Source organism: Variovorax sp. HJSM1_2 (assembly GCF_049316285.1).
Lineage (GTDB): Bacteria > Pseudomonadota > Gammaproteobacteria > Burkholderiales > Burkholderiaceae_C > Rhodoferax_B.
Window position 1 is genome coordinate 57672 of the sequence record NZ_JBMOXA010000016.1, and the last position, 50531, is coordinate 108202.

46 protein-coding genes (1 of these 46 only partly in view) are annotated in these 50531 nt (G+C 60.9%); 35 read left to right on the top strand and 11 right to left on the bottom strand.

The window, feature by feature from the left end:
• The 8 genes from ACFQ95_RS17335 to ACFQ95_RS17370 all read left to right on the top strand — a co-directional run.
• Positions 1-1589, top strand: partial view of a ShlB/FhaC/HecB family hemolysin secretion/activation protein gene (locus ACFQ95_RS17335; RefSeq protein WP_422832943.1) — the 3' portion only. The gene continues 34 nt to the left of window position 1, outside the view; the window shows 1589 of its 1623 coding nt (coding positions 35-1623); its start codon lies off the left edge, out of view; it ends in the stop codon at positions 1587-1589.
• A gap of 62 nt (positions 1590-1651) precedes the next feature.
• Positions 1652-3469 (top strand): DUF2341 domain-containing protein, encoded by a 1818-nt coding sequence (locus ACFQ95_RS17340; protein WP_422832945.1) that lies wholly within the window; start codon positions 1652-1654, stop codon positions 3467-3469.
• Positions 3470-3482: 13 nt separating this feature from the next.
• Positions 3483-3893, top strand: a complete 411-nt coding sequence (locus ACFQ95_RS17345) for an ExbD/TolR family protein (protein ID WP_422832946.1) — start codon at positions 3483-3485, stop codon at positions 3891-3893.
• 10 nt (positions 3894-3903) lie between these two features.
• Complete coding sequence (locus tag ACFQ95_RS17350) at positions 3904-4626, top strand: energy transducer TonB family protein (RefSeq protein WP_422832947.1); 723 nt, start codon at positions 3904-3906, stop codon at positions 4624-4626.
• Between the two features lie 45 nt (positions 4627-4671).
• Complete coding sequence (locus ACFQ95_RS17355; protein WP_422832948.1) at positions 4672-6444, top strand: putative porin; 1773 nt, start codon at positions 4672-4674, stop codon at positions 6442-6444.
• Positions 6445-6454: 10 nt separating this feature from the next.
• The gene (locus ACFQ95_RS17360; RefSeq protein WP_422832950.1) at positions 6455-7222 is read left to right on the top strand and encodes a hypothetical protein; all 768 of its coding nucleotides are present in this window, start codon (positions 6455-6457) and stop codon (positions 7220-7222) included.
• A gap of 44 nt (positions 7223-7266) precedes the next feature.
• Positions 7267-8196 carry a peptidylprolyl isomerase gene (locus ACFQ95_RS17365; protein ID WP_422832951.1) on the top strand — a complete coding sequence of 310 codons (930 nt, stop codon included), beginning with the start codon at positions 7267-7269 and terminating at the stop codon, positions 8194-8196.
• Between the two features lie 56 nt (positions 8197-8252).
• Positions 8253-8816, top strand: coding sequence for a YbjN domain-containing protein (locus ACFQ95_RS17370; protein ID WP_422832953.1), 564 nt, complete (start codon positions 8253-8255; stop codon positions 8814-8816).
• Positions 8817-8846: 30 nt separating this feature from the next.
• Here the strand turns inward: ACFQ95_RS17370 and ACFQ95_RS17375 are convergent, their stop codons facing one another.
• Positions 8847-9776 carry a LysR family transcriptional regulator gene (locus ACFQ95_RS17375; RefSeq protein WP_422832954.1) on the bottom strand — a complete coding sequence of 310 codons (930 nt, stop codon included), beginning with the start codon at positions 9774-9776 and terminating at the stop codon, positions 8847-8849.
• A 126-nt stretch (positions 9777-9902) separates the two neighbouring features.
• Here ACFQ95_RS17375 and ACFQ95_RS17380 point away from each other — a divergent pair, with 126 nt between their 5' ends.
• Together ACFQ95_RS17380 and ACFQ95_RS17385 are read left to right on the top strand one after the other, a co-directional pair.
• Positions 9903-11090 (top strand): ABC transporter substrate-binding protein, encoded by a 1188-nt coding sequence (locus ACFQ95_RS17380; protein ID WP_422832955.1) that lies wholly within the window; start codon positions 9903-9905, stop codon positions 11088-11090.
• Between the two features lie 62 nt (positions 11091-11152).
• Positions 11153-12244: a Rieske 2Fe-2S domain-containing protein gene (locus tag ACFQ95_RS17385; RefSeq protein ID WP_422832957.1), complete on the top strand. Its 1092-nt coding sequence runs from the start codon at positions 11153-11155 to the stop codon at positions 12242-12244.
• A gap of 142 nt (positions 12245-12386) precedes the next feature.
• On the opposite strand, the gene ACFQ95_RS17390 is transcribed toward ACFQ95_RS17385, so the two are convergent.
• On the bottom strand, positions 12387-13313 hold the full coding sequence (locus ACFQ95_RS17390) for a LysR family transcriptional regulator (protein ID WP_422832959.1): 927 nt from the start codon (positions 13311-13313) through the stop codon (positions 12387-12389).
• A gap of 220 nt (positions 13314-13533) precedes the next feature.
• Here ACFQ95_RS17390 and ACFQ95_RS17395 point away from each other — a divergent pair, with 220 nt between their 5' ends.
• The 20 genes from ACFQ95_RS17395 (at position 13534) to ACFQ95_RS17490 (ending at position 37882) form a co-directional block, all read left to right on the top strand.
• Positions 13534-14649: an FAD-dependent monooxygenase gene (locus tag ACFQ95_RS17395; protein WP_422832960.1), complete on the top strand. Its 1116-nt coding sequence runs from the start codon at positions 13534-13536 to the stop codon at positions 14647-14649.
• Positions 14650-14741: 92 nt separating this feature from the next.
• On the top strand, positions 14742-16379 hold the full coding sequence (locus ACFQ95_RS17400; RefSeq protein WP_422832961.1) for a DUF1302 domain-containing protein: 1638 nt from the start codon (positions 14742-14744) through the stop codon (positions 16377-16379).
• 26 nt (positions 16380-16405) lie between these two features.
• The gene (locus ACFQ95_RS17405) at positions 16406-17755 is read left to right on the top strand and encodes a DUF1329 domain-containing protein (protein WP_422832962.1); all 1350 of its coding nucleotides are present in this window, start codon (positions 16406-16408) and stop codon (positions 17753-17755) included.
• Between the two features lie 105 nt (positions 17756-17860).
• A complete protein-coding gene (locus ACFQ95_RS17410; protein WP_422832964.1) occupies positions 17861-18865 on the top strand; it encodes a WD40/YVTN/BNR-like repeat-containing protein in 1005 nt (334 codons plus the stop codon).
• 23 nt (positions 18866-18888) lie between these two features.
• Positions 18889-21324 carry an efflux RND transporter permease subunit gene (locus tag ACFQ95_RS17415; RefSeq protein ID WP_422832966.1) on the top strand — a complete coding sequence of 812 codons (2436 nt, stop codon included), beginning with the start codon at positions 18889-18891 and terminating at the stop codon, positions 21322-21324.
• Positions 21321-22328 (top strand): MBL fold metallo-hydrolase, encoded by a 1008-nt coding sequence (locus tag ACFQ95_RS17420; RefSeq protein ID WP_422832967.1) that lies wholly within the window; start codon positions 21321-21323, stop codon positions 22326-22328. The genes ACFQ95_RS17415 and ACFQ95_RS17420 overlap by 4 nt, the downstream gene beginning before the upstream one ends.
• A gap of 2 nt (positions 22329-22330) precedes the next feature.
• Positions 22331-23566: an FAD-dependent oxidoreductase gene (locus ACFQ95_RS17425; RefSeq protein WP_422832968.1), complete on the top strand. Its 1236-nt coding sequence runs from the start codon at positions 22331-22333 to the stop codon at positions 23564-23566.
• Positions 23567-23586: 20 nt separating this feature from the next.
• Entirely contained in the window at positions 23587-24756 is a 1170-nt protein-coding gene (locus ACFQ95_RS17430) for an alpha/beta hydrolase family protein (RefSeq protein WP_422832970.1), read from the top strand.
• A 27-nt stretch (positions 24757-24783) separates the two neighbouring features.
• Positions 24784-25728 (top strand): VOC family protein, encoded by a 945-nt coding sequence (locus ACFQ95_RS17435; protein WP_422832971.1) that lies wholly within the window; start codon positions 24784-24786, stop codon positions 25726-25728.
• Entirely contained in the window at positions 25725-26087 is a 363-nt protein-coding gene (locus ACFQ95_RS17440) for a Rieske (2Fe-2S) protein (protein ID WP_422832972.1), read from the top strand. Before ACFQ95_RS17435 ends, ACFQ95_RS17440 begins: the two co-directional genes overlap by 4 nt.
• Positions 26088-26117: 30 nt before the next feature.
• Positions 26118-27242, top strand: coding sequence for an FAD-dependent oxidoreductase (locus ACFQ95_RS17445; protein WP_422832974.1), 1125 nt, complete (start codon positions 26118-26120; stop codon positions 27240-27242).
• Between the two features lie 49 nt (positions 27243-27291).
• A complete protein-coding gene (locus ACFQ95_RS17450) occupies positions 27292-28431 on the top strand; it encodes an MFS transporter (RefSeq protein ID WP_422833013.1) in 1140 nt (379 codons plus the stop codon).
• Entirely contained in the window at positions 28428-29012 is a 585-nt protein-coding gene (locus ACFQ95_RS17455; protein ID WP_422832976.1) for a cupin domain-containing protein, read from the top strand. The genes ACFQ95_RS17450 and ACFQ95_RS17455 overlap by 4 nt, the downstream gene beginning before the upstream one ends.
• Before the next feature lie 19 nt (positions 29013-29031).
• Positions 29032-30012 carry a fumarylacetoacetate hydrolase family protein gene (locus tag ACFQ95_RS17460; protein ID WP_422832978.1) on the top strand — a complete coding sequence of 327 codons (981 nt, stop codon included), beginning with the start codon at positions 29032-29034 and terminating at the stop codon, positions 30010-30012.
• A gap of 53 nt (positions 30013-30065) precedes the next feature.
• A complete protein-coding gene (locus ACFQ95_RS17465) occupies positions 30066-30875 on the top strand; it encodes a cyclase family protein (protein WP_422832980.1) in 810 nt (269 codons plus the stop codon).
• A 933-nt stretch (positions 30876-31808) separates the two neighbouring features.
• Positions 31809-32414: a malonic semialdehyde reductase gene (locus tag ACFQ95_RS17470; protein ID WP_422832982.1), complete on the top strand. Its 606-nt coding sequence runs from the start codon at positions 31809-31811 to the stop codon at positions 32412-32414.
• 55 nt (positions 32415-32469) lie between these two features.
• Entirely contained in the window at positions 32470-33945 is a 1476-nt protein-coding gene (locus tag ACFQ95_RS17475; protein ID WP_422832984.1) for an aldehyde dehydrogenase family protein, read from the top strand.
• A gap of 53 nt (positions 33946-33998) precedes the next feature.
• The gene (locus ACFQ95_RS17480; protein ID WP_422832985.1) at positions 33999-34982 is read left to right on the top strand and encodes a Bug family tripartite tricarboxylate transporter substrate binding protein; all 984 of its coding nucleotides are present in this window, start codon (positions 33999-34001) and stop codon (positions 34980-34982) included.
• A 125-nt stretch (positions 34983-35107) separates the two neighbouring features.
• The gene (locus ACFQ95_RS17485; protein ID WP_422832987.1) at positions 35108-36871 is read left to right on the top strand and encodes a thiamine pyrophosphate-binding protein; all 1764 of its coding nucleotides are present in this window, start codon (positions 35108-35110) and stop codon (positions 36869-36871) included.
• Between the two features lie 12 nt (positions 36872-36883).
• Complete coding sequence (locus ACFQ95_RS17490) at positions 36884-37882, top strand: PhnD/SsuA/transferrin family substrate-binding protein (protein WP_422832988.1); 999 nt, start codon at positions 36884-36886, stop codon at positions 37880-37882.
• Here ACFQ95_RS17490 and ACFQ95_RS17495 read toward each other — a convergent pair.
• The 8 genes from ACFQ95_RS17495 to ACFQ95_RS17530 form a co-directional block, all read right to left on the bottom strand.
• Entirely contained in the window at positions 37879-38823 is a 945-nt protein-coding gene (locus ACFQ95_RS17495) for a LysR substrate-binding domain-containing protein (RefSeq protein ID WP_422832990.1), read from the bottom strand. The two genes, ACFQ95_RS17490 and ACFQ95_RS17495, sit on opposite strands and share 4 nt — an antisense overlap.
• A 147-nt stretch (positions 38824-38970) precedes the next feature.
• On the bottom strand, positions 38971-39729 hold the full coding sequence (locus tag ACFQ95_RS17500) for an ABC transporter ATP-binding protein (RefSeq protein ID WP_422832991.1): 759 nt from the start codon (positions 39727-39729) through the stop codon (positions 38971-38973).
• Positions 39730-40297: 568 nt separating this feature from the next.
• Positions 40298-40990, bottom strand: a complete 693-nt coding sequence (arsH, locus tag ACFQ95_RS17505; protein ID WP_422833015.1) for an arsenical resistance protein ArsH — start codon at positions 40988-40990, stop codon at positions 40298-40300.
• Between the two features lie 22 nt (positions 40991-41012).
• Complete coding sequence (gene arsC / locus ACFQ95_RS17510; RefSeq protein WP_422832993.1) at positions 41013-41435, bottom strand: arsenate reductase (glutaredoxin); 423 nt, start codon at positions 41433-41435, stop codon at positions 41013-41015.
• Positions 41436-41457: 22 nt separating this feature from the next.
• A complete protein-coding gene (gene arsB, locus ACFQ95_RS17515) occupies positions 41458-42549 on the bottom strand; it encodes an ACR3 family arsenite efflux transporter (protein WP_422832994.1) in 1092 nt (363 codons plus the stop codon).
• A complete protein-coding gene (locus tag ACFQ95_RS17520; protein ID WP_422832995.1) occupies positions 42546-42908 on the bottom strand; it encodes an ArsR/SmtB family transcription factor in 363 nt (120 codons plus the stop codon). The genes arsB and ACFQ95_RS17520 overlap by 4 nt, the downstream gene beginning before the upstream one ends.
• 109 nt (positions 42909-43017) lie before the next feature.
• Positions 43018-43398 carry a hypothetical protein gene (locus ACFQ95_RS17525; protein WP_422832996.1) on the bottom strand — a complete coding sequence of 127 codons (381 nt, stop codon included), beginning with the start codon at positions 43396-43398 and terminating at the stop codon, positions 43018-43020.
• Between the two features lie 374 nt (positions 43399-43772).
• Positions 43773-44732, bottom strand: a complete 960-nt coding sequence (locus tag ACFQ95_RS17530; protein ID WP_422832997.1) for a LysR family transcriptional regulator — start codon at positions 44730-44732, stop codon at positions 43773-43775.
• A gap of 97 nt (positions 44733-44829) precedes the next feature.
• On the opposite strand from ACFQ95_RS17530, the gene ACFQ95_RS17535 reads away from it, so the two are divergent.
• The 3 genes from ACFQ95_RS17535 to ACFQ95_RS17545 all read left to right on the top strand — a co-directional run bounded on the left by ACFQ95_RS17535 (position 44830) and on the right by ACFQ95_RS17545 (position 47684).
• A complete protein-coding gene (locus tag ACFQ95_RS17535; RefSeq protein ID WP_422832998.1) occupies positions 44830-45342 on the top strand; it encodes an SRPBCC domain-containing protein in 513 nt (170 codons plus the stop codon).
• Positions 45343-45432: 90 nt separating this feature from the next.
• The gene (locus tag ACFQ95_RS17540) at positions 45433-46530 is read left to right on the top strand and encodes an NADH:flavin oxidoreductase/NADH oxidase (protein ID WP_422833000.1); all 1098 of its coding nucleotides are present in this window, start codon (positions 45433-45435) and stop codon (positions 46528-46530) included.
• A gap of 80 nt (positions 46531-46610) precedes the next feature.
• On the top strand, positions 46611-47684 hold the full coding sequence (locus ACFQ95_RS17545) for a YncE family protein (RefSeq protein WP_422833001.1): 1074 nt from the start codon (positions 46611-46613) through the stop codon (positions 47682-47684).
• A gap of 7 nt (positions 47685-47691) precedes the next feature.
• Here ACFQ95_RS17545 and ACFQ95_RS17550 read toward each other — a convergent pair whose 3' ends face one another.
• A complete protein-coding gene (locus ACFQ95_RS17550; protein WP_422833002.1) occupies positions 47692-48342 on the bottom strand; it encodes a GntR family transcriptional regulator in 651 nt (216 codons plus the stop codon).
• A gap of 223 nt (positions 48343-48565) precedes the next feature.
• Between ACFQ95_RS17550 and ACFQ95_RS17555 the strand changes: the two genes are divergently transcribed.
• Positions 48566-49054, top strand: coding sequence for a TRAP transporter small permease (locus tag ACFQ95_RS17555; RefSeq protein WP_422833004.1), 489 nt, complete (start codon positions 48566-48568; stop codon positions 49052-49054).
• A gap of 7 nt (positions 49055-49061) precedes the next feature.
• Entirely contained in the window at positions 49062-50339 is a 1278-nt protein-coding gene (locus ACFQ95_RS17560) for a TRAP transporter large permease subunit (RefSeq protein ID WP_422833006.1), read from the top strand.
• Positions 50340-50531: the final 192 nt, after the last annotated feature.

The following is a 50531-nucleotide window of genomic DNA, read 5'->3' on the forward strand; positions in this document are numbered from 1 at the left end:
GCTGGACGGCTGTGGGCCTGGCCATGCTGGCCCTGGCCGCGCAAGCCACCGCACAGACGGCGACGCAGACGCAGACGCAAGATGCTCCCGAAGACACGCGCAAGGTGGACGTCGTCGAATACATCGTGCGCGGCAACACGGTGCTGGGCGTGCGCGATATCGAGAAAGCCGTCACGCCTTTCCTGGGGCCAGAGCGCACGATGAAAGACATCGAAGGCGCGCGTGATGCACTTCTCGCCGCCTACCAGGCCAAGGGTTATCAATCGGTCTATGTGGATTTGCCGGAGCAGCAAGTCACCGAAGGGCTGGTGTTCTTGCAGGTGAGCGAGACGCGTGTGGGCCGTGTGCGGGTGGTGGGGGCCGAGTACATCTCGCCGCTGGAGGTGCGCGACCAGGTACCCGCGTTGAAGGAGGGCCAGGTGCTTGACTTCAACCAGGCGCAAGTGGAGCTGACGGCACTCAACAGCACGCCCAAGCGCCAGGTGATGCCACTGGTCAAACAAGGGGCGTTGCCCGGCACCATGGATGTTGACCTCAAGGTACAGGACGAAAGCCCGTGGCGCGGTAGCCTGGGCCTGAACAACGATTACAGCGCCGACACACGTGAGCTGCGGGCCACCGCCGCCATAGGACACGACAACCTCTGGCAGTTGGGGCACAGCGCCTCCATCAGTTTCTACGGCGCGCCGCAGGACCTGAGCCAGACGCAGGTGATCACCGCCGCCTACACGGCGCCTATCCACGGCAGCAACTGGTCGATTGACGCCAGCGCCTACAAGTCAGACAGCAATGTGGCCACAGTGGGCGGCACCAACGTGCTGGGCAAGGGCCATGCCTTTGGCTTGAAGGCCACCTACACCGTGCCTAGTGCAGGCAGTTGGCTGCATACCTTCAGCGCTGGGCTGGAGTTGAAGAACGTGAACGAAGCCTTGCGCATGGCTGATGCCGGCGACACGGTGCCGTTGAAATACGCCCCCATCACGCTGGGCTACAACGGCTTCGTGCAGGGCGAGCGCAGCCAGGTGGGCCTGGGGCTATCGATGGTGCTGGGCACGAGCAGCTTCTTCAACTACGGCAGCGACTGGCAACAGTTCGACTACAAGCGCTACAAAGCCACGCCTAGCTTCATGGTGCTCAAGGGCGACATAAACGGCAGCTACACCTTGCCTGGCGACTCGCAACTGGGCTTTCGCCTGGCGGGCCAGATCACCGATTCGCCCCTGGTCTCCAGCGAGCAGATCGCCGCCGGTGGCATGAACTCTGTGCGCGGCTATCTGTCGGCCGAGAGCACTGGCGACTACGGCCTGGTGGGTTCGATCGAGTGGCGTACGAAACCATTGGACTGGTTCGGTTCGTGGGCCGAGAACTGGCGCCTCTACACCTTTGCCGATGCAGGTCGGGTACGACTCAAGGACCCGCTACCCGAACAACAGGATGGCTTCACGTTGGCATCGGTGGGCTTGGGCACCAGCCTGCGCATCAGTTCCCTGGTCAATGGCCGCATCGATGTGGGTTACCCGCTCAAGGCGGGCGCACGCACCGAGCGCCACGACACCCGCATCAACTTCAGTTTGACGGCGAATTACTGACCGTTGAATCGACCTTTCCGATTTTCAATTTTCATTCCTACGAGCTTCCGGAGAACTCTGTCATGCGACGTCTATTTTTTGTTTTGCTCACTGCGCTGAGCGCGCTGCTGCCGAGCCTGGCCAACGCCTGGTGGCAGCAGGACTGGGCTTACCGCAAGCCCCTCACCATCGATGGTGGTCCGCAGGCTGGTGCGATCGGTGGCGAGGCCGGTCGTACCGCCGTGCTGGTGCGTCTGCATACCGGAAATTTCAGTTTTCAAGGCGTGAGCGACACCGGTGCCGATCTGCGCTTTGTGGCTGGTGACGACAAGACCGTGCTCAACCACCAGATCGAACAGTTCGATCCGCTGCTGGGCATGGCGTTGATCTGGGTGGACGTACCCTCGGTCGGCGCAGGTGCACCGCAAAAGTTGTGGATGTACTACGGCAACCCCAAGGCGCCGGCATCAGGCAATGGCCAGCGTACGTTTGATCCAGATTACACACTGGTCTACCACTTTGCCGAAGCGGGCACGCCGCCCCGCGACACCACCGCCTACGGTAATCACGCCCAAACCTCGGTGGTCAGTTTGGACGGCACCGTGATTGGCAAAGGCGCGCAACTGGGGCATCAAACGCTGATGTTGCCGGCGTCGCCTTCGCTGGCGCAAGCCGCTGGCGCGGCGTTCACGTTCTCAGCCTGGATCAGGCCCGACCAACTGGGCGCACAGCAGGTGGTGTACGCACGCCGTGAAGGAGCCAACGAAGTGATCGTGGGCGTGGACCAGGGTGTGCCCTTCGTACAGATCAACGGTCAGCGCAGTGCGCCGGGCCAGCCCATTCAAGCAGGCCAGTGGTCGTATCTGGCGCTGAAGTCTGATGGCAAGGGCGCCGCGCTGTATGTGGGCGGACGAGCTTCGGTTTCGGTGAGCGTAGCCATGCCCGCGCTGAACACGGCGGCGGCCATCGGTGGTGACGTGACACCAGCCGGTTCCAACCCAAGCCTGGCCGCCTTCACAGGCGCGATCGACGAAGTGCGCGTTTCCAAGGTGGCGCGCCCCGATGCCATGTTGCTGGCCGACGCCGTGTCCCAAGGTGCGGATTCGCGCCTGGCGGTGTTTGGTGCCGACGAACAGCAAGCTGGCAAGAGCCATTTCGGCTTCATTCTGGCCGCCATGCCGCTCGATGCCTGGATTGTGGTCGGCCTGCTGGGCCTGATGATGATCGTGTCGTGGGCCATCATGATTGGCAAGGGCCGCAGCTACGGTGCGGCATCGCGCGCCAACGCGGCCTTCATCGAGCACTTCCGCAACGCCGCTGGCGCGCCGCTGACACGCTTGGCTGACAGCAATAGTGTGCCCGCCAGTGTCAAGGCCGATTCTTCGCTTTGGCGCCTCTACGAAGTGGCGATTGGCGAAATGCAGCGTCGTCACGAACGTGGCTACGACCTGAGCGCGGTGTCGGCATCCACCATAGGCGCCATCCGTGCCGCCATGGACGGCGTGATGGTGCGCGAGAACGAGCGTATGGCCAAGCGCATGAACTGGCTGTCGACGACGATTGAAGGCGCCCCGTATGTTGGCCTGTTTGGCACCGTGATCGGGATCATGCTGGTGTTTGTTGTGGCGGCCATGGCCGGTGCGGTGGACATCAACTCGGTGGCGCCTGGCATGGCGGCGGCGCTGCTGTGTACCGCGGCCGGTCTGGGCGTGGCCATTCCAGCGCTGTTTGGCTACAACTGGCTGGCCTCTCGCTCTGATGCCATCGGTGCCGACATGGCGGTGTTCGTCGACGAGTTCGTCACGCGCCTGGCCGAAGAGCAGGGTGAAGGGCGCTCGCTGCCGCAAGCCGCGGTGGCAGCTGTGGCGTCTGGCCGCCTGTCTCCCCAAGTTCCTGCCTGAGGCCGCGCACACCATGGCAAACGCAGCCAAATTCGGAGTCAGGAAACGCGCTGGCGGCATCAACATCACGCCATTTGTCGACGTGCTGTTGGTGGTGTTGGTGATCTTCATCCTGACCAGCAACGCCAGCATCCCCGGCCTGAAGGTCGATCTGCCTAAGGCCAGTTCATCCGTGGCGTTGGAAAAGCCCAAGACCAAGGCCATCACGGTGGACAACGCCGGCCAGTTGTTTCTGGATGCCTATCCGGTGACCCTGCCCGAGTTGGAGGAACGCCTACGCACCGAGAAGGCGCTGACGCCGGACTTCCCGGTGATTGTGCGCGGCGATGCGGCCGTGCAGTACGCCAAGGTGGTGGAAGTGCTCGACCTGCTGCGCCGCATCGAGCTGAACCAGGTCGGCCTGGTGACCGGCAAGCCCCACTAAGGACATGGCCGTGAACTTTGTCCCTCCAAGTAAGCAGCAGCGTATACCGGCTGATGCCGGGCGTTGGTGGCAACGCTACGGCGGATCCGCTATCGGTGTGTTGGCGCTGGCCTTGCTGGTGGCCTTGATGTGGTATTTGCTTGCAGACACCGCAAGCCAGAAGCGCAAGGTGGCCGACGCCCCGATGCTGATGTTGCCGCCGCCACCACCTCCGCCCCCAGAGCCGGAGAAGCCGCCAGAGCCCACGCCGGAGAAGATCAAGCCCGAGGTGGTTGAGCCCAAGCCCGAGCCCGTGGACACGCCTGAGCCGCCGAAGGACGACACCCCACCCAGCCCCTCCAAGGACCTGGGCGACCCCGTGACGATTGACGGCCCAGCGCAAGCGGGGACCGACGCTTTTGGCATAGGGGCGGGCAAGGGCGGTGGCATGACCGGCGGTCGTGGCGGTGGCCTGGGTAGTGGCTCTTACGGCCGCTACGTGGCCAACGCGTTGCAGCAAGCCTTGGCGCGTGATCCGCGCACGCGTCAATTGGCCTTTGACGACATCCAGTTGGATCTTTGGTTGGACACCGAAGGCCGGACCACCCGCGTGCAACTGGTGAAGAGCACGGGCAATACCCAGTCGGACGAAGCCGTGTTGGCCATGGTCCGCGAGATGGCGCGCATCGACGAGAGTCCGCCGGCTTCGGCGCGGTTTCCTATGCGTGTGTCCATGCGAGGACGCCGGCCTTGAGGGGCTTTGGCCGTCCGTCCATTTCCTATTTTTTTGAGCGAACCGATGAACCAATCTTTTACTCTTAGACGCAGCGCGCAGTCGTTGGCCGCAGCGGCCGCTATCGCCATGCTGGGCGCAATCGGAACGGCCCAGGCACAGACCACGGCACCCGCTGGCGAGAGCGCCATGGTGCGTTTGATCCGTGGGCTGATGCAAAGCGGTGCACTGACCAAAGACGTCGGTGAAGCGCTGCTGGTGCAGGCCCAGAACGAAGCCATGGCCGCGCAGCCACAGCGCCACGGCGGTGTGGCAGTGGCGGGTGCCGCTGCCGGGGCTGCAGCGGGAGGCGCTGGGGGTGGCATGCGTGTCGAGCCGGGTGACGTGCGTGTACCCTACATCTCACAAACCACCCGCGACCAGATCCGCGATGAAGTCAAGCAGGAGGTGATGGCACAGGCAAAGTCAGAAGGCTGGGCTGCACCCAACGAAACGCCTGAGTGGAGCAAACGCATTCGTGTCGAAGGCGACGTACGGGTACGCGGCGAATCGCGTAGCTACTCGGACGGCAACAGCAACATTGAGATCAACTGGCCCGCCGTCAACGCCGGCAGTGGCTACGACGTCAACCCCAACACCAATCTGGCCTTGCCGCCCTTGCTCAACACCCAGCAAGACCGCCGCAATGTGCTGCGCGCGCGCGCCCGGCTGGGCATCTTTGCCGACATCTCGGAGCAAACCCAAGCCGGCGTGCGCCTGGCTTCCGGCAGCGACGAAAGTCCGGTCTCGACCACACAGACGCTGGGCGGAGGCTTGAGCAAGAAGGAAGTTTGGCTGGACCAGATGTGGCTGTCTTACAAGCCCATGCAAGGCCTCAAGCTGATCGGCGGGCGTTTTGAGAACCCCTTTGTCTCCAGCGACATTCTGTACTCGGGCGACTTGAGCTTCGACGGGATTGCCGCGCAGTTCGAGCGAAACCTGGCCAATCAAAACCTCACCATGTTTGGCACGCTCGGTCTGATTCCGTTGGAATACTCGTCGGACAATTTTCCAAGCCAGAGCCAGACCAAGATGGCCAGCGAGAACAAGTGGCTGTTCGGCGCGCAGCTTGGCGGTCTGTGGAAGCTTGACAGCGACAACAGCCTGCGCGGCGCACTGGCTTATTACGACTTCCGCAACACCGAGGGGCAAGTGTCCACGCCTTGTGCGCTGTATTCGGGAGCCACAGCCTGCAGCACGGACTGGACGCGCCCGGCCTTCATGCAAAAGGGCAACACATTGATGATGCTGCGTGACATCGCACTCAACCCGCTGGATCCAGCCAATACGCCGCAGCCGCAGTACGTGGGCCTGGCGTCGAAGTTTCAGCTCCTTGACTTGAATGTGCGCTGGGACACCCGCGTGGCGGGCAACAGCTTGCGCCTGGACGGCGACTTCATCCGTAACCTGGCCTACGACAGCAACAAGATGTACAACCGCGCACGTGGCGGCATCGTCAACAACTTCAGCGGCACGGGTGCTGCCAGCGGCTCGGACATCAAGAGCGGCGGCACGGCTTTCAGCCTGCAGGCGACTTATGGCAAGCCCAGCCCATCGGCGCGAGGCGACTGGAACTTCCTGGCAGGCTACAAGCGCATCGAGCCAGATGCGCTGCCCGATGCCTACAACGACTCGTCGTTCCATCAGGGCGGCACCAACGCACGTGGCTACATACTGGGCGGTTCGTATGCTGTCGACAAGAACATGTGGTTCACCGGCAAGTGGATGGCCACCAAGGAGGTTTACGGCCCACCTCTATCGATAGACACATTGCAGCTCGAATTTAATGCGCGGTTTTAAGGAGCACGGCGTGAGCACAACCAACCCCTACAGCATGCCTGCCGTGAGAACCCGCCAAGCGTGGCGTTACAAGCCCTTGGCGCTGAGCCTGCTCGCCACGCTGACGTGCGCTGCAGCGTTGGCGCAGCAGCCCACGCAGAGCATGGAAGAACGGCTGCGCGCGCAGTTGCGCGTCATCAACAGCCAACTGCAGCAGGCGCAGAATGAACTCGCCGTGCTCAAAGCCGGTGCCGCCCCCGTGGTACCCGCTGCGGCCGCAGCGGCGCCCGAGGTGGCCGAACTGAAAAAGGCGCTTGCACGAGCCGAGTCGCAAGTGGCCGCAGAGCGCCAGGGCAGGGTGCAGGCCGCGGACGAGAGCCAGCAACTGCGCGCACAAGCGCAGACCACCGTGGACAAGGCGAACGCGCTGGTGGCGCAGCTTCGTAATGCCTACGACGAGTTGCTGAAGCTCGCCCGAACCTCTGAAGCCGAACGCCAGAAGCTGGCGACCGAGGCCGCCACGCAGAAAACGGTGGTGGCGCAATGCGAGGCCAAGAACGCCCAACTCTATGCCGTTGGCCAGGAGCTGTTGCATGCCTATGAAACCATGGATTTGGGCAGCGTATTGTTGTCCCGGCAGCCATTTGCCGCGCAAAGTCGGGTGAAGTACGAGCAGATCGCACAGCAATACGGCGACAGGCTTTATGCAGGGCGCTTTGACGCGCGCAGTGTCAACGCAACCCCGGCAGATGCTCCACAAGCCGGTGCATCGGCGGCGCAACCAGCGGCCACACCCTGAGCTGCGCTATGCGCAAGAAATGACAACCCAACGGATACAAGCCTATGAACGTATTTAATCTTGGGCGCTTGCCGGCGCGGCATTTGCTGGCCGGTGTTTGGCTGGCCACCAGCGTCGCTGCGGCCATGGCTCAGGCAGCTTCTGTTGAGCCTGTGGTGGCGGCTTTGGGGACGGTCAAAATTACCCAGGGCGAGGTGGCGTTGCTGCTGAACAAGCTGCCGCCGGCGGAACGTGGGGTGATTGTTGCGAACCCCGCGACGCTAGACCCCTGGCTACGGCAACGCCTTGCAAGCGTGGCCTTGTTTGACGAGGCGCGGCGCAAAGGCTGGACCGACAGGCCCGAGGTCAAAGCCCGGGTGAATGCCGCTGCTGCCGAAATCACTCAACACATCGTGACAGCTGCTTACTTGGAATCGGTGGCGCAGTTGCCGCCTGGATTCCCCTCGGACGCCGAACTCAAAACGGCTTATGAGCAGGGCAAGGCCAGCTTCAAGCTACCCGCGGCTTACCGCGTGGCCCAGATCTTTTTGGCGGCACCGGCTTCCGATGCTGCGGCCGTGGCCAAGGTGCGGCCAGAGGCAGAGAAACTGGCCTTGCAAGCCAGAGGCGGCGACTTCGCGGCACTGGCCCGTAGCCGTTCCGAAGAGCCTCGTTCCGCCGCCCAAGGGGGCGACGCGGGCTTGCTGCCATTGGCGCAACTGCTGCCAGAAGTGCGCACGGCTGTCGCCCAGCTCAAGATCGGTGAAGTCAGTGATGCGTTGTTGTCTGCGGGCGGCTTCCATATCGTCAAACTGCTTGAGAGCCAGCCCGAGCGCGTGGCCACGTTTGAAGAGATGAGGCCGCAGCTTCAGCTTGCGTTGCGCCAGCAGAGACAGCAGCAGTTGGTGCAGGCCCACATGGCCCAGTTGGCCCCCGCGGAGAGTATCCAGATCAATAGTGCGGCGCTAGACGCAGCAGTGCAGCAGCGCCAATAAAACCGGCTCCTTTCATTCAAGCTTTTTCCATTTTGTTTTCTCCAAGAACCTTTGTTATGACTGAAAAAAACTCCACCTCATCGATCACACCGATTGCTTCCGAGAATGCCGCCGCAGCGGAGCTGATCCAATCCATCAATGCCAGCCAAATTTCGGACGCCATCAAGGCAGTGGGTTGCGCGGTGACCGCGATCGAACAAGACGGCGTCGTGCGTCTGCACAGCGCAAGCCACGGTGTGGGCTTCCAGGTGCTGTGGGGGAACGAAGTAAGCCCCGGCCAGTATGCAGACCTCACCTTGAGTTGCCCGCTGCGGGTGCAGGGTGGGATCTTGCCCGAAGGGGTGTTGTCGTCCTGGCATCGCAGCAAACGCTTTGCGCGCGTGGCGCAGCACGGTGACTTCGTCGTGCTGGAAATGGACATGATCGCCGCCGGTGGAGTGTCACCAGCGCACCTGGTGTTAACCATGCACTTGTGGACCCAGATGATGGGCCAGTTCTTTCTGCACTTGCGCAACTACAGCGCCTCCGATGAGGCGCTGCAAGCGGCGGCCGCAGATAGAGAAGCCACAGCGGCCCTTCCTGCCACCTCGAAGCCTGTGGCGGCTGAAATGGCTGAGTGAGGCATACGGCTCGCACGCTCCCGGCGCTGACTAGATTGAACGCTTGTAAAAGTCTTTCCACTCGTCGCGGGAGTCGTTGAACTCCTCGTAAACAACACTGCGCAACCATCGGTTGAGCGGCTCGTTGTTGTATCGCCTGTGCCAATGCTGCCTGAGGTCGAATGGCGGAATGTCGAAGGGTGGTTTCACCAAGCGAACCTTGGATGTCTCTGCGAACGAGGTGCCCACGGCAAGTGGCACGGTGGCGCAGAGGTCCGACTGCGCGATGATTTGCGGGATGCTCATAAAGTGGGGCGTATTCAGCACAATCCGCCGCGTGATACCTTCGCGCTTGAGGTAGCGTTCAAAGACCTCTTGGCTGCGGGCCTCGGCGCGCACAACCGCGTGCCCTAGCGCCAAGAATTGCTTCGCCGTTAGTTTCTTCCCTTGCAAAGGGTGTTGGGCGCGCAGCAGGCAGACAAAACCGTGTGAGAACAGCCGCTGTTGGAAGAAGTTGTTGCCCTGCAGATCTGGGAAGTAGCCCACGGCCAGGTCGATTTCACCAAGCTCCATGCCGCGCGCGATCTGGCTGGGGGGCAACGTGACCGATCGGATCGACATCCGCGGCGCGGCCTCGCCCAGGCGGCTCAGGATACGTGGCAGAAACACCATTTCCCCAATATCCGAAAGTGCCAGAGTAACAGTTTTGTCGCTGGTGCCTGGATCGAAGGCGGTCCCCTGCATCAGCTCGCCGTTGACTGTCGCCAGTGCCGCCCGCACCGGGCCTGCCAGCTCCAGCGCGCGTGGCGTGGGCTCCATGCCTTTTGATGTACGCACGAACAGCGGGTCATTGAACGAGGTGCGCAACCGCGCCAGCGCACCGCTCACGGCGGGCTGGCTGATGCCCAGGCGGCGGGCCGCAGCACTACCGCTGCCTTCATCCAGCAGTGCGACTAAAACTGGCAAGAGATTTAAATCCATGATGTCTGGTGTTATTCGTTTTACTGAATTACAGAATAAGCTAGTTTCGATTGACCGATAAGGGTGTATCCACAAAACTTCGAGTACGGCCTCCGCAGAGAGGTTGAACATTACGGAGACACCCACATGAACTTGCGCCCCTTCCTTGCCGTGGTCGGCCTTTCGGCCAGCCTGTCGACCACGCTGCTCGCCACCACTTCAGCTCTGGCCCAGGACTCACCGATCAAGGTGGGTGTCGTGGCACCTATGTCGGGTGAGTTCGGTGTCTACGGCAAGCAAATCGAGAACGGCATCAACGTCTTCCTGCGTGAATCCGGCGATCTGGTCGGTGGGCGCAAGGTGCAGATCATCTACCGCGACAACCACGGACCCAACCCCGCGCTGGCCAAGCGCCTGGCGCAGGAACTGGTGACCAACGACAAGGTCGACGTCTTGGCTGGTTTTGCCTTCACGCCGGACGCCATGGCCGCCGCGCCAATTGCCACCGAGTCCAAGAGACCCCTGATCGCCATGCTTTCGGCTACTTCCAGCGTGGTGGGCTCGTCGCCGTATCTGGTGCGGACGTCCTACACCATCCCCCAGACGGCATGGCCCATGGGACAGTGGGCCGCCAAGAGCAAGATCAAGCGGGTGTTCACCCTGGTGTCGGACTACGGCCCGGGATACGACGCTGAAACCTGGTTCAAGAAGGGTTTCACGGAGGGCGGCGGTGAAATCGTTGGCGAGGTACGTGTGCCAGTGAAAAACAAGGACTTTGCTCCGTTCCTGCAGCGCATCCGCGATGCCAAGCCAGACGCCGTGTTCACCTTTCTGCCTGCGGGCGAGCCCATCATCGCGTTCATGAAAGGGTTCTCGGAGCGGGGCATGGCGCAGGCTGGCATAAAACTGTTGGCGACCGAAGGCTGGGCCGATGACGATACCTTGACGGCCGCTGGCGATGCCGCCATTGGCGCGATTTCAACGGGTTATTACTCCACCGCAAACCCTAGTGCCTTGAACAAGCAGTTCCTAGCCAACTATCAGCAGGTGAGCGGCGGCAAGCTCCAGCCCAACTTCATCGCCGTGGCGGCCTATGACGGCATGCGTTTGTTGTCCGACGCCGTGAAGCGCACCGGTGGCAAGAGTGAGGCCGATGGCTTGATGGCAGCTTTTAAGGGCGCCAAGCTGGACAGCCCCCGGGGCCCGATGACGATCGACGCCGACACCCGCGATGTCGTCCAGACCATCTACGTGCGGCGTGTCGAGAAGTCCGGCGCTGGTTTGAAGAACGTCGAGTTTGACCAGTTCGTTTCGGTCAAGGACCCAGGCAAGTAAATCCGAAGGGATGCAGTCCCCTGTATCCCGCGAAGCAATAGCGTTTTTTCAGGTAAGCCACTATGAAGACCATCATGATTTCACAAGAGTCCGCCGCAGGCAGCTCCCCTAGCCAAAACTTCCCGCTTGACCAGTGGTATGTGGCAGGCTTCTCGTCCGAGCTTCAGTACAAGCCCATTGGCCGCACGTTCCTGAACCAGAAGGTTGTGTTGTACCGCGCGGGCGACGGCAAGGCCGCGGCCCTGGAAGACCGCTGCTGTCACAAGTCCTTGCCGTTGTCCTGCGGCACGGTGGAGCACGGCGGCATCCGCTGTGGCTACCATGGCCTGTTGTACGGCGCAGATGGCGTCTGCGTGGAGATCCCCGGGCAGGCGCGTATTCCGCCCATCGCCAAGGTACGTGCGTACCACGTGGCTGAGAAGAACCACCTGATCTGGATCTGGATGCCCAAGGTGGCCGGCGGCCTGCCCAACATGGAGGTGCCGACCTATGCCCACCATGACAACCCCATGTACCAATGGGGTTCGGGCATGTACCACTACGATGCGCCTTGGCAGCTGATTCACGACAACTTGCTGGACCTGAGCCATCTGGGCTATGTTCACCTCAAGACCATTGGCGGCGACGCCCGCTTGCACATGAACACCCCTACCAAGGTGACGGCGGACGAGCGCCGCGTCAAGGTGGTGCGCTACATGCCCGGATCAACACCGCCGCCAACCTATAAGGCAGCCTGGCCATTTGGCGATACTTGCGATCGCTGGCAGGAGATCGAGTTCGAGCCCTCGCACCTGTCCATCTGGACGGGGGCAATCGAGCCTGGAAGAGCTTCCATGGATGATCCTGGGCGCGGCGGGCTGCATCTGCGCGGCTTTCACGGCATCACGCCGGAAACAGAGACTTCGTGCCATTACTTCTGGAGCATGGCCAGCAATAGACATCCCGACATGCCGGAGACCATTGGCAAGGTTCTGCAACAGATCGAGTTCACTTTTGACGAAGACCGTGGGGTGATAGAAGATCAGTACAAGAACATGCTTGAGTTTGGCGAAAGAGCAACGTGGATGGACATCCACTGCGACGCTGGGGCGAACCGGGCGCGGCGCATCTTGAAAAAATTGGTGGAACAAAACAGTGAGGCCGTCGCCGCGTAAAGCGTTTCAGCCTTGGTTTCGTCACTTGGATAGATCACGCGACAAGCTTTATCGCTTTGCATGAAAGAAATGCCGCGCCACAGCGGCATTTCTTTTTCGGAAACCACGTAGGGTATTGAACCTGCTTGTGGGAGGAAGAAACTTATGTGGGTGGAAGATGCATCTGATCCATGTGTGCGGCGGCCCTATGCAAAGTCTTGCGCAACCACACCAAACCTGGGTCTTGTGTTCGGTAGCGATGCCACTGAACGGCTTGATCCATTCGGTCGATCACGATAGGCGCCGGCCGAATGGTCAAAGGCCAGGCGGCTGCCATGCGATGCGCCAAGCGAGCGTGAACCGTTGCGATGTAGTCGCTTCCTGCCACCAAGGCTGGTAATGCGGCAAAGCTGTAGGTCGTCACTGTCGTGCGGCGGGTGACGCCAAAGCGCTGAAGAAACCATGATTCAAAAGATTCGCCTTTTGTGGAAGGGCGCATCACCACATGTCCCGCCTCTACATAGCGGTCAAACGTCAGCTCACCTTGTGCGAGATGGCTGTCGCTCCACACCACGCACACGAACTCTTCGTCATAAAGGGTTTCGCTGGGATGGTCAGGTGAAGCGAAACCGGAAGGAATGATGATCAGATCGGCATCGCCTCTTTCTAGTTCACGTTGCGGATTCACCACCTGTGCAAGAAAGTCGAATTGCGCTGTGCAATGCTGCTCCGTCGCCAACTTCAACAGAGCAGGGCCCAGCACCAGTTGCGTGTAGTCCGACACAAAAATGCGGAACACCCGATCGCTTTTACTTGGGTCGAACGCGGGCTGCGCCACGATAGTGCTATCGATCCTAAGCAGCACGTCGCGCACTGCGTCCTGCAGGCTTTCCGCGCGCGGCGTGATCTCCATCTTGCGTCCAATCTGCACGAGCAAGTCGTCGTCGAAATAGTCGCGCAGCTTGGCGAGAGAGTTACTGAGCGCAGAGGGGCTGAGGTTCAGTCGCTCAGCAGCCAGTGTGATGCTGCGTTCGGCCAAAAGCGCATCGAGTGCCACCAAAAGATTGAGATCGAGTTTGTTGAAGCGCATTGTGATAGAACAACCGAAGGGTTAACCCTCGATCGTTTTGTCTCATCGAATCGTGAAGTTAATGAAAAGGATTTTTCTGAATCATTGTCGCTAGCTAAGCTTGCGTCAACTCGATTTAAGAAGAATTTGGAGACAAACGAATGGTCCTGGACCAAGCGGAGGGCATGCTTTTGCCTGCGTTTTTGAGACCCCACGTTTTGGCGTGTGGCGAGTGCGCGGCATGAGTCCCATTCGACGTGTTGCCATCATTGGTGCGGGGCTTGCGGGGCTTGCTTGTGCCGTCGCCGTGACGCGAGCTGGTCTCGCCGTTGATGTCTACGCTTCGGACTCCATAGGCAGCGCTGAAGACCTTCATTTGGACGCGGTTCCCAACCTCGTGCGCAGCTTGGATCGACTCGGCATATTGGTGCAGTGCCAGGGACTGGGTTTTGCCTACAGCCGCACACGAACCACGGATGCATCCGGCCGCATTTTGGAGAGCCTGCCCTTGCCAAGGCTGGCGGGGGATGGAAAGCCCGCGGGTCTGGGCTTGCTTCAGAACGATCTCCTGCGAGCACTGTCATCCAGGGCCATACAGCAAGGTGCTCAGGTTTACCCCTGCACACCTGCGATTGCGATTGAGAGTGGAGCAGGTGTCGTGCACCTGGCCGATGCCTCGAAGGTTGATGCCGATTTGGTGCTGCTCGCGGCGGGTCTTGATGCCCCGCTTCGCAGAAGCGTTTTTGTGCATGCCCCTCAAACGACTTGTCACGAACAACAGTGGTGGCACCTGGTGTTGCCGCGTGCTCCGGGGATGGACCACCCCACGATGATGGTGGGACGACGTGGTCAAAAACTGCACGTGGTTCCGATTGCACCGACCAAGGCCGGGTTGACGTTTTGTACGTCGAGCTTTCAGCCTCTTGAAGAGCAAACACATGCGCAGATTCTGAGCGCTGCGTTGCGCAATTTCTCCGGGTGGCCTGCTGCATGGCAAGAGGTCCTGCGTGACAACCCACCTCTTGTGATCTCGCCTGTACGAGAGGCGCTACTGCCTCAGCCGTGGCATTGCGATCGAGTGCTGGCGGTCGGTGACAGCGCGCACGCCGTGGTTCCGCATTTTGGCCAGGGGCCTGCACAGGCCTTGGAGGATGCCGTCGTCCTGCAAGAGTTGTTGATGCAGCGCCTGTCGGTGGCCGAACTCATGACCTCGTTCACAGCGCGGCGTCTAGGACGGGTCAAGAAGGTTCACGAACTGACTGGGCGCGCTGCACTTTGGGACGAGCATCCGGTGCCGTCTACCGACATGCGGGCTCTTTCGCAGGCGCTAGCGGAAGTGCTTTCCAAACCCGCATAACACGTTTATTGAGCCCACACCCCATCCCACCTAAAACCACAACGAGGAGACACATGAACATCAGTCCGTCCGGCACTTTGCGGAAGAGTTTTATGCGCTTGCATCCCCTGGCTCTTGCGACTTTGTTTGCGACCAGCGGACTGCATGCATTTGAAATTGATACCGGCAATCCAGATCTCAAATTGCGGTGGGACAACACCGTGCGCTATAGCTCGGCGTTTCGCATGAAGGACCGTTCGCCCGGCTTATCGCAAACGGCATTTGGCCCAGGCGGCATCGTTGGTCCGAACAACATCAACCAGGACGATGGCGACAACAACTTTGGCCGGGGCAATGTATCGAACCGCTTCGACCTGTTGAGCGAACTGGACTTGACCGGCCGCGATTATGGCGGCCGCCTGAGTGCGGCTGCGTGGTACGACACGGTCTACAACCGCAGCACAGACAACCACACCAACACGGGCAACCACGTTCCGGCTTCTTCTTTCACAGACGAAACCCGCGACCTCATGGGCAGAAAGGCCGAGTTACTCGACGCTTTCGTCTACAGCCGGTTCGACCTCGCGGGAAGACCCGCCACCGTGCGCCTGGGGCGCCATACGCTGCTTTGGGGCGAAAGCCTCTTCTTTGGCTCCAACGGCATCGCTGGTGGCCAGGCACCGTTGGACTTGATCAAGCTGCTGTCCGTGCCGAACTCTCAGTTCAAGGAAATCGCACGTCCTATCGGCAAGTTATCAGGTCAGATGCAGCTCAGCGACGCTCTTTCGCTTGGTGCCTACGTGGGTTATGAGTGGGAAAAAACCCGGATGATGCCGGTTGGCGCTTACCTGTCTGGCAGCGACGCCATGGGACCCGGTGCGGAGCGCATCAATGCTGGAGCCACGGGTATGTTTCAACGTCAGTCAGATGTTGAAGCCCGCAACAGCGGCCAGGGCGGTATGCAACTGCGTTGGCGAGTCGACGTGATCGACACCGATCTCGGCTTTTATGCGATTCGCTACCACGCGACCACGCCGAGCAATATGGTTTCGACGCTCAGTGGTTTTCCGCCGGCATTGTCGGCCTCGAGCTACCGCTGGTATTACCACGAAGGCGTACGCGCATTTGGGACCAGCTTTGCCAAGACCATCGACGAATGGGCCCTGGCCGGAGAGGCCTCCTATCGGCAGAACACGCCTTTGTCGAGCAGCAGCCAGTCGCGCATTCCCAGCATTGGCGTCGGCACCAGCTACGACAACAGTGGCAATCCTCCTTATGCCGTGGGGGAAACGGCCCACCTGCAGTTCTCCTGGATTGCGAGCTTGGGCCCGAGCTTTATTTCGCGTGAAGCCAGCTTCGTCGGCGAGGTGGCTTGGAACACCCGCGTGAAGACCACCAAGAACGCACAAATGCTCAACCCCAATGCGGACAAGAGTGCAACGGCGATGCGCATGGTGTATTCGCCCACCTATAGGCAGGTGGTCTCCGGTTGGGACCTCTCGCCCAGTGTCGGCCTTGGCTACGGCTGGGGTAAATCTTCTGCGGTCGGCCCTGGTTTTGCTGTCGACAAAGGCGGCGATTTCAACATCGGCCTGGGGGCGGTTTATCTGGGGAACTGGTTCATCAATCTGAACTACGTCCATTACCTCGGCAAGGAAGGCTCGACCTTGGACAACGCCAATAACACCCAATACCTGCAGTCGCTCAAGGACCGAAATTTCTTGACGCTGTCCATGCGCACGACTTTCTAAATACAAACAAGACCACGGAGACCTTCATGTTCAAACGATTCTTCCCGCGCGTCGCCACGCTGAGCCTGGCTTTGTCGGCCTCGCTGGCGATGGCTGCGGTGACCGCAGACGAAGCGGCCAAACTCAGAAGCACGCTGACGCCGTTTGGCGCAGAAAAATCCGGCAATGCCGACGGCAGCATTCCCGCGTGGACTGGCGGTTATGCCACCGCCATCCCCGGTGACAAGGCCGGTGGCCGTCGCAGCGATCCCTTCAAGGACGAAAAGCCGTTGTACACGGTGACCGCCAAGAACATGGACCAGTACGCCGACAAGCTGACCGACGGCGTCAAGGCCATGCTCAAGAAGTACCCGGACAGCTACCGGCTCGACGTCTACAAAACACACCGAACCGCCGTCGCACCGCAGTGGGTCTACGACAACACGCTGAAAAACGCCACGCGCGCCAAGATGGATGGACACACCCCGGTTGGGGCATATGGCGGCATTCCATTTCCGATTCCGAAGACCGGGGTGGAGGCCATGTGGAACCACAAGCTCGCCTGGCGCGGTGAGTCTTGGGATGTGCAGATGAACCAGTACCAGATCACCGCCAACGGCAAGGTCGTGCTGACGACCGACGGTTTGATTCGCCAGCGTATGCCGTACTACTTTGAGGACGGCTCGGTCGAAAAATTCGACGGCTTCTTTTGGGAAATCAACCTCGTGAACGCTGGCCCTCCCATCCGCGCCGGCGAAATGATCGTGGGGCGACAAAACGTGATCGAGGACAAGTCGACCTCTTACGTCTACCTCACAGGCCAGCGGCGTGTACGCAAGCTGCCCAACGCGTGCTGCGACACGCCGACGCCGGCCTCCGCAGGCCTGATGTCCTTTGATGAAATCAGCGTGTTCGCGGGCCGTACCGACCTCTTTGAATGGAAGCTCGTCGGCAAGAAGGAAATCTTGGTGCCGTACAACGAGAACCGCTTTCTGCAAGCCAAGGATGCGGACATCATCACGGGCCAGCATCTGAACCCGAACCACGTGCGCTGGGAACTGCATCGCGTTTGGGTCGTCGAGGCAACATTGGCCCCCGGTAAGCGCCACCAAGCGCCAAAAGGCACGTACTACCTGGATGAAGACACGTGGCAGGCCATGCTTGGCGACCGTTGGGATGCGAACGGCCAGCTCTGGAAGACGCTGTGGTCTTTCAACTACGTGATGCCCGATTTCCCTGGCACCGTGCAGCAAACGTTTGGCTACTACGACCTGCTCTCCGGTCAGGCCTACGTCTCCAATGTGCTCAACGACAAGTCGTACCACCACCGTGCGACCAGCCGTTGGCCCACGGACTTGTTCACCGGCGACGGCTTGGCCTCGCAGGGCGTTCGTTGAAGTGGTGGGCATGACATGCTGGCGATGAAGAAAACACGGCATCTATTGCTGGCCGGGGTAGGGTTCTGCACCGCGTTTGCGGCAGTAGCGACACCGAGGGACGTCTTGACCGTCACGGATGCATTGCAGCGTCCGGCGGTGATGGCCCGCCAACCAGAGCGCTCGGTCACGCTGTCGGCGGCTCGCGCTGGCAAGCGCCTGGTGGCGGTCGGAGAGCGGGGGCTGATCCTGCTGTCGGACGACCAGGGTACACAGTGGCGTCAAAGCCCGTGCCCCGTGAGTGTGACCCTGACCACGGTGCGCTTTGCCGATGCCCAGCATGGCGTGGCCGTGGGCCACGGCGGTGTGGTGCTGACGACAGCCGATGCTGGCGAGACTTGGACCCTGCGCCTGGATGGCCAGCGCCTCGCGCAGTTGGTCTTGGCCACTGCCAAAGCCTCTGGCGATGCCGCTCACATCCGCGACGCCGAAAGGCTGGTGGCGGACGGCGCTGATAAACCGCTGCTCGACATCCTGGCCTGGGATGCACACAACCTACTGGCCATTGGTGCCTATGGTCTGGCGCTGCACTCCTCTGATGGGGGCAAGAGCTGGACTTCGTGGATGGAGCGCCTGCCGAACCCCCGCGCCTTGCATCTATACAGCATTCGCCGCGCTGGAAACACCCTCCTGATCGCAGGCGAGCAAGGACTGATCTTGCGCTCGGATGATGCCGGTGCCCGTTTTCATGCGCTGAGCACGCCCTACAAGGGTAGTTGGTTCACGGCTGAGTTGCTTTCAGACCAGCGCCTGGTATTGGCCGGACTGCGTGGCAACGCCTGGCGCAGCGAGGACGGCGGCACGACGTGGGTGCAATTGGCGAGTCCTATGCCTGCCTCCATCACGGCGTCTGCGCAAGGCCAGGGCGGTGAGCTTTGGATGACCAACCAGGCCGGCTACGTCTTGCGCCTGCAAGGCAACACCCTGGTGCCGCTTCATCGCCAGGCACTTGCGCCTTTGACGGGACTTCTCGGGCCTGAGAGCCACCACTCGGCTTCTGAAGGCCTGGTCCTGGCGATCACCGGCCCGCAGCGTATGTCTTTGAATCCCGGTCAAGAGGCCAGCAAATGATCCAACCCACTTCCTCTGCCTCCATGTCCGAATCTCATACGGCTTTTGATCCACAGTCGGGTTCTGCGCTGGAGCGTGCGCTTTTCAACCATCGGCGGCTAGTGCTGCTGCTCTGTCTGCTCATCACGGTGCTGCTGGGCTGGCAGGCCACCCGTCTTCAGCTCAATGCCAGCTTTGAAAAAACCATTCCGGTCAAGCACCCCTACATCCAGACCTACTTGCAATACCAGAACGAGCTCAGCGGTCTGGGCAACGCGGTGCGTATCGCGGTCGCTCGCCCTGAAGGCGCAGGTGACATCTTTGATGCCAAGTACCTCGATACATTGCGTCGTTTGAGCGACGAGGTGTTCCTTGTGCCTGGGGTCGATCGCGGGCGTATGAAGTCCCTCTGGACTCCCAGCACACGCTGGGTCGGCGTCACGGAGGACGGGCTGGAAGGTGGTCCCGTCATTCCGGACGGATATGACGGTTCAGCTAGAAGTTTGCAACAGCTGGGCACCAATATTGCCCGCTCCGGAGAGGTCGGGCAACTCGTGGCATATGACAGCCGCTCCACGGTGATCTACGTGCCTTTGCTCGCAGCGGATGCGCAAGGGCATGCACTGGATTACGCCGTGCTCTCCCGAAAACTGGAAGCACTTCGCGATAAATACCAAGCCGAAGGCGTGACACTGCATATCACCGGTTTTGCCAAGATCGTGGGGGACTTGATCGACGGTGTTCGCGGGGTGCTGCTGTTCTTTGCATTGGCCGTTTTCATCGCCACGGCCATGGTGGGTTGGTATACCCGCTGCGCCCGCTCCACCGCCCTGGTGGTTCTGGCCTCACTGACGGCCGTGGTATGGCAGTTGGGCTTGTTGCCCTTGCTGGGTATGGCCCTGGACCCATACTCGATCCTGGTGCCCTTCCTGGTTTTTGCCATTGGCATGAGCCATGGCGCCCAAAAGATGAACGGCATCATGCAAGACATCGGACGCGGCCTGCCCAAGTTGATGGCCGCTCGCTTCACGTTTCGCCGGCTGTTCTTGGCGGGACTGACCGCATTGCTGGCCGACGCCGTCGGGTTTGCCGTGCTGTTGGTGATCGACATTGGTGTGATCCGCGAGTTGGCGATTGCGGCTTCGATCGGGGTGGGCGTGCTGATCTTCACCAATCTGATCCTGCTGCCCATCCTGTTGAGCTACACCGGTGTCAGCCACCGTGCGGCACAACGCAGCCTGCGCGCGGAGCTCGCAGACCAACACCAAGCCCAGGGACAGGCTCTATGGCGCTTTCTTGACCGCTTCACCCACCGGCGCTGGGCAAGCTGGACGGTGCTCGCAAGCGCCGTCTTGGGTGTAGCTGGTTTTGCCGTCAGCACACATCTCTCCATTGGTGACCTCGACCCCGGTGCACCCGAACTGCGCGCCGACAGCCGTTACAACCGCGATGTGGCCTATCTGAACCAGGCCTACGGCGCCTCGAGCGACGTACTCGCGGTGCTGGTGGAAACGCCTGCAGGCCAATGCTCCAACTACGAAGCCTTGAACAAAGTCGACGCATTGGAGTGGCAGCTGCGGCAGATCGACGGCGTCGAGAGCACCAACACCTTGTCGCTGCTGAATCGCCGCGTTCTGGCCGGTCTGAACGAAGGCAATCCCAAGTGGTACGAGTTCCTGCCCAATCAGGACATGCTCAACACGGTGACCGCCGGCGCGCCACGCGGCTTGTACAACGACAGCTGCAGTCTGCTCACGGTCTATGTTTACCTGCGCGACCACAAGGCCCAGACCTTGCAGCGCGTGGTCACCCATGTTGAAGCATTTGCGCTCGCAAACAACAGCGACAACGCGCGCTTCCGTTTGGCCGCCGGTACTGCCGGGATTGAGGCCGCCACAAACATTGTGGTGAAGGACGCCTGGCCACGGATGCTGTTGCTGGTCTACAGCGCGGTCGTGCTGTTGTGCTTCATCACCTACCGCTCCTGGCGCGCGGTCGTGGTCGCGGTGTTGCCGCTGGTGCTGACCTCGGTCTTGGCGGAGGCGTTGATGGTGGTCCTGGGGATGGGCGTGAAGGTAGCGACCTTGCCCGTGATCGCCTTGGGTGTCGGGATCGGGGTGGACTACGCCTTGTACATCTTGTCCGTGACCTTGGCGTCACTACGGGCGGGCAACAGCCTCTCGGTGTCATACCACCGCGCACTGCTTTTCACTGGCAAGGTGGTGATGCTCACGGGTATCACGCTGGCCGTTGGCGTCATCACCTGGACCGCCAGCCCCATCAAGTTTCAAGCCGACATGGGTTTGCTGTTGGCGTTCATGTTCCTCTGGAACATGTTGGGGGCCTTGATGCTGCTGCCGGCACTGGCCCACTTCCTCCTAAAACCAACGCTGTCGGCCTTGCCTGCAGCAGTTGCAGCTCCCGCTGCCGCTGCGATGCGCCGGGTTGCTGCCCCTACGACACACGAGTCTCTTGCATGAAACGATCCATTCTTTTGCCCTTTTGCATGGCGCTGCTCACCCTCGGGGGGATCAAGGTGAACGCTCAAACTCAGCCGCCAGCGGCATCGGTGGAGCCCACGGGTACGCGCGTGATCACCCTCGGGACACAAGGCGGGCCACTGCCGGCTGGCTCGCGCTCTCAGCCCGCGAATGCCGTGGTGGTCCAGGGGCGGGTGTACCTGGTTGACGCGGGCAACGGCGTCGTCGGCCAGTTGCGCCGTGCGGGTCTGGACTACCGGCGCGTCGACCATATCTTCATCACCCACAACCATGACGATCACAACGCCGACTGGGGAACGCTCTTGGGGCTGCAATGGAGCACAGGGCGACGCAACTCCGTGCACGTCTACGGCCCAGAAGGCACAGAATCCATGCTGCAGGGCTACTTGCAGTACTTCGCGCCCAACGCGCGCATTCGCAGCGCCGATGCGCAGATGCCGCAAACACCGGCTGAGCAGTTCCGTGCGCATGACATCCGCGAGGGTGGGGTGGTCTATCGCGACGACCTGATTGAGGTCACCGCCGCAGAGAACTGCCACTTTCACTTCGATGCCAACACCCCGGCGGGTGCCAAGCGAGACAAATCGTATGCCTACCGCTTCAAGACACCAGACAAGGTCATCGTTTTCAGCGGCGACACCGGCAACTGCACCAACCTGCCCGCGTTCGCACGCGACGCGGACCTGTTGGTTCACGAGGTGGTCAGCCTGCCGCTGATTGCCGACAGCTTGCGCCGCTTCATGGCGTCGCAACCGGGTGCGGTGCCGCCGGGACTGTTCGAGGGGCTGATGCGCCATATGGCTGAAGACCACACCGTGCCCGAAGACATTGGCCGCCTGGCCACCGCCGCCAACGTCAAGAAAGTGGTGCTCACGCACTTTGCACCAGGGCGCGACACGGACCCCGACAGCGCCTATGTCGATGGCGTCAAACAGCAATACAACGGCCCGGTAATCGCGGCCAAGGATTTGATGGAGTTTTGAACATGACCTCTTTTTCTTCTATGACCTCTTCTTCCGCCACGCCGCGTCGTCGTGTGGCCGTCATCGGCGCCGGACCAGGGGGCTTGTCCGCTGCGCTGGCGTTTCATCGTGCCGGTCACGAGGTGCGTTTGTACGAACGGCAAAACGCGGTGCGTCCGTTGGGTGGGGCGGTTTTGCTGTCGCTTCCAGTGCTTTCGGTCTTGCGCGACATGGGCGTCAATATCGACAAGCTCGGGGCCTATGGCGTGACAGAGTTTCGCAACCACCAGGGGCGCTTACGGACACGCCTGCCGTTCAACTCCCGCGCGGAGGCTCGCGCCGGCCTTCCGGGCTGGCACTACGGAATGTTGCGATCCGCAGCCGTGGAACGCATGTTGCAGGTTATTCCGCAGGATCTTCTGCACACGCGAAAAACCTTCAAGCGTTATACCGAAACTGAGTCTTCCGTGACCGCTCATTTCGACGATGGCTCAGAGTGGGAGGCGGATCTTTTGGTGGGCGCCGATGGCATTCGCTCGGTGGTGGCACAGCAGACCTTTGGTGATCTCGGCTTGTTCCATTGCGGCATTCAGGTCTGGTTGGCTTGGTGCCACTGCGACAGTGTGCCGCGCGATGTGGGGTGGATTTCTCACTCGCGCCAAGTGCAAGCCAGTTTCTTTCCCATTCTGCACAACGGGCAAGCCGCGCACGAGTGGTGGGTGGTCGAGCCCTGGAATGAGGGCAAGAGCTTCAAGGGAGACGTGAAGACGCACGTCATGGGCTTGTTGAAAGGCTGGGCCGATCCCTTGCCGCAACTGGCTGCCGCCACCGATTTCGAGAAGAACTGTTTTCGCTGGGAGGTCTACAACCGGCCAGCCTTGCAAAGCTGGTCCAAGGGGCGTGTGTCGTTTGTGGGTGATGCGGTGCACCCGGTTTCGCCTTACGCCGCCTACGGCATGGGCATGGCCATCGAGGATGGCTGGTGGTTGGCGAAATGCCTGGAGGGGCTGGATCTGGCGCGTGACCAAGACCTGCGCCAAGGCCTGGCACGCTACGACCGGCAACGCGTGGACTACACCAACAAAAACGCCAAGGTTGCCCGCTACATGGGCTACCTGTTTCATCGCACACCTTGGCCTTTGTCGGCCGTACGCGATGCGGTCTTCGACCACACCGGTTTCCTCGAGAAAGCCCTGGTGCAGAACTACCTCAAGGATGCTGAGCAGCAAATGGAAACGCTGCCTATCGGCGCTTACTGATTCATCAAACGGACCTCAATATGTTCAAGTACTTTCCCACCAACTACGTCTGGAATCTCTCGGTCAATCTCGCCATCGAAATGGGCGCGCGGATGGGCGAAATCGAAGAGATGTGTGCCCCGCTGACGGAAGCCGCCAAGGCCCCCGATGCTGCGGGCACGCAGGCCTTCCGCGAAACCTGGGTCAAGATGGCCGACAAGCTCTGCACCTTGGCGCAAGAGGACGAGACTCGTGGCCGACTCCTCTCGGCCGGCGAAAAATACCGACGCGCGGCCGCCTACCTGATTACCGCCGAGCGCCTGCAGGCCCACGACGCCCCTGGGCGACTGGAACTTTACCAACGCGAGCTGGCGTTGTTCCAAAAGGGTTCACGCCTCATGGGCGAGCCCATACAGCGGGTCGAGATCCCCTACGAAGGGCGTCATCTGTCCGGGCTGTATGTCCCAGCTCAAGGCGTGAAGCCCGGAGAGCGTTCACCTTTGTTGGTGCAGCTCAACGGCTTGGATTCCACCAAGGAAATGAAGGCCTTGGTCGGCTTGCCGAACTGGCTGGCCAAGCGCGGAGTGGCGTCTCTAATGGTGGATCAGCCCGGCACCGGTGAAGCGCTGCGCCTGCAGCAACTGACCGCACGCTATGACGCAGAACATTGGGCCAGCCGTGTGGTGGACTGGCTGGAGGCCCGAAGCGATGTTGATCCCAAACGCATCGGCTGCGAAGGTGTATCGCTCGGGGGCTACTACTGCCCGCGCGTGGTAGCCATGGAGCCGCGTTTTGCATGCGGCGTGGCCTGGGGCGCCAACCACGACTGGCGCGACGTGCAAAAGCGCCGCTTGGAGAAAGAGGGCGACTTCCCGGTGCCGCACTACTGGGCCCACGTGTGCTGGGTCTGGGGTGCCAAAGACATTGACGACTTCATGCGCATCGCCGAAGACGTGCATCTGGACGGAGTGGTGGAAAAGATTCGTGTGCCGTTCCTGGTCACGCACGGCGAGCGCGACTCGCAGATCCCGCTGAAGTGGGCGCACCGTACCTACGAGCAGCTCGTGAACAGTCCCAAGCGCGAATTGAAGATCTTCACGGACCGCGAAGGCGGCGTGCAACACGCCAGTTTCGATAACAGCATCAACGCGGGCCACTACATCGCCGACTGGGTGGCCGAGACGCTGGGTAGCCGCACGGCCGCCGTCTGAGCCCATCACCACTTAACAGAGGAATCTATGAACATTACCGGACTCGAAGCGCTGGTCTTTGGGGTGGACGACATCGCGGCGTGCACTCAGTATTTGAGCGACTACGGCTTGACGCCCATCAACGTCGGCCCCGAAGGGGGGCGGTTTGAAGCCTTGGACGGCACGGCCATCATCTTGGCGCGCCAGGACGATCCCACGCTGCCGGCCAGCACTGGGACGGCCAGCATGCTGCGCAAGACCATTCATGCGGTCGCGGACAAGGCAACGCTGGAGGCCATCGCCGCGAACTTGATGACCGATAGGGCGGTACGGCGTTTGCCCGATGGCTCCATCGAATCGGTGGACGACATGGGCTTTGTGATCGGCTTCCAGGTGTCTCAGCGCAAGCCTCTTGCCCTGCCGGCAGAGGCGATCAACGCGCCCGACGCGACGGGTCGCCCGGCCAATGTGCCCGCAGTCAACGAGCAGGCCCCGGCCAAGCCGCGTGCACTCTCGCACGTGGTGTATTTCGTGCCGGATGCAGCCAAGGCGGAGGCCTTCTATGTGCAGCGCCTGGGCTTTACTTGCACCGACCGCTTCATCGGGGTCGGCCCCTTCTTGCGGCCGGCAGGAACTCAGGATCACCACACCTTGTTCTTCATCCAGACGCCGCCGCACATGAAGGGCTGCGAGCATTTCACCTTTCACATGGGCGGCCCCACCGAACTAATGCAGGCGGGCTCGCGTTTTGTGGCCAAGGGCTATCAAAGTTTCTGGGGCCCCGGCCGGCACCGTTTCGGCTCCAACTGGTTCTGGTACTTCAACAGCCCCTTGGGTTGCCATGTGGAGTATGACGCCGACATGGACCGCCACGATGACGCCTGGGTGGCCCGTGAAGCACCCATGGGGGCGGACGCATCGCAGCTTTTCCTGTTTCAGCATCGCGAGAAATGGGCGCCCGGCGGCCCACCGCCCAAGGCTGTTGCCGCATGAGCTCCCTCATAACCGAGGGCCGGTGGCTTTGCCAACTGGCGTCTTTGCCTGATGGCGGTGCAAAAGGCTTCGACCCGGACGGGACAGGCCGCGACACGCTGTTTCTGGTCAGGCAGGGACAAGAGGTCCACGCCTGGCTGGACGCCTGTCCGCACATGGAGGGAGCTGCCATGGCCTGGCGCAAGGATGGCTACCTCAGCGGCGATGCCCGCCACATCGTGTGCCATGCACATGGGGCGCGCTTCGACATCCGAACCGGCCAATGCCTGCTGGGCCCGTGCGAAGGCGATGCACTCACCTCCGTGCCGCTGCACATCGACGCGTCCGGAGGCATTCGCTTCGCGGGTGACGCGCTTTAAATCATTTCAGAACAACCGGGAGACAAGCCCATGACATCCACTCAACGCATCCTCATCATCGGAGGCGGCTTTTCGGGCATGGCCGCCGCCATCGAACTACGCAAGGCCGGCCATACCGTCGACCTGGTGGAAATCGACGCCGGCTGGCGCTCGTATGGCGCCGGCATCAGCCTGGGCGGTGCGACGCTGCGCGCGTTTCGCCAGCTAGGCGTGCTGGATGCCTTCTTAGAACAAGGTGCCGCGTCCGACGGTGTGCAGCTGTTTCTACCTGATGGTGCGCCGCTGGGCACCTTGCCCACACCGCGGCTCGCCGGGCCAGACGTGCCGGGCAACGGCGGCATTCTGCGCCCTGTCCTGGCGCGCATCCTGGCCGATGCAACACGCGCATCCGGAACCAACGTACGCCTGGGCTGCACGTTCAGCGCCATGCGACAGGAAGGGGAGACGGTGGAGGTGGACTTTACGGATGGCCAGCGCCAGCGCTACGACCTCGTCATCGGCGCTGATGGCCTTTACTCGAAGGTACGGGAAACCCTGTTCCCCCAGGCGCCCAAGCCGCGTTACAGCGGTCAAGCGGTCTGGCGTGCAGTGTTGCCGCGGCCTCCAGAGGTCACCTCCACCATGATGTGGATGGGGCGCGTGAAGCCGGGATTGAATCCGATCTCGGCATCCCAGATGTATCTCTTCCTGACGGAAAACCGGCCAGACAATCAGCATGTTGCGCCCGAAACTTTCGTCCCCCAACTGCGTGCGCTGCTGGAGGGCTTTAGCGCGCCGCTGCTACGAAACGTACGCGAGCACATCGACGACCAAGCGTCGATTGTTTTCCGTCCCTTGGAAGGCTTGCTGCTGCCGCGCCCCTGGCACCAAGGCCGTGTCGTCCTGATCGGCGACACCGTCCACGCGACCACGCCGCATCTGGCCTCTGGTGCCTGCATCGGCATCGAGGATGCTTTGGTGCTGGCGGATGAGTTGTCGCGTGCGCCTAGCGTGGGGGGCGCGTTGAATGCCTTCGAAGCACGGCGTTGGGATCGCTGCCGCATGGTGGTGGAAAACTCCTTTCGCCTGGGCCAGATCGAGATCGAGGGCGGCAGCAAGGACGAGCATGGGCAGATCATGCGCGACTCCTTGATGGCCTTGGCCCAGCCCATCTAGAGGATTCGCCATGATTCGCACGGAGAGCCGTAGAGGGCGTTTCGCCCTCATGGTGGCGCATTGCGCTGGCATGGTCGATCTGGTGGCCCTACCAGTTTGGGTGGGTACCCTGATATCCAAGTATGGGTTGGATCCACAGCAGGCTGGTCTCTTGGCTACGTTGTTTCTGGTCGGCGCCGTATTGGCCAGCTTGGCCTTGGCGCCCCAGTTTCAACATTTGTCGGGCCGTGTGGTCGCGGCTGCCGGGTTCGGTTTGGCCGCAGCGGCGTTTGCCGGCCTGTCGCAGGTCACCGAGTTCGGGACCATGGCAGCGCTGCATGCCTTCGCGGGCTTGGCTGCCGGTGCCGGATTGAGCGTGACCCACGGCACCATCGCGTGCAGCGTCCACCCGCATCGGCTGTTCGCGGTGGTGGGGATTGCCTTGGGCTTTTTCGGCATTGCGTTCATGGGCGCCACGCCGCCGCTGATCGCCGCCCATGGTGGACCGCTTATGTTTCAGGTGTTCGGCGCGTTGATGGGTTTCGCTGCGATCGTGGCCATCTTTGCCTTCCCGGCAGCGGACCCCGTGCAAAATCAGCCGTCCGGTCTCTCGCAGTCCATGTCGCGCATGCCTCGCTCGGTTTGGTTTGGCATTGTGGGAATCAGTGGCATGGCCTTGGTGCAGGCCATGACCTTCAGCTTTCTCGAACGCGTGGGAACAGAACGTGGCTTCAGCGTTCAGGCCATCACCATGGTGCTGGTGGCGCTGGGTGTGGTCAATCTGTTTCCGGCCGCATTGGCCGCCCTGTTGGAGAAGCGCTGGCCAGCCCACGGGGTGTTGCGAGCAGGGCCGATCGTGCAGGCCCTGTTGGTCTTGGTGATCGTCAATGTGCAGGACTTCGCACCCTATGCGGCTGCGGCGTCCGTGTTTGCTGCGGTGATGATCTTTACCCACACATTTGCCTTCGGCTTGATCGCCCAACTGGACCCCAGCGGGCGGGCCCTGGCGGCCACGCCGGCGATGTTGATGGTCGGCGCTGCCATTGGTCCGATCTTGGGTGGGACCTTGATCAAACATCTAGGTTACGGCAGCCTTAGCCTTGCGGCGGTAGTCGTCGCCGTGGTGGCCGTGGCGTGTTTTGCCCGATTGCCGAGGCCAGCCGCTTCAAAGGTGTCTGCCAACTCAGCGCAGAAGGCCGTGACCCCATGAGTCTGCCCGCCATTCACCGAGTGGTCACGGGCCACGCAGAAGACGGGCGCGCCATCGTCACCAGCGATGGACCGCTTCCTACGGTGGTGCAGATCGAGGCCATTCCTGGCACCGTGTTTCACGAAGTCTGGAGCACGACGGAAAGCCCTGTTAACGTGGATAACGGAGCAGACCCGACGCTGGGGCCCTTGAGGCTTCCGCCGCCGCCAGGCGGCACACGTGTGCGCTTTGTCGATATTCCGCCGGACACGCCAGAACTCTTGGCCCATGGTGCCGCGCGCATGAAAGCGGCGTTCTCGCAGATTGGTGACGAGCAGGCCAGCACGGTGCAGGCGAATTCGCCTCATCCATTGATGCACCGCACCGAGTCGGTGGACTACGGCGTGGTGATTTCCGGTGAGTTGACGTTGATCTTGGACGACTCGGAAGTGCGGCTGAAGCCTGGCAGTGTGGTCATTCAACGCGGCACCAACCATGCCTGGGCGAACCGTTCGAATCAGCCCTGTCGAATGCTGTTTGTGCTGATTGACGGCACGTTTGCGCCTGCACTGGGGCGGCAGATCGGCTATCAAAAAACCTAGAAACCAAAGGAATCGTGAGATGAAACTAGCTACCGTGAAGAATGGGCATCCTGACGGACGTTTGGTGATCGTCTCTCGGGATCTGCAGCACGCGGTGCAAGCGCCCGTGACAACCATGCAAGCGGCCATGGAAACGTGGGATAACGTGCTACCCGAACTGCAAGCTTGGTATGAAAACCTGAATGCAGGGCGGCTGAATGCGGCTTTTGCATTTGATGTGCAAGCCGCCGCTGCACCGCTGCCGCGCGCTTATCAGTGGTGCGACGGATCCGCATTTTTGAACCATGGCCATCTGATGGAGCGAGCGTTTAATACCGAGCCCATCCCCGACTTTGAAACCGTCCCGGTGATGTACCAGGGCAGCGGTGACGATTTCCTGGGGCCTCATGAGGTAGTGCCCCTGCCCAGCGTGAACCACGGCATCGATTTTGAAGGTGAATTCGGGGTGATCACCGGTCCTGTTCCTCTGGGGACTTCGCCGGAACAAGCGGCTTGGCACGTGCGACTGCTGGTGCAGATCAATGATTGGAGCCTGCGCAGCTTCGGCCCACGAGAAATGAAGACCGGCTTTGGTTTTCTCCAGGCGAAACCGTCGACGGCTTTTGCGCCCGTGGCCGTAACGCCTGATGAGTTAGGTGACGCCTGGCATGAAGGACGTGTCGAACTCGACCTGCACATCCATTGGAATGGCGAGTGGTTTGGTCATCCCAATGGTCGCGAGATGAATTTCGATTTCCGTCAACTCATCGCCCATGCTGCGGCCACCCGGCGTCTGGGTGCCGGCACGGTGATCGGCTCCGGGACGGTGTCCAACAAAAGCCGGGAGGTAGGTTCCGCCTGTATCTCGGAGCGGCGTGTGATCGAGATGATCGATCAGGGCCAAGCACGTACTGCGTACATGCAGTTTGGCGATCGCGTGCGCATGGAAGCGCGTGACGCCTTTGGCCAGGCCCCGTTTGGCGTCATCGACCAGGAAGTGGTCCAGTCGCCCACGCCCTGATTTGCGCTCCGTTCATCCTTTCTTCGCCCTGCACCATTCAAAGGACTCTCCCTATGTCTCGCCGATTTGTTGATCTCTCCATTTTTCTGGAAAACGATGTTTTGTCCGACCCACCGCCCCTGGCACCAAAGATCACATACCAGACGCACCAGGAAACCTTGCCCGAGTTCATGCATCTTTTGCCAGGCACCCAAGCCGAGGACTATCCGGACGGCGAAGCCGCAGCGGCAGAGTGGGTGACCCTGACGACACACAGCGGAACCCATCTGGACGCGCCGTACCACTTCCATTCCACGATGGACGCCAAGAGCGGGGAGCCGCGGCCCTCCATCACCATCGACCAGGTGCCCTTGGAATGGTGCTTTCAGCCGGGGGTGAAGTTGGACTTTCGCCACCTGCCCGATGGCCACGTGGTAAGTGCCGCCGAGGTCGAAGCCGAGCTGGATCGGATAGGTGTCGAGTTGCAGCCGCTGAACATCGTGGTCGTCAACACGCGGGCCGGCTTACGCTACGGCCATAACGACTACATCCATGCGGGTTGCGGCATGGGCTACGAGGCGACCATGTACCTGCTGGAGCGCGGCGTACGTCTCACGGGGACCGATGCTTGGAGCTGGGACGCGCCCTTCAGCTACACCGCACAAAAAATTGCGGCCACGGGAGACAAGAGCCTGATTTGGGAAGGGCACAAAGCTGGACGGGACATCGGCTACTCGCATCTCGAGAAGCTGCATAACCTGGAGTCGCTACCCTCACACGGTTTCTACATCTCTTGCTTTCCGCACAAGGTGCGTGCAGCTTCCGCAGGATGGACCCGCGCGGTGGCGATTTTTGACGAGGGCTTGTTTTGCAAGGTTCCGTGAGGGGGCGAAGCCTTTTGTCCGGGGGCGTCCACTTTCATCGTTCGAAACTGCAAATGTTGCGCAGAAGTAAAGCGGATGCCTTGTTCACGCGGCAACTCATTTTGAATGCCGCTGAGAGATGGCTTTTAGTCAACACCGTATCGGGTAATTTCCTGGAAATGATCGCAAGGGAAGGCGGCCCCAGGCGCGGTGCGATTTATGGGCACTTCCGGGACAAATCGAATTTGCTCATCGCGGTCACGGAGTCGGCTATCGCTTAGTGGCAGGCCAGTCTTCGCAGTTTTCTGACAAGTCACTCTGACAATCCAGAGGCCAACTTGGCAAGCTGGGCTGCTGCGTGAAGGAAGACGCATCCAAGGGCGCAAGGCCCATTTCACATCTTTCCAGCCCAGGTATTCCTTACGTCTGGAGTGCATTGGCGCCTGCGAGTAGCGCAGCCTGCGCGTTTCCATCGGCGCTTCCGAGCTGACGCCCGCGGGCCGTGTGATGGCCCGGCGATTTGACCTTGCGCAGACGTCTGCAAGGCTTTGACCAAGCTGCTGACGCGCAGCGGGGGCCTATGCGTACTTCAGGCAACGCTGAACAAGTTCCCCTCGGCGCCCGCATCCCTGGCGTGGGCAGCCTGCGGCGTTGCAAATCCTCGCCATAGCACGGGCTATGGCTGTGGCTGTATTGACGATTCAGGCCTAGCAGTCCCTGCCACACCAGAGCGCGGCCATCCGAGGAACTTATTCAGCCTCGCCTTAACCATTTGCTCAAGTACCCGGAAAACAAATTCAATCGACGCGAGATCGTGTTCTATGCAAACTTGTTGTCGGAAGGCGTTTCAAAGAAAACGCACCAAAGCCGTGGTCCCGGAGACAAGCAAGGGATCACTGATCAGGCGCTCTCCATGCGACCTGGCCATCAGCTCGTCACTTTAGAAATGAAATCATGAGTACTGTCAAAAAAGCTGTCGACGATGCCGCGCTCGACCAGTTGTTTCGAACCGCCAGAACCTACAACGGCTGGTTGCCCACCCCCGTCTCCGATGCCTTGATCAGGCAGCTTTATGACACCCTGAAAATGGCACCGACCAGCGGCAACTGCAACCCCATGCGGGTTGTGTTTGTGAAGTCGCCAGAGGGAAAGAAGAAGCTGTTGCCCGGCTTGAAGCCGGCCAATGCCGAGAAGACCATGCAGGCCCCTGTGACTGCCGTCATGGGATATGACACCGAGTTCTACGAGCATCTTGAATTGCTCGCACCACACGTGGCCAAGGACCGGCGGGCCAACTACATCGCAGATCCTGAACTGGCACAACGGGCCGCTTTCCGCAATGCAACCTTGCAAGGGGCCTACATGATCATGGCGGCACGCGCCCTGGGGCTGGATTGCGGGCCCATGTCGGGCATCCTGCACGATGTTCTGGATCACGAGTTCTTCCCCGGTGGCAAGGTGGTTTCCAACTTCATCATGAACATCGGCTACGGTGATCCAGCGAGTGTTCGCCCCCGGGCGGCCCGCTTCGAATTCGACGACGTCTGCACCATCATCTGATGACTCTGATGGCGACCACCACCCATTCCCCTGCAACGAGAAGGACCCGGCTCCCGTGAACAAAGCACCTGAAGAATCTCTGCCCAAACAGCGCAACCTCTACTATGGTGGCCAGTGGCAACCCTCTGCATCCGGCGCACGCATGTCGGTGGTCAACCCGAGCACCGGAAAAAGCCTGGGCGATGTCTCCGAAGCCTTGTCGAGTGACGTGGATGCCGCTGTGGCGGCCGCAGACACGGCTTACCGCACATGGCGCAGAGTTGCGCCGGCCGAACGGGCCAGGCTGCTGCGCAAGATTGCCCAGATCATTCGTGAGAATGCACACGAACTGGCCATGGTGGATGCTGTTGATGGCGGCATTCCGATTGAGGAGGGTTTGCGTGACGTAGCCAATGCTGCGGCGCAGTACGATTTTTTTTCCGGTCTGGTCACGGAGATGAAAGGCGAGTCGGTACCACTAGGGCCGGACTCCGTCAATTTCTCCGTGCGTGAGCCCAGAGGTGTGGTGGGCCGCATCATTCCGTTCAACCATCCGTTCATGTTCTGTGCCGCCAAGTCGGCGGCGCCCATGGCGGCTGGCAACACGGTGGTGGTTAAAACGCCAGATCAGGCCCCCTTGAGCGCGTTGCGCTTCGCGGAGCTGATCGAAGGCGTGCTCCCCGCGGGCGTGTTCAACGTCCTGTCCGGCGGACGTGAAGCGGGTGCGGCCTTGGCCTCCCATCCCGGTGTGGCCATGGTGTCGCTGATCGGCAGTGTGCCGGCGGGCCGCGCGGTGATGCGCGCGGCTGCGGACACGATCAAACCGGTGCTGCTTGAACTTGGCGGCAAAAACGCCTTGATCGCCTTGCCCGATGCGGATCCCGATGAAGTTGCAGACGGCGTGATTGCCGGTATGAACTTCACTTGGTGTGGGCAGTCATGTGGGTCGACGAGCCGGGTCTTTCTGCATGCGGCCATACACGATGCTGTGGTCGAACGCGTCAAGAAACGCATGTCCCAATTCCAGCCCGGCGATCCTACGAACCCTTCAACCACCATGGGCGCCATGATCAGCCAGGTGCAGTTCGAGAAGGCCCTTAGTTTTATTGAGCAAACCAAGCAAGAAGGCGCGCGGCTGTTGCACGGTGGCAAGCGCTCGGAAGATCCCAAGCTGGCGGGTGGCTTCTTCGTCGAGCCCACGATCTTCACCGAGGTGAAACCGTCCATGCGTCTCGCCCGCGAAGAAGTGTTTGGCCCTGTGCTCGGCATATTTCGCTGGGCCGACGAGGAGGAGATGCTGACCGCCGTCAACGGTGTTGAATTTGGCCTGACCTGCTCGATCTGGACCAATGACGTGCGGCACGCACATCGCCTGGCGGCAGAAGTGCAGGCCGGGTTTGTCTGGATCAACGAGGTTTCGCGTCACTTTCTGGGCACACCGTTTGGTGGCTACAAGCAATCGGGCCTGGGCCGCGAGGAATGCCTCGAAGAGCTGATCAGCTACACGCAGCAAAAACATATCCATGTGAATTTGAAGCGGCCGGCGCGCTAGCGGCGCAGCGCTACGGCGGGCTGAAGCTCGAAAACTAAAAAGAGGAGACAAAAATGGAAAAAGCATGTTTGTGGTCGGTGACGCGTGTAACACCCGTGCTCGCGTTGGTCGGTGCGATGTTGGTTAGTCCTGCGATGGCGCAGACCAAACCGTTTCCTGGAGACCGCACCATCAGTCTGGTGGTGGGCTTTGCGCCGGGCGGCTTCGCGGATAGCTTCGCACGCGTCATCGCGGATGAACTGGGGCGCAAGTGGAACGCTACCGTGATTGTGGAGAACAATGCCGGGGCGGGTGGCAACATTGCCACCGCCAACGTGGCCAGCAGGGCTGCCGACGGTTATCGCGTGTTGGTGACCACGACGGCAATTGCCATCAACAGCACGCTGTATGTCAAGCCAGGCTACAACCTGAACGACCTGACGCCGGTGGCCGTGCCCGTTTCCTCGGCGGAATCCATTGCCACCAATCCGTCGCGGCCGAAGTCGCTCAAGGCCTTTCTTGAGGCCTTCAAAGACAAGGAGGTTTCTTTTGCAACCGCGGGCGTGGGGTCTGGCTCGCATATTGCCGCAGAGTACTTCCTGAAGAACATCGCCAAGGTCAAGGCTTTGCATGTCCCTTTCCGTGGCGGCAACTTGTCGGTTCAGGCCGCCGTGGGAAATCAGGTCGACCTGGTGGCGTCGTCCTTCGGTGTCGCGGCCCAGGTGAATGACGGCAAATTGACCGGTTTGGCGGTAGGCAGTGCAGCGCGTGTGCCCAGCATGCCAAGTGTGCCGACCTATACCGAGAGCGGCTATCCCTTCCAGGCGGAGTCATGGGTCGGGCTGTTTGTGCCCGCCAAAACACCGGCGGACATCATCCAGAAGTACAACGCAAGCATCTTGGAGATCATGGCCGACCCGTCGGTGAAGGCGAAGTTGACCTCCATGGGCTTTCAGCAACACCGCCGAACGGTTGAAGAGTCTACGGACTATGTGAAGGACGAAGTCGTCAAGTGGGGCACGATGGTCAAGGCCATTGATCTCAAGGTTGACCAGTAAGGCATTCGCCGCCCTTAGTCCTTGCTAGTAGCGGTTGTAGAAAAGCCGGTACTTGTATAGGCGCGACTGCACCTCGTGCCGCGCTATCCATTTCTCACTGCATTACTTAGAAGAGCTTATACGTCATGACCGAAAAATCCACCCCAGCGGGCAACACTCCCGTCGTGTGGGGCAGCGATGTCATCGCAGAAACCATTCGGGCGCTGGGCTACCGTTTTATCGCCCTGGTGCCGGGCTCCAGCTTCCGCGGTCTGCACGACAGCCTGGTCAACCACCTGGGCAACCACGATCCGTCGATGGTGGTGTGTCTGCATGAGGAACATGCCGTCTCCATTGCTGACGGTTTCTCGCGGGTTGCGCAGGAGCCGATGGCCGTGGCATTACACGCCAACGTGGGCGTGATGCATGCTTCGATGACCATCTTCAACGCCTGGTGCGACCGGCGGCCCATGCTCATCATAGGGGCCACCGGGCCGGTTGATGCGCGCAAGCGCCGGCCCTGGATCGACTGGATTCATACCTCGAAAGACCAGGGCGCGTTGATCCGCAACTTCATCAAATGGGACGACCAGCCCACTTCGCCTGAAGCGGCGATTGAAGCTGTGTTGCGTGCCGACCAGATCACACGAACCGCCCCGGCTGGTCCTGTGTATGTGTGCCTGGAGGTCGAAATGCAGGAGACGGCGCTAGACCGCACGGTCAAGGTTCCAGATATCCGGCGCTTCAATATTCCTGAAGCGCCTGCCGCGCCCGCCGACACCCTCAAGAAGGTGGTGAATGCCCTGCGCGAAGCCAAATCTCCGGTGCTGCTGTTTGGCCGTGGCTCACGCGAAAGTGCGGCCTGGCAGAACCGGGTGGCCCTGGCCGAAGCGCTAGGTGCAACCGTCATGACGACCTTGCACAATGCCGCCTGCTTTCCGACCGAACACCCGCTGCACCACCTGCCACCCGTGGGTGAACGCCCGGATGCGGCAGAGAGCGCGCTGCTGCGCCAGGCTGACCTCATCGTGTCGTTTGACTGGCATGATCTGGCCGGATTCTTGAGCGCACGGTTTGGGGAGATGCAAACCCAAACACCGGCGCCAACCCACATCGTGCATTGCTCGGTAGACGGTTTTGCCGCCAACGGCTGGAGCATGGACCACCAGGCTTTCCCGGCGGCCGACATCCGTGTGCTGGCCGACCCCGACAGCCTCGTCCGCCAATTGCTTGCCGAAATACGCGCCCAGAAAGACTGGACCCCCGTCACCCGTAAAGCTACGGGGCACTGGGCGGACACGGCCCCGGCCGGCCCGGATGCCGGGTTGCCGTTCAACTCGGAGCAGCTGGCCTTTACGCTGTCGGCCTTCTCGCGCGGCAAGGACGTCACCTTTGCGCGTCTTCCCTTTGGCTGGCCGCGTATCGCCAGTCGTTTCACCACACCGCTCGACTTTCTTGGCAAGGACGGCGGCGGCGCGGTTGGCACGGGTACGGGGCATACCGTTGGGGCGGCGCTGGCTTTGCAGGGCAGTAGCCGCCTGACCATTGGCGTGATCGGTGATGGCGACTACCTCATGGGGGTGAACGCATTGTGGACCGCTTCCCATATGAAGATTCCGATGATGATGGTGGTGGCCAACAACCGCTCTTACTACAACGACGAGGTGCACCAGGAACGAATGGCCAGGCAACGGGGCCGACCGGTCGAAAACAAGGGCATAGGCCAGAAGCTCAACGACCCGGCGCCCGACATTGTGGGACTCGCCCTTTGCCAGGGCTTTGAAGCTGGTGAAACGGTGGGCAGTGCAGAGGAATTGCAGCGTGCACTTGAAAAGGGCGCGGCTGCGGTGGCGGCAGGTGGCCGCTACATCATCGATGCGCTGATCATTCCTGGTTACTCGGACAAATAAGCGGGGGGCAGAATGAAACAAAACACCGTGACCCAGACACCTAAAACACTGACCGTGGCTTGTGGTGTCTATGACCGGACATGGCCGCTCGCCGCGTCGGTGGCTGCCGTGCCCGGCTACGAACTGGCCTGGAAGCATCTTCCAACAGAGGAGATATTTTTGCGCGGCATGCTGGGCGGAGAGTTCGACATTGCCGAGATGTCTATGAGTTCCTACCTGCTGCAGTGTTCGCGTGGAGAAAACCTTTATCAGGCTATTCCGGCCTTTGTGTCGCGCAAATTCCGCCATGGATCTATCTATGTCCGAGCCGATGCCGGCATTCAAACGCCGGCAGATCTGCGCGGTCGCAAGATCGGCGTGCCAGAGTATCAACTGACGGCCAACGTCTGGGCGCGTGGCCTGCTGTCCGACGAGTATGGGGTTCTTTCGAATGAAATCCATTGGGTCATAGGCGGGGTAGAGGAGCCGGGGCGCGATGAAAAGATTCCCCTGCAACTGCCTGAGAGTTTTCAGTTCACCAGGCTGCAGCCAGGGGAGACTCTTTGGGAGCTGATGACGCAGGGCCGGCTAGACGCCATCATTGCACCCCGAGCACCGCGCTCTTTTGTCAACGGCGATCAACGCATCCGGCGCCTGTTTGCCGATACGGTGTCGGCCGAGAAGGCCTACTACCAAAAGACGCGCCTGTTTCCGCTGATGCATGTGGTGGGAATCCGCAAGGACGTGATTGCCAGCGCACCCGATCTGCCATCCGCCTTGCTGAAGGCCCTGGAGGCCGGGAGACGCCATGCGTTGGGCCAGTTGCATCAGTCCAATGTGGACACCACCATGCTGCCTTGGCTTGATGCGCACCTGAGGGAGACCGAAGACATCATGGGCAAGGACTACTGGCCCTACGGCACCGAGGCCAATCGCAGAGACATAGAAGCGTTGTGCCGGTACTCCCATGAACAAGGCATCATCAGCACACGAATGAAGGTCGAAGACCTGTTCCCGCCGACCCTGTCTTAACTGGCTTGTTGGATTTGTTCGGCCGCCTTCTGCAGGCAGTCGACCATCAGCTGCGCGGCCGGGGTCAGGCCGCGGCTCTTGTTCCACATGACCCCCACCGGGCGTATGAGCAGCTTGGGAAGCGCCAGCGGCAGCACATGCAAGGACTGAGTTTCGTCCCTCTGGGCCGCGGCGAGGGGCATGACACCGATGGCATGGTTCATTTGCATGTAGGAGGTTGCCAGGTGGTGGGACAGGGTTTCGACATAGGTATGCGGAAGACCAAGCCCGTGCTGCTCCAGGATGCGGTCAAACGGAGCACGCAACAGCGAGCCTGAAGGAGGCAACACCCATGGGTAGGGCTGCAGATCCGACCATTTCAGTTTCTTCTTTTTGGCAAGCGGGTGCTGGCGGCCTGTCAGCAGTGCAACGGGTTCTTCCAGCAACTCCATTTCGTTCAAGCCGTTGACGGCATCGCGCGATGCCAGCCGACCAATCACCATGTCCAGTTTGCCCTGCCACAGATCGGGCAGCAGGTTGGTGGTGGAGGCTTCCGAGACGAGAACGTTTGTGCCGGGGGAGCGCTGCCTGAGCATGGTGAGGGATGTGGGCATCAGCACCGAAGTCCACGAAGGCGAGATGCCCACTTGAATTTTTCCCTCTACGCCGGAACTCAAGGCGCGCAAGTCGTCGCGCGCGTTATGGATATTGACCATCATCGCGCGCGCATGGCGTATCAGGCAGGCGCCGTAGGCTGTAGGGCGTACGCCCTGGAGGGAACGGGTGAACAGCTCCAGCCCCAGTCCTCTCTCGAGTTCGGCCAGTGCCTTGGAGACCGCTGGCACGGTCACATGGGAGATATCAGCGACCTGTTTCAGGTTGCCAAAATCGTCCAGTGCGACCAGAAGGCGAAGGTGCCGCGCCTTGAGATTGACCTGCAGATATGAATCAATTTGGGACATTCAGAGTACCTTGTCTTCGCGGCGATGCAGCAATAGAAATGGCCAGGACTTCTTTGACGATTCTGCCTCGACAACAAAAGATCTGCTGCCAACATCAGGTCCAAGGAATGTAGCCAAAAAACAGAGTCAGCCAAGCCGTCACGCTGCTCAGCGATAGTAGACGCCTATACGCTGCCCGTTGATTTCATGCACAGTGACGTCCTGCCCATATAACTCTTGCAGCAAGTCGGTGCGAATGATGTCCAGTGGCGTTCCCTGCGCCGCCACACGTCCTTTGTGCATTGCCACGATGTGGTCGGAATAACATGAGGCGAAGTTGATGTCGTGCAGCACCAGGACTATTGTTTTACCCAGGTTCTTGGCCATGCCTTTCAGCAGTTTCATCACGGCCACTGAGTGATGTATATCCAGGCTGTTGATCGGTTCGTCCAGCAGCACGTATTCCGTGTCCTGGCAGAGCACCATGGCGATATAGGCGCGTTGGCGCTGTCCTCCGGACAGCTCGTCCATCAAGCGGTCGGCTAAGGGCTCAAGTTCCAGATTCGCCATGGCCGCATCGATATGCGTGCGATCGGCCTTGGTGAGTTGGCCCTTGGAATAGGGGTAGCGGCCGAACGCAACCAACTCGCGCACCGTCAGGCGCGTCACGGTTTGATTGTCCTGCTTCAGTATGGCGAGGCGGCGCGCCAGTACATCACTGGGTGTACGGCTGACGTCGACGCCATCCACGGTCACCGTTCCCGATGATGCCGGCGCCAACCGGCTCACCATGCCCAGCAACGACGACTTGCCGGCACCGTTGTGTCCAATGATGGTGGTCAAGCCACCGGCGGGAATGCGCAATGAGATGTTGTCGATTACCGCGATATCGCCGTAGTGTTTGGAGGCGCGCCGCGCTTCAATCATCCAGTCTATCCCCGCACTGACACTTTCCAAGCATGGCTGAACATCCAGCCTCCCGCAGATTCAAGGCTGCAGAGGAAACACTACTTTGAGCTCTTCCAATAGCGTGGGCAATCATGAATTTCCTCTTAACCGGCGCCTGCCGTTGGGCGATCGGCACTGAACCACAGCGCCGTGGATGCAAAGAAGCAAACGCCAACACCTGCGATAGACCTTGGTTTTTGAGCGTTGTGGAGGAGTGAGCCCCCGCGCGAGCCTGAGTTTGAAGAGCCTGGCACCACAGGCCACACTTGCCTGGCGGCAGTATATGGACGGAGCGGCCGTTTGCGAGATAACGTGTTTGGAAGCTGGATAACTTCTGGTTATCGGTGAACCTTGGCAGGCGTATTCGAAAAACACCTCTAAGGATGTCGCCCCAGAAGGGCCTCATTCGCGTGCTTGTATGGTCGAGCAGATTGGTTCAACGGCTTTTCAGCAAGTTGCGGACTGCGTTCGGTGAAAGAGCGTGAGCTTCAGCTTTTCCGCTGGCTGGATCCGTATCCGGCGTCACTGGTTCTGGCCAGATTCTGCCTCATATCGACCGCTGGTTCACCCGTTTCGACAATTCTGCCGCCGACTCCTTGCGTTCGCTGTAGCGGTCCACCAGGTAAGGTGCAAGATCGCGCGTGAGCAAGGTGAACTTCAGCAACTCTTCCATCACGTCGACCACCCGGTCGTAGTAGGACGATGGTTTCATCCGGCCGTCTTCCTCGAACTCGGCAAAGGCCTTGGCCACCGAGCTCTGGTTCGGAATGGTCAACATACGCATCCAGCGGCCGAGAACGCGCATCTGGTTCACCGCATTGAAAGACTGCGAGCCGCCGCTGACCTCCATCACCGACAACGTCTTGCCTTGTGTGGGGCGTACCGCCCCAACGGACAACGGAATCCAGTCAATCTGGCTTTTCATGATGCCGGTCATCGCACCATGGCGTTCGGGCGAGGTCCAGACCATGCCCTCGGACCAGGTCGCCAGCTCACGCAGTTCCTGCACCTTGGGGTGATTGTCGGGCGCGGTGTCGGGCTGCGGCAGACCGTGCGGGTCGTAGATACGCACCTCGGCGCCCATTGCCTCCAGCAGGCGCGCCGCCTCCAGAGTCAGCAACTTGCTGTACGAGCGTTCCCGTAGCGAGCCATACAGCATCAGGATGCGGGGTGCATGGGTAGACGCTTCGCGAGGCGTCAGCGCGCCGGGCGACGGGACGCGGAACGAGGCCGCATCCAGATTGTTGGAGGGCCGGTGCACGTCAGACCCGTTTTCCCTTGGCATCAATGGCCACCTTTCCATCTTCCTTGGTGAACGGGCCCTGCTGCGGCGAAGGCAGCAGTTCGAGCACTGCTTCCGATGGCCGACACAACCGGGTTCCCAAAGGGGTGACAACGATGGGGCGGTTGATGAGGATGGGGTGTTGCAGCATGAGGTCCACCAGGGCTGCATCACTCCATTTGGCATCCTGCAGCCCGAGTTCGTCGTAAGGCGTGCCTTTCTGCCTCAACAGTTCACGCGGGCCAATGCCCATCAATGTCAGCAACTCCAGCAGGCGTTCCCTGGACGGTGGCGTCTTGAGGTATTCGATGACCTCAGGTTCCACGCCGCTGTTGCGGATCAGGGCCAGTGTGTTGCGTGAAGTCCCGCACGCGGGGTTGTGGTAAATCGTGATGTTGTCCATGGGGTAGGTCTTACAAAAAGATTCAGCGGGCGGCGGGCCGTGCCCCGGCTTCGTACCAGGACTGGGTGCGGTTGACGACGGCCACGACCGCCAGCATCACCGGCACTTCAATCAACACACCGACGACGGTGGCCAAGGCCGCGCCCGACTGAAAGCCGAACAGGCTGATGGCGGTGGCCACGGCCAGTTCAAAGAAATTGCTAGCACCTATGAGCGCGGACGGGCCCGCCACGCAGTGCTGCACACCCATCTTGCGGTTGAGCCAGTAGGCCAGGCCCGAGTTCAGCACCACTTGTATGAGTATGGGCAGCGCCAACAGGAAAATCACCAACGGCTGCGCCAGAATGGCTTGGCCCTGGAAGGCGAAGAGCAACACCAAGGTCAGCAACAGCGCAGCAATCGAATACGGGCCCAGCTTGCTTATGGCGGCCTGGAAGCGCGCCTCGCCGCCGGCCAGCAAGGCCTTGCGGATGAGCTGCGACACGACCACGGGCAGCACGATGTACAGGCCGACCGAGATAAGCAAGGTATCCCAAGGCACGGTGATGGACGACAAACCCAGCAGCAAACCCACAATTGGCGCAAAGGCCACGACCATGATGGCGTCGTTCAACGCCACCTGCGACAAGGTGAAGTAAGCGTCGCCCTTGCACAGCTGGCTCCAGACAAACACCATCGCCGTGCAGGGTGCAGCAGCCAGCAGAATCAGGCCGGCGATGTAGCTGTCCAGTTGGTCGGCTGGCAGCAACGGTGAGAACACGTGCCGGATAAAAATCCAGCCCAGCAACGCCATGCTGAACGGCTTGACCGCCCAGTTGATGAACAGCGTGACCCCTATGCCGCGCACATGGCCCTTGACCTGGCCTAGCGCTGCGAAGTCAATCTTGAGCAGCATAGGAATCATCATCACCCAGATGAGCACCCCCACCGGGAGATTCACCTGGGCGATTTCCATGGCCGAGATAGACCGCGTAAGGCCGGGGAAGAGCTGCCCCAGGCCAATGCCGACCACAATGCACAGCGCCACCCAGATGCTGAGGTAACGCTCGAAGAAGCCGATGACGGTAGCGGCGGGGCGCACGTTTTGGCGGCTGATGCGGGATGCTGCCGTCATGGGCAAGTCCGAGCTTTATTCTTCGGGGAGCTTTTGCACTCGAACGCCGCCATCGCAGGAGTGACTGCGCACGTTTCGCCCTGGCAGCAGTTCTCTGTGAGGTAAGCCAGCACCCCGGTCATCTGCTCAAAGGCCGCGCGGTAAATGAGGTTGCGACTGGCCCGCTCCTGGGTGACCAAACCCGCGTGCACCAACTCCTTCAGGTGGAACGACAAGGTATTGGCCGGAATGCCCAGGCCTTCGGCCATGGCGCCGGGCGTTAATCCGGCTTCACCGGTGACCACCAGGGCCCGAAACACCTGCAGCCTAACGGGCTGGGCGAGCGCGGCAAGCGCTTTGATGACGGTTGATTCTTCCATAATTCAATAATACTTGAATTATGGATTGAATTTGTGAAGCGTCGATGGCGCGCAATGTGACGCTTGGGTTCAGGTGTCCAAAGCAAGCGGCTTGGAGGCCTTGCTGAGCTTACTTGTCCTTGCCATGTCCTTTTCCGTGGCCTTTGTTCTTTTCACCTTTGTGTCCATCGTCGTGCTGGCTGTAACGCTGCTGGTACCAATCCTCTTGGACAAAATAGACTGGTACACCGCAGGCGTTGTACTTGCGGCAATGCTTGTCCCAATGTTTTTGGTGACCCGGCGGGATGCGCATGTAGACCGACTGCGGGCGCACAGTGCCGCGCTGCACCCAAATCGGCTCCGCCAGCACCACGGGTGGCGGCGCGGTGTTGCCCAGGTCTATACGTCCATAGAAGCCCGGCTGACCGATTTGTACGGCGACGTTCACGTCCGCTGCCTGCGCAGTTGAGGCCAGCAACAAGATGCCTAACACGGGGAGTATTTTTTTCATGGAAGACCTCGCTTGTTAGAAAGGGAGAGTGTCGCGTTGCATCTGAATCATAGAGACGTGAAACACTCAAGGAAAGCCCACCGAGCGATTGCCAGAGCCGCTTTGCAATGGCGGCCCGGTTGAGATTTGATTCACGTTTTTCTCCCCCGGGAAGCAACCATGGCCCTGAGAAAAGTCACGGCGAAGGGGCAGCATGGCATCTATCCATGCTGGAGTTCGCATTGTGTGGGTGCTTGGGTTTGGGTTTTCCAAGCGCCTCCAGGGCTGAGTTCATCGCTAGAAAAGGCTGGCAAAGAAAGACGGCTCTCCCGCAATGGTTGACGTGCCCGCTGAAAAAAGGCCGTGTTTTTTGCAGCCAGGCCCAGATCCGGTGTTTAACGCATTGCGGACCTGGTGGCGCCAAGCGCCGCAACGCCGGCCCCTGCGAAAACGCGGGGACCACAGGTCTGGAACAATAGCTCGCGTATCCAGCGGTGCCCAGGATCGCGGTGGCTACGTTCATGCCAGGTCACGGTTTTGCTGAAGCCGGGCACGTCTATGGGCGGCTCCAGCATCACCAGGCCGTCCACGTTTTCGGCCAGGCGTCTGGGCACCACCGCAATCAGGTCGCTGACACGCAGTATCTCGGGCAGCACCAGAAAGCTCGTGACCGACACCGTGACGCGCCGCTCGCGGCCAATGCTGGCGAGCGCTTCATCGGTCACACCCTGGAAAGAACCGCCCGAATACGACACCAAGGCGTGATCCAACGCGCAAAAACGGTCCAGGGAGATGCGTTCACCCACCGCGTCTGGGTGGCCCGAACGCAGTACACATACGTAGCTCTCGTCAAACAGGCGGCGCGCGTGTAATTCCGGCGGTGTGTACTCGGGCGAGAGCAGTGCCATGTCGACGTCGCCGCGCTCCAGTTGCGCTTGCAGCCGCTGGTGGTCCACGGGCAGCACGGCCACCCGAATGCCGGGTGCTTGGGTGCGCACTGCTGCCAGGAAGGGCACGACCACGGCACGCAAACCGTAGTCGGTCGATGCAATGGTCATGGTCATGCGGGTACTGGCGGGGTCAAAGGCCTGTGGCTGGAGCAGGCCATCGACGTCGCTCAGCAGTTGTTTGACTGGCCCGGCGAGTTGCAGCGCGCGTGCTGTTGGCACGATGCCGCGTTGGGCGCGCACAAAAAGCGGGTCGTCAAAACTCTCGCGCAGCCGGGTCAACATGCCGCTGACGGCGGGCTGGGTCAGCGCCAGGCGCTGTGCCGCACGCGTGACGTTGCGCTCGTCCAGCAAGGCGTCCAAAGCCTTGAGCAGGTTGAGATCCAGGCTCCTGATATCAGTTGGCATGATGATTTGAATAATGGAATGCGATTGGAGTTATTTCATCCTAGCACCCATCATTCAGTCACACCAATGTCTTTGAACTGATCTGAACTTCTCCTCCATGAGCGATATCCACTGGCCCCAAGGCTATTTGCCGGGCACAACTGACAACTATGTCTCCAACGAGATCACCGTGGCCGGCCTGAGCACCGCCGAGGTGTGGGCTCAGCTCAACAACACCGCCGCTTGGCCCGGCTATTACAGCAACGCCTCTGACATCCGCTTCCATGATGGCACCGGCCCCGAGCTGCGCCAAGGTGCGCGATTCCGTTTCACCACCTTTGGCTTTCTGGTTGAAGGCGAGGTGACGGAACATGTGCCGCCGACTGCTGGCCAAGCCGCACGTGTGGCCTGGCATGGCTGGGTGGAGGGCGACGCCGCCACGCGGCTGGATGTGCACCACGCCTGGCTATTCGAGGATTTGCCCGGCGGCCGTGTGCGCATCCTCACGCAAGAAACACAGAATGGCCAACCGGCGCGTGACCTGGCCAAGACCAAGCCCAACCCTATGCTGAACGCCCACCAGGAATGGATTGACGGGCTGGCCGCAGCCGCGCAACAAGCGCGCGTTTGAGCCTGCCCGGTTCACCCCCACCTATTTCACCCGCAGGCGCTCATTTGAGCGCCTGCGCCTATTTCGTTTTGAGAAAAATCTGAGCAAAAAATGTCTGCACTCTTCACCCCGTTTCAACTGAAAGACCTCACCTTGTCGAACCGCATCGCCGTGCCGCCGATGTGCCAATACAGTGCCGAAGACGGCATGACCAACGCCTGGCATTGGGCGCACTACGCCAGCCTGGCGCGTGGTGGCGCAGGCCTGGTGATCGTGGAAGCCACGGCGGTGTCGCCCGAGGGGCGTATCACCCCGGGCTGCACCGGCTTGTGGAACGACGCTCAGATGGAAGGCATGGCGCGTATTGCTGCGCGCATCAAAGAAGCGGGCTCGGTGCCCGGCATTCAGATTGCGCACGCCGGCCGCAAGGCCAGCGCCAACCGGCCCTGGGAAGGTGACGACCACATCGCCGAAGGTGATGCACGTGGCTGGGAAACGCTGGCCCCTTCGGCCGTGGCTTACGGCAGCAACCTGCCCAAGTTACCCAAGGCCATGACGCAAGAAGACATCCACCGCGTGACCGCCGACTTTGTGGCCGCAGCACGCCGCGCGCGCGAGGCCGGCTTTGAGTGGCTGGAGCTGCACTTCGCCCATGGCTACCTGGCGCAAAGCTTTTTCTCGGCACATTCCAACCAGCGCACCGATGGCTATGGCGGCTCGGCTGAAGGCCGCAGCCGCTTCTTGCTGGAAACGCTGGCCGCCGTGCGCGAAGTCTGGCCAGAAAACCTGCCGCTGACGGCGCGCTTTGGGGTCATCGAATACGACGGACGTGATGAACAAACCATGGCCGAGTCGATCGACCTGGTGCGCAAGTTTCGCGCGGGTGGCCTGGACATGCTCAACGTGAGTGTGGGCTTTACGGTGCCCGACACCAGTATTCCCTGGGGCAGCCCTTTCCTGGCACCGATCGCCGAGCGTGTGAAGCGCGAAGCCGGTTTGCCCGTGGCGTCGTCCTGGGGCATTGACGCACCCGACGTGGCGGCCCGTGTGGTGGCCGATGGCCAAATGGACCTGGTGATGATTGGCCGCGCACATCTGGCCAACCCGCACTTCCCGTACCAGGCCGCCAAACAACTGCAAGTCGAAAAGCCATCTTGGGTGTTGCCAGCGCCCTATGCACATTGGCTGGAGCGTTACCGCGCGCAGTAATGGTTTTGAAGCGGGTGGGTGATCTTTACAGAACCAATTGCGCGACGCTGAGTCCTTCAGACGAACAACGCAACATCTGAATGAACACCAACGTCCTCAAGCGCCAACACACTGGGCCAAAGATCACCCGCTTTCTCAAACTTTCTGCCGTGTTTTCGGCGGTGGCCATAGGCACTTTGTCTATCGCCGCCACGCAGATGCCGGCCAAGCCATTGCTGGTGCTGTCCAAGACCGACCACGTGTTGGAGATACGCGATGCGAACAGTTTTGCGCTGGCTGCGCGTGTACCGGTAGGCCCCGATCCCCATGAGATCGAGGTGTCGCCCGATGGCCGCACGGCCTATGTCTCCAACCCCGGCTACGGCGCGTTGCACCGCATCGACGTGATTGACCTGGTGGCCGGCCAGGCCAAGCCTTCCATTGACACCGCCCCGTTGATGGGCCCACATGGCTTGTCTTTTGTGCAGGGGCAACTGTGGTTTACCGCGCAGGGCTCGAAAGCGCTGGGGCGCTACGACCCGGCCACCGGCAAAGTGGATTGGACCATGGGCACAGGACAGGACACGACCCATCTGTTGCATGTCAATACCGACGGCAAACGCATCCAGGCTACCAATGCGGGCTCGGGCACGGTGAGCCTGTTTGAGCAGCGCCTGGTGCCGCCCGCCATGCCGCCCACGGGGGTGATGCCGGCCGAGGCCAAACCGCGCCTGGACTGGGTGCAGACCGTGGTGCCAGTGGGCGCGGGCGCTGAAGGTTTTGATGTGTCGCCCGATGAGCGTGAACTGTGGACCGCCAGGCCGGACGGCACGTTGGTGGTGGTCGACATCACTTCCGGCCAGGCGATGGCGAACATCGACAGTGGCCTGCAAGGCGCACACCGCCTCAAGTTCACGCCCGATGGGCAGCGTGTGATGGTGGTCAGCGTCAAAACCGGCGCATTGATGGTGCTGGATGCTGCCAGCCGCAAACCCATCAAGACCATGAGCACGGGGCGTGGCGCGGGCATCTATATGGATGCCAGTGGCAACCGTGCCTTCATCTCCTGCACGCCCGATGGCTTTGTGGCGGTGATCGATCTGGCAACATTGACCGAGACCGCGCGTTTGCCTGTGGCGCGCCCGGACGGCATTGCCATCGCCTCACCCCAGTGACGCCACATCACATCACGTCGCAAGCCGCGATGTAGCGCCCTTCGTTTTCCAGCACGTGCTCGTGTAGTTGCGCGCAGGCCTCGTCAATGTGGCCGTGTGCAATGGCATCCACCAGCACCTGGTGGCTGTCCACCATGTTGGGAATGGGCGAGCGGTGGCGCAAGGCCGTGAGCTGATAGCGAATCAGCTCGTATCCCGCGCGCAGGTACGGGTTGGCGCAGCAGGCCAAAAACTCGTAGTGAAAATTCATGTCTATGCGCGAGAGGCGGTCTACGTCACCGGCTTTTTCGGTGATCACCATCTCGTCGACATGCATCTGCATGCGCTTCAACAACTCGGCACGGTTCATGGTGGCGGCTTCGCGCAGCGCAGCGGTTTCAATCATGGCGCGGTAGCGGCACAACTGGCCGACCTGCTCCGGCGTGAGCTTGAACACAAAGGTGCCACGCTGTGGGTGGATGTCCACCAAGCCTTCAATCTTCAGCCGCACCAGCGCTTCTCGAATGGGCGTTTTGCTGATGCCCATGCGCTGGGCCAGCAGCGCTTCTGACACCTGTTCCCCCAGCTTGAGCTCCCCCAGCACGATGCCCTCGCGCAACCGGTCGTAGGCCAGGTCGGTGAGGGTTTGGGGTCTTTCAACGCGTAGTTGTTCGCTCATGTGATCTCCATCTTCTTGTGCGCCAAGTGTATAGGGTTTCCGCTAGCAAAAGATCTGAGATATCAGATACGATACGCCAACAACAAAATCCAACGAGGCATATGAAACCAGTACTCAGGCCCACCTTGGCGTGGCATCTCGGCCGTCTTGCGCGCGCCCTCCAAACCTTGCATCCGCCATGCGCGGACAGTGCCCAGCAAGGCAGCACGGCGAGGAAATTCCAATGAACCGCATCAAACAACTCGCAGAAATCCTGCTGGTGGTGGGCCTGGCCTGCATGGCGCTGATGGTGTTTGGCAACGTGGTGCTGCGCTACGTGTTCTCCAGCGGCATCACCTTTTCCGAAGAGGTGTCGCGTTTTCTGTTTGTCTGGATCACCTTTCTCGGCGCGGTGTTGGTGTTTGCGCAAGGTGGCCACATCGCCATGGGCACGGTGGTCAGTCGCCTGTCGCCCCTGGCGCGGCGTTGGTGTGTGGCGGTCTCCGGTGTGCTGATGCTGGGCTGCTGTGTGTTGATGGTCTGGGGCGGTTGGCACCAGACGGTGATCAACCTGAACAACTTCGCGCCGGTGAGCGGCGTGCCGCGCGGTGCGATCTACGCCGCCGCCGTGTTCGCGGGCATAGGCATTGGTGTCATCACCGTGCGCAACCTGGTGCTGCTGATGCGCGGCGCCTCGGTCGAGCAGTTTGCGCAAAACGCAGAAACGGAATGAGCACACCATGACCGTACTGATCTTTATTGCTTCCTTGCTGGGCGCCATGGCGCTGGGCATGCCCATCGCGTTTGCCTTGATGGTTTGTGGCGTGGCACTGATGGTGCACGTCGATATCTTCGATGCCCAGGTGCTGGCGCAAAACCTGGTGGACGGTGCCGACAGCTACCCGCTGATGGCCGTGCCGTTTTTCCTGCTGGCCGGTGAATTGATGAACGCGGGTGGTTTGTCGCGCCGCATCGTCGCCGCCGTCATGAGCCTGATTGGCCACGTGCGTGGTGGCCTGGGTTATGTGGCCGTGATCACGGCCTTGCTGCTGGCCAGCTTGTCGGGTTCGGCCATTGCCGACACGGCCGCGTTGGCCGCGCTGCTCATCCCCATGATGCGTGAGGCTGGCTACAACGTGGGTCGTTCGGCCGGGCTGCTGGCCGCAGGCGGCATCATTGCGCCCGTAGTGCCGCCGTCCATCGGCCTGGTGCTGTTCGGCTCCATCGCAGGTGTGTCGGTGAGCAAGCTGTTCATCGCCGGCATCATTCCCGGGCTGATGATGGCGCTGTCACTCATCCTCACCTGGTGGTGGGTTTGCCGAAAGGACGCGCCTGCGGCGCAGCCCCGAGCTGCTGCTGCCGTGCGCTGGAAATCCATCCGCGAAGCCGGCTGGGCGATGCTGCTGCCCTTGATCATCGTGGTGGGCGTGAAGTTTGGCGTGTTCACACCCACCGAGGCGGGTGTGGTGGCTGCAGTGTGTGCAGCACTGGTCGGCGCCTTGGCCTACCGCGAGTTGACCTGGGCCAAGCTCTACGAATCGACCTTGGCCGCGGCCCGGGTCTCTGCGGTGGTGATGTTTCTGGTGGCGGCGGCGCTGATCTCGGCTTGGCTCATCACCGTGGCGAACATTCCAGACGAGTTGATCAAGCTGCTGGACCCGTTCATCGGCAGCCCCGTGCTGTTGATGATCTTGATGCAAATCATCGTGCTCATCGTTGGCACCGCACTCGACTTCACGCCGACCATTCTGATCCTGACCCCCGTGCTCATGCCGCTGGTGCGCGCCGCGGGTATAGACCCGGTGTACTTCGGCGTGTTGTTTGTGATGAACAACGCCATCGGCCTGCTGACGCCCCCGGTGGGCAACGTGCTCAACGTGGTGTGTTCGGTGGGCAAGGTGGACATGGACGAAGTGATACGCGGCGTGATGCCCTTCCTCTTTGCCGAGACCGCCGTGCTGGTGCTGATGAGTGTGTTCCCGCACCTGATGCTGGTGCCGCTGCAGTGGTTGCGTTGATCTGCGCTGACCCTCAAAAAATTCCCTCAAACGAAACGGAGACAAAGCAAATGCGTAAAACCCTCACCCAACTCGCGCTCATCTCGGGCGTCGTCGCCAGCCTGCTGGCCGTCGCACCCGCCGCCATGGCACAAAGTGTGGCCAAGCTTGGCTACGGTGCTGCTGACGACCACCCCCAAGGCCTGGGCGCCA

Coding starts and splice junctions, on each gene's coding strand:
- ACFQ95_RS17340 (WP_422832945.1), top strand. CDS start 1,652: ATGCGACGTCTATTTTTTGTTTTGCTCACTGCGCTGAGCGCGCTGCTG.
- ACFQ95_RS17345 (WP_422832946.1), top strand. CDS start 3,483: ATGGCAAACGCAGCCAAATTCGGAGTCAGGAAACGCGCTGGCGGCATC.
- ACFQ95_RS17355 (WP_422832948.1), top strand. CDS start 4,672: ATGAACCAATCTTTTACTCTTAGACGCAGCGCGCAGTCGTTGGCCGCA.
- ACFQ95_RS17365 (WP_422832951.1), top strand. CDS start 7,267: ATGAACGTATTTAATCTTGGGCGCTTGCCGGCGCGGCATTTGCTGGCC.
- ACFQ95_RS17370 (WP_422832953.1), top strand. CDS start 8,253: ATGACTGAAAAAAACTCCACCTCATCGATCACACCGATTGCTTCCGAG.
- ACFQ95_RS17375 (WP_422832954.1), bottom strand. CDS start 9,776: ATGGATTTAAATCTCTTGCCAGTTTTAGTCGCACTGCTGGATGAAGGC.
- ACFQ95_RS17380 (WP_422832955.1), top strand. CDS start 9,903: ATGAACTTGCGCCCCTTCCTTGCCGTGGTCGGCCTTTCGGCCAGCCTG.
- ACFQ95_RS17385 (WP_422832957.1), top strand. CDS start 11,153: ATGAAGACCATCATGATTTCACAAGAGTCCGCCGCAGGCAGCTCCCCT.
- ACFQ95_RS17390 (WP_422832959.1), bottom strand. CDS start 13,313: ATGCGCTTCAACAAACTCGATCTCAATCTTTTGGTGGCACTCGATGCG.
- ACFQ95_RS17395 (WP_422832960.1), top strand. CDS start 13,534: ATGAGTCCCATTCGACGTGTTGCCATCATTGGTGCGGGGCTTGCGGGG.
- ACFQ95_RS17400 (WP_422832961.1), top strand. CDS start 14,742: ATGCGCTTGCATCCCCTGGCTCTTGCGACTTTGTTTGCGACCAGCGGA.
- ACFQ95_RS17405 (WP_422832962.1), top strand. CDS start 16,406: ATGTTCAAACGATTCTTCCCGCGCGTCGCCACGCTGAGCCTGGCTTTG.
- ACFQ95_RS17415 (WP_422832966.1), top strand. CDS start 18,889: ATGTCCGAATCTCATACGGCTTTTGATCCACAGTCGGGTTCTGCGCTG.
- ACFQ95_RS17420 (WP_422832967.1), top strand. CDS start 21,321: ATGAAACGATCCATTCTTTTGCCCTTTTGCATGGCGCTGCTCACCCTC.
- ACFQ95_RS17425 (WP_422832968.1), top strand. CDS start 22,331: ATGACCTCTTTTTCTTCTATGACCTCTTCTTCCGCCACGCCGCGTCGT.
- ACFQ95_RS17430 (WP_422832970.1), top strand. CDS start 23,587: ATGTTCAAGTACTTTCCCACCAACTACGTCTGGAATCTCTCGGTCAAT.
- ACFQ95_RS17435 (WP_422832971.1), top strand. CDS start 24,784: ATGAACATTACCGGACTCGAAGCGCTGGTCTTTGGGGTGGACGACATC.
- ACFQ95_RS17440 (WP_422832972.1), top strand. CDS start 25,725: ATGAGCTCCCTCATAACCGAGGGCCGGTGGCTTTGCCAACTGGCGTCT.
- ACFQ95_RS17445 (WP_422832974.1), top strand. CDS start 26,118: ATGACATCCACTCAACGCATCCTCATCATCGGAGGCGGCTTTTCGGGC.
- ACFQ95_RS17450 (WP_422833013.1), top strand. CDS start 27,292: ATGGTGGCGCATTGCGCTGGCATGGTCGATCTGGTGGCCCTACCAGTT.
- ACFQ95_RS17455 (WP_422832976.1), top strand. CDS start 28,428: ATGAGTCTGCCCGCCATTCACCGAGTGGTCACGGGCCACGCAGAAGAC.
- ACFQ95_RS17460 (WP_422832978.1), top strand. CDS start 29,032: ATGAAACTAGCTACCGTGAAGAATGGGCATCCTGACGGACGTTTGGTG.
- ACFQ95_RS17465 (WP_422832980.1), top strand. CDS start 30,066: ATGTCTCGCCGATTTGTTGATCTCTCCATTTTTCTGGAAAACGATGTT.
- ACFQ95_RS17470 (WP_422832982.1), top strand. CDS start 31,809: ATGAGTACTGTCAAAAAAGCTGTCGACGATGCCGCGCTCGACCAGTTG.
- ACFQ95_RS17480 (WP_422832985.1), top strand. CDS start 33,999: ATGGAAAAAGCATGTTTGTGGTCGGTGACGCGTGTAACACCCGTGCTC.
- ACFQ95_RS17485 (WP_422832987.1), top strand. CDS start 35,108: ATGACCGAAAAATCCACCCCAGCGGGCAACACTCCCGTCGTGTGGGGC.
- ACFQ95_RS17490 (WP_422832988.1), top strand. CDS start 36,884: ATGAAACAAAACACCGTGACCCAGACACCTAAAACACTGACCGTGGCT.
- ACFQ95_RS17495 (WP_422832990.1), bottom strand. CDS start 38,823: ATGTCCCAAATTGATTCATATCTGCAGGTCAATCTCAAGGCGCGGCAC.
- ACFQ95_RS17500 (WP_422832991.1), bottom strand. CDS start 39,729: ATGATTGAAGCGCGGCGCGCCTCCAAACACTACGGCGATATCGCGGTA.
- arsC (WP_422832993.1), bottom strand. CDS start 41,435: ATGGACAACATCACGATTTACCACAACCCCGCGTGCGGGACTTCACGC.
- arsB (WP_422832994.1), bottom strand. CDS start 42,549: ATGACGGCAGCATCCCGCATCAGCCGCCAAAACGTGCGCCCCGCCGCT.
- ACFQ95_RS17520 (WP_422832995.1), bottom strand. CDS start 42,908: ATGGAAGAATCAACCGTCATCAAAGCGCTTGCCGCGCTCGCCCAGCCC.
- ACFQ95_RS17525 (WP_422832996.1), bottom strand. CDS start 43,398: ATGAAAAAAATACTCCCCGTGTTAGGCATCTTGTTGCTGGCCTCAACT.
- ACFQ95_RS17530 (WP_422832997.1), bottom strand. CDS start 44,732: ATGCCAACTGATATCAGGAGCCTGGATCTCAACCTGCTCAAGGCTTTG.
- ACFQ95_RS17535 (WP_422832998.1), top strand. CDS start 44,830: ATGAGCGATATCCACTGGCCCCAAGGCTATTTGCCGGGCACAACTGAC.
- ACFQ95_RS17540 (WP_422833000.1), top strand. CDS start 45,433: ATGTCTGCACTCTTCACCCCGTTTCAACTGAAAGACCTCACCTTGTCG.
- ACFQ95_RS17545 (WP_422833001.1), top strand. CDS start 46,611: ATGAACACCAACGTCCTCAAGCGCCAACACACTGGGCCAAAGATCACC.
- ACFQ95_RS17550 (WP_422833002.1), bottom strand. CDS start 48,342: ATGAGCGAACAACTACGCGTTGAAAGACCCCAAACCCTCACCGACCTG.
- ACFQ95_RS17555 (WP_422833004.1), top strand. CDS start 48,566: ATGAACCGCATCAAACAACTCGCAGAAATCCTGCTGGTGGTGGGCCTG.
- ACFQ95_RS17560 (WP_422833006.1), top strand. CDS start 49,062: ATGACCGTACTGATCTTTATTGCTTCCTTGCTGGGCGCCATGGCGCTG.